General features: G+C 70.9%; 56 protein-coding genes and 2 tRNA genes (2 of these 58 cut by a window edge). 27 read left to right on the top strand and 31 right to left on the bottom strand.

The genetic code is table 11. The annotated features are described in order from the left end of the window. Positions 1–169: the final stretch of a gamma carbonic anhydrase family protein gene (locus ABID77_RS04570; RefSeq protein WP_429593281.1), read on the top strand. It extends 359 nt beyond the left edge of the window; 169 of the gene's 528 nt are visible here — the last part of the coding sequence; its start codon lies beyond the left edge, outside the window; its stop codon occupies positions 167–169. Between the two features lie 11 nt (positions 170–180). Then, the gene (locus ABID77_RS04565) at positions 181–1179 is read left to right on the top strand and encodes an Hsp33 family molecular chaperone HslO (protein ID WP_429591510.1); all 999 of its coding nucleotides are present in this window, start codon (positions 181–183) and stop codon (positions 1177–1179) included. A 24-nt stretch (positions 1180–1203) separates the two neighbouring features. Here ABID77_RS04565 and ABID77_RS04560 read toward each other — a convergent pair whose 3' ends face one another. From ABID77_RS04560 to ABID77_RS04530, 7 genes are all read right to left on the bottom strand, one after another. Continuing rightward, positions 1204–1875 (bottom strand): AAA family ATPase, encoded by a 672-nt coding sequence (locus ABID77_RS04560; RefSeq protein ID WP_429591507.1) that lies wholly within the window; start codon positions 1873–1875, stop codon positions 1204–1206. Positions 1876–1882: 7 nt separating this feature from the next. Further along, positions 1883–2515 carry a nicotinamide riboside transporter PnuC gene (gene pnuC / locus ABID77_RS04555; protein ID WP_429591504.1) on the bottom strand — a complete coding sequence of 211 codons (633 nt, stop codon included), beginning with the start codon at positions 2513–2515 and terminating at the stop codon, positions 1883–1885. A 10-nt stretch (positions 2516–2525) separates the two neighbouring features. Then, a complete protein-coding gene (gene ftsB, locus ABID77_RS04550; RefSeq protein ID WP_429591501.1) occupies positions 2526–2801 on the bottom strand; it encodes a cell division protein FtsB in 276 nt (91 codons plus the stop codon). Between the two features lie 28 nt (positions 2802–2829). Further along, positions 2830–4113, bottom strand: a complete 1284-nt coding sequence (gene eno / locus ABID77_RS04545; protein ID WP_429591498.1) for a phosphopyruvate hydratase — start codon at positions 4111–4113, stop codon at positions 2830–2832. 74 nt (positions 4114–4187) lie between these two features. Next, on the bottom strand, positions 4188–4478 hold the full coding sequence (locus ABID77_RS04540) for a DUF1330 domain-containing protein (RefSeq protein ID WP_429591495.1): 291 nt from the start codon (positions 4476–4478) through the stop codon (positions 4188–4190). Next, positions 4475–5332 (bottom strand): 3-deoxy-8-phosphooctulonate synthase, encoded by an 858-nt coding sequence (kdsA, locus tag ABID77_RS04535; protein WP_429591492.1) that lies wholly within the window; start codon positions 5330–5332, stop codon positions 4475–4477. Before kdsA ends, ABID77_RS04540 begins: the two co-directional genes overlap by 4 nt. 10 nt (positions 5333–5342) lie before the next feature. After that, the gene (locus ABID77_RS04530) at positions 5343–7013 is read right to left on the bottom strand and encodes a CTP synthase (protein WP_429591489.1); all 1671 of its coding nucleotides are present in this window, start codon (positions 7011–7013) and stop codon (positions 5343–5345) included. A gap of 71 nt (positions 7014–7084) precedes the next feature. Here ABID77_RS04530 and coaBC point away from each other — a divergent pair, with 71 nt between their 5' ends. The 4 genes from coaBC to ABID77_RS04510 all read left to right on the top strand — a co-directional run bounded on the left by coaBC (position 7085) and on the right by ABID77_RS04510 (position 9801). Further along, positions 7085–8314, top strand: coding sequence for a bifunctional phosphopantothenoylcysteine decarboxylase/phosphopantothenate--cysteine ligase CoaBC (gene coaBC / locus ABID77_RS04525; RefSeq protein ID WP_429591487.1), 1230 nt, complete (start codon positions 7085–7087; stop codon positions 8312–8314). Further along, positions 8311–8724, top strand: a complete 414-nt coding sequence (locus tag ABID77_RS04520; protein WP_429591485.1) for a hypothetical protein — start codon at positions 8311–8313, stop codon at positions 8722–8724. Before coaBC ends, ABID77_RS04520 begins: the two co-directional genes overlap by 4 nt. Continuing rightward, on the top strand, positions 8721–9167 hold the full coding sequence (gene dut, locus ABID77_RS04515) for a dUTP diphosphatase (RefSeq protein ID WP_429591482.1): 447 nt from the start codon (positions 8721–8723) through the stop codon (positions 9165–9167). Before ABID77_RS04520 ends, dut begins: the two co-directional genes overlap by 4 nt. A 124-nt stretch (positions 9168–9291) precedes the next feature. Next, complete coding sequence (locus ABID77_RS04510) at positions 9292–9801, top strand: glycine zipper 2TM domain-containing protein (RefSeq protein ID WP_429591480.1); 510 nt, start codon at positions 9292–9294, stop codon at positions 9799–9801. A gap of 66 nt (positions 9802–9867) precedes the next feature. On the opposite strand, the gene ABID77_RS04505 is transcribed toward ABID77_RS04510, so the two are convergent. Further along, positions 9868–10392, bottom strand: a complete 525-nt coding sequence (locus ABID77_RS04505; RefSeq protein ID WP_429591477.1) for an FKBP-type peptidyl-prolyl cis-trans isomerase — start codon at positions 10390–10392, stop codon at positions 9868–9870. 14 nt (positions 10393–10406) lie between these two features. On the opposite strand from ABID77_RS04505, the gene ABID77_RS04500 reads away from it, so the two are divergent. The 3 genes from ABID77_RS04500 to ABID77_RS04490 all read left to right on the top strand — a co-directional run bounded on the left by ABID77_RS04500 (position 10407) and on the right by ABID77_RS04490 (position 12478). Next, on the top strand, positions 10407–11549 hold the full coding sequence (locus ABID77_RS04500; protein WP_429591474.1) for a JmjC domain-containing protein: 1143 nt from the start codon (positions 10407–10409) through the stop codon (positions 11547–11549). A 4-nt stretch (positions 11550–11553) separates the two neighbouring features. Then, positions 11554–12063, top strand: a complete 510-nt coding sequence (locus tag ABID77_RS04495; protein WP_429591471.1) for a hypothetical protein — start codon at positions 11554–11556, stop codon at positions 12061–12063. A gap of 133 nt (positions 12064–12196) precedes the next feature. Further along, positions 12197–12478, top strand: coding sequence for a hypothetical protein (locus ABID77_RS04490; RefSeq protein WP_429591468.1), 282 nt, complete (start codon positions 12197–12199; stop codon positions 12476–12478). Between the two features lie 95 nt (positions 12479–12573). Here ABID77_RS04490 and ABID77_RS04485 read toward each other — a convergent pair whose 3' ends face one another. The 3 genes from ABID77_RS04485 to ABID77_RS04475 all read right to left on the bottom strand — a co-directional run bounded on the left by ABID77_RS04485 (position 12574) and on the right by ABID77_RS04475 (position 14866). After that, positions 12574–13548, bottom strand: coding sequence for an aldo/keto reductase (locus tag ABID77_RS04485; protein ID WP_429591465.1), 975 nt, complete (start codon positions 13546–13548; stop codon positions 12574–12576). A 77-nt stretch (positions 13549–13625) separates the two neighbouring features. Beyond that, positions 13626–14225: a chromate transporter gene (locus ABID77_RS04480; protein ID WP_429591462.1), complete on the bottom strand. Its 600-nt coding sequence runs from the start codon at positions 14223–14225 to the stop codon at positions 13626–13628. Continuing rightward, positions 14222–14866 (bottom strand): chromate transporter, encoded by a 645-nt coding sequence (locus ABID77_RS04475; RefSeq protein ID WP_429591460.1) that lies wholly within the window; start codon positions 14864–14866, stop codon positions 14222–14224. The genes ABID77_RS04480 and ABID77_RS04475 overlap by 4 nt, the downstream gene beginning before the upstream one ends. Positions 14867–15019: 153 nt before the next feature. Between ABID77_RS04475 and ABID77_RS04470 the strand changes: the two genes are divergently transcribed. The 4 genes from ABID77_RS04470 (at position 15020) to ABID77_RS04455 (ending at position 20799) form a co-directional block, all read left to right on the top strand. Further along, positions 15020–15955 (top strand): YihY/virulence factor BrkB family protein, encoded by a 936-nt coding sequence (locus tag ABID77_RS04470; RefSeq protein WP_429591457.1) that lies wholly within the window; start codon positions 15020–15022, stop codon positions 15953–15955. Continuing rightward, positions 15952–17163: a patatin-like phospholipase family protein gene (locus ABID77_RS04465; RefSeq protein WP_429591455.1), complete on the top strand. Its 1212-nt coding sequence runs from the start codon at positions 15952–15954 to the stop codon at positions 17161–17163. The genes ABID77_RS04470 and ABID77_RS04465 overlap by 4 nt, the downstream gene beginning before the upstream one ends. Before the next feature lie 112 nt (positions 17164–17275). Next, positions 17276–18058, top strand: a complete 783-nt coding sequence (locus tag ABID77_RS04460) for a 3-hydroxybutyrate dehydrogenase (RefSeq protein ID WP_429591452.1) — start codon at positions 17276–17278, stop codon at positions 18056–18058. Between the two features lie 137 nt (positions 18059–18195). Beyond that, entirely contained in the window at positions 18196–20799 is a 2604-nt protein-coding gene (locus ABID77_RS04455; RefSeq protein ID WP_429591450.1) for a YgiQ family radical SAM protein, read from the top strand. Between the two features lie 21 nt (positions 20800–20820). On the opposite strand, the gene ABID77_RS04450 is transcribed toward ABID77_RS04455, so the two are convergent. Further along, a complete protein-coding gene (locus tag ABID77_RS04450; RefSeq protein ID WP_429591447.1) occupies positions 20821–22737 on the bottom strand; it encodes a PhoX family protein in 1917 nt (638 codons plus the stop codon). A 99-nt stretch (positions 22738–22836) separates the two neighbouring features. On the opposite strand from ABID77_RS04450, the gene ABID77_RS04445 reads away from it, so the two are divergent. From ABID77_RS04445 to ABID77_RS04430, 4 genes are all read left to right on the top strand, one after another. Further along, a tRNA-Pro gene (locus ABID77_RS04445) sits at positions 22837–22913 on the top strand. A 91-nt stretch (positions 22914–23004) separates the two neighbouring features. Continuing rightward, positions 23005–23081 (top strand) — tRNA-Arg (locus ABID77_RS04440). Between the two features lie 185 nt (positions 23082–23266). Further along, positions 23267–23650: a hypothetical protein gene (locus tag ABID77_RS04435; protein WP_429591444.1), complete on the top strand. Its 384-nt coding sequence runs from the start codon at positions 23267–23269 to the stop codon at positions 23648–23650. 331 nt (positions 23651–23981) lie between these two features. After that, complete coding sequence (locus tag ABID77_RS04430) at positions 23982–24188, top strand: hypothetical protein (protein WP_429591441.1); 207 nt, start codon at positions 23982–23984, stop codon at positions 24186–24188. A 165-nt stretch (positions 24189–24353) separates the two neighbouring features. On the opposite strand, the gene ABID77_RS04425 is transcribed toward ABID77_RS04430, so the two are convergent. Genes ABID77_RS04425 through ABID77_RS04415 form a run of 3 tightly spaced genes read right to left on the bottom strand, consistent with a single transcriptional unit; the run spans position 24354 to position 27206 of the window. Further along, complete coding sequence (locus tag ABID77_RS04425) at positions 24354–24767, bottom strand: hypothetical protein (RefSeq protein ID WP_429591438.1); 414 nt, start codon at positions 24765–24767, stop codon at positions 24354–24356. Then, complete coding sequence (locus ABID77_RS04420; RefSeq protein WP_429591436.1) at positions 24764–26107, bottom strand: chloride channel protein; 1344 nt, start codon at positions 26105–26107, stop codon at positions 24764–24766. The genes ABID77_RS04425 and ABID77_RS04420 overlap by 4 nt, the downstream gene beginning before the upstream one ends. Positions 26108–26123: 16 nt before the next feature. Beyond that, positions 26124–27206, bottom strand: coding sequence for a BMP family protein (locus tag ABID77_RS04415; RefSeq protein ID WP_429591433.1), 1083 nt, complete (start codon positions 27204–27206; stop codon positions 26124–26126). Positions 27207–27292: 86 nt separating this feature from the next. Here ABID77_RS04415 and ABID77_RS04410 point away from each other — a divergent pair, with 86 nt between their 5' ends. Further along, positions 27293–27976 carry an SOS response-associated peptidase gene (locus ABID77_RS04410; RefSeq protein ID WP_429591430.1) on the top strand — a complete coding sequence of 228 codons (684 nt, stop codon included), beginning with the start codon at positions 27293–27295 and terminating at the stop codon, positions 27974–27976. Here ABID77_RS04410 and ABID77_RS04405 read toward each other — a convergent pair. The 5 genes from ABID77_RS04405 to ABID77_RS04385 form a co-directional block, all read right to left on the bottom strand. Continuing rightward, positions 27948–28946, bottom strand: a complete 999-nt coding sequence (locus ABID77_RS04405) for a Bug family tripartite tricarboxylate transporter substrate binding protein (RefSeq protein WP_429591427.1) — start codon at positions 28944–28946, stop codon at positions 27948–27950. The genes ABID77_RS04410 and ABID77_RS04405 overlap by 29 nt on opposite strands. A 44-nt stretch (positions 28947–28990) precedes the next feature. Next, positions 28991–29980: a Bug family tripartite tricarboxylate transporter substrate binding protein gene (locus tag ABID77_RS04400; protein WP_429591424.1), complete on the bottom strand. Its 990-nt coding sequence runs from the start codon at positions 29978–29980 to the stop codon at positions 28991–28993. A 64-nt stretch (positions 29981–30044) separates the two neighbouring features. Further along, positions 30045–30722: an RraA family protein gene (locus tag ABID77_RS04395; RefSeq protein WP_429591421.1), complete on the bottom strand. Its 678-nt coding sequence runs from the start codon at positions 30720–30722 to the stop codon at positions 30045–30047. 4 nt (positions 30723–30726) lie between these two features. Then, complete coding sequence (locus ABID77_RS04390) at positions 30727–31623, bottom strand: amino acid ABC transporter substrate-binding protein (protein ID WP_429591418.1); 897 nt, start codon at positions 31621–31623, stop codon at positions 30727–30729. Positions 31624–31696: 73 nt separating this feature from the next. After that, positions 31697–32902: a pyridoxal phosphate-dependent aminotransferase gene (locus ABID77_RS04385; protein ID WP_429591416.1), complete on the bottom strand. Its 1206-nt coding sequence runs from the start codon at positions 32900–32902 to the stop codon at positions 31697–31699. A 120-nt stretch (positions 32903–33022) separates the two neighbouring features. On the opposite strand from ABID77_RS04385, the gene ABID77_RS04380 reads away from it, so the two are divergent. Then, positions 33023–33946: a LysR family transcriptional regulator gene (locus ABID77_RS04380; RefSeq protein WP_429591413.1), complete on the top strand. Its 924-nt coding sequence runs from the start codon at positions 33023–33025 to the stop codon at positions 33944–33946. 26 nt (positions 33947–33972) lie between these two features. Here ABID77_RS04380 and ABID77_RS04375 read toward each other — a convergent pair whose 3' ends face one another. The 8 genes from ABID77_RS04375 to ABID77_RS04340 form a co-directional block, all read right to left on the bottom strand. After that, positions 33973–34650 carry an RraA family protein gene (locus tag ABID77_RS04375; protein ID WP_429591410.1) on the bottom strand — a complete coding sequence of 226 codons (678 nt, stop codon included), beginning with the start codon at positions 34648–34650 and terminating at the stop codon, positions 33973–33975. Between the two features lie 58 nt (positions 34651–34708). Next, complete coding sequence (locus ABID77_RS04370; RefSeq protein ID WP_429591407.1) at positions 34709–35695, bottom strand: Bug family tripartite tricarboxylate transporter substrate binding protein; 987 nt, start codon at positions 35693–35695, stop codon at positions 34709–34711. 43 nt (positions 35696–35738) lie between these two features. After that, positions 35739–38897 carry a D-2-hydroxyglutarate dehydrogenase YdiJ gene (gene ydiJ, locus ABID77_RS04365; RefSeq protein WP_429591404.1) on the bottom strand — a complete coding sequence of 1053 codons (3159 nt, stop codon included), beginning with the start codon at positions 38895–38897 and terminating at the stop codon, positions 35739–35741. A gap of 37 nt (positions 38898–38934) precedes the next feature. Further along, complete coding sequence (locus tag ABID77_RS04360; RefSeq protein WP_429591401.1) at positions 38935–39984, bottom strand: hydroxyacid dehydrogenase; 1050 nt, start codon at positions 39982–39984, stop codon at positions 38935–38937. 32 nt (positions 39985–40016) lie between these two features. Beyond that, the gene (locus ABID77_RS04355; protein WP_429591398.1) at positions 40017–40988 is read right to left on the bottom strand and encodes a Bug family tripartite tricarboxylate transporter substrate binding protein; all 972 of its coding nucleotides are present in this window, start codon (positions 40986–40988) and stop codon (positions 40017–40019) included. Between the two features lie 72 nt (positions 40989–41060). Beyond that, positions 41061–42017, bottom strand: a complete 957-nt coding sequence (locus ABID77_RS04350) for a LysR family transcriptional regulator (protein WP_429591395.1) — start codon at positions 42015–42017, stop codon at positions 41061–41063. Between the two features lie 31 nt (positions 42018–42048). Beyond that, positions 42049–43014: a threo-3-hydroxy-L-aspartate ammonia-lyase gene (locus ABID77_RS04345; RefSeq protein WP_429591393.1), complete on the bottom strand. Its 966-nt coding sequence runs from the start codon at positions 43012–43014 to the stop codon at positions 42049–42051. A 384-nt stretch (positions 43015–43398) separates the two neighbouring features. Beyond that, positions 43399–43683 carry a hypothetical protein gene (locus ABID77_RS04340; protein WP_429591390.1) on the bottom strand — a complete coding sequence of 95 codons (285 nt, stop codon included), beginning with the start codon at positions 43681–43683 and terminating at the stop codon, positions 43399–43401. Positions 43684–43760: 77 nt separating this feature from the next. Between ABID77_RS04340 and ABID77_RS04335 the strand changes: the two genes are divergently transcribed. From ABID77_RS04335 to ABID77_RS04315, 5 genes are all read left to right on the top strand, one after another. Next, on the top strand, positions 43761–44570 hold the full coding sequence (locus tag ABID77_RS04335) for a DUF5672 family protein (protein ID WP_429591387.1): 810 nt from the start codon (positions 43761–43763) through the stop codon (positions 44568–44570). Between the two features lie 123 nt (positions 44571–44693). Beyond that, positions 44694–46235, top strand: coding sequence for a phospholipase D family protein (locus tag ABID77_RS04330; RefSeq protein ID WP_429593278.1), 1542 nt, complete (start codon positions 44694–44696; stop codon positions 46233–46235). Between the two features lie 39 nt (positions 46236–46274). Next, positions 46275–46493 (top strand): hypothetical protein, encoded by a 219-nt coding sequence (locus tag ABID77_RS04325; protein WP_429591384.1) that lies wholly within the window; start codon positions 46275–46277, stop codon positions 46491–46493. Positions 46494–46568: 75 nt separating this feature from the next. Beyond that, on the top strand, positions 46569–47672 hold the full coding sequence (locus ABID77_RS04320; protein WP_429591382.1) for an acyltransferase family protein: 1104 nt from the start codon (positions 46569–46571) through the stop codon (positions 47670–47672). A 75-nt stretch (positions 47673–47747) separates the two neighbouring features. Continuing rightward, positions 47748–48131: a hypothetical protein gene (locus ABID77_RS04315; protein ID WP_429591379.1), complete on the top strand. Its 384-nt coding sequence runs from the start codon at positions 47748–47750 to the stop codon at positions 48129–48131. An 18-nt stretch (positions 48132–48149) separates the two neighbouring features. Here ABID77_RS04315 and ABID77_RS04310 read toward each other — a convergent pair whose 3' ends face one another. Both ABID77_RS04310 and ABID77_RS04305 read right to left on the bottom strand, forming a co-directional pair. Then, positions 48150–48419, bottom strand: coding sequence for a hypothetical protein (locus ABID77_RS04310; protein WP_429591376.1), 270 nt, complete (start codon positions 48417–48419; stop codon positions 48150–48152). Between the two features lie 37 nt (positions 48420–48456). Then, on the bottom strand, positions 48457–49161 hold the full coding sequence (locus ABID77_RS04305; protein WP_429591373.1) for a glutathione binding-like protein: 705 nt from the start codon (positions 49159–49161) through the stop codon (positions 48457–48459). Between the two features lie 143 nt (positions 49162–49304). On the opposite strand from ABID77_RS04305, the gene ABID77_RS04300 reads away from it, so the two are divergent. The 3 genes from ABID77_RS04300 to ABID77_RS04290 all read left to right on the top strand — a co-directional run bounded on the left by ABID77_RS04300 (position 49305) and on the right by ABID77_RS04290 (position 53002). After that, positions 49305–50204 (top strand): GNAT family N-acetyltransferase, encoded by a 900-nt coding sequence (locus ABID77_RS04300; protein WP_429591370.1) that lies wholly within the window; start codon positions 49305–49307, stop codon positions 50202–50204. A gap of 123 nt (positions 50205–50327) precedes the next feature. Next, the gene (ppk1, locus tag ABID77_RS04295; protein ID WP_429591367.1) at positions 50328–52514 is read left to right on the top strand and encodes a polyphosphate kinase 1; all 2187 of its coding nucleotides are present in this window, start codon (positions 50328–50330) and stop codon (positions 52512–52514) included. 26 nt (positions 52515–52540) lie between these two features. Beyond that, on the top strand, positions 52541–53002 hold the full coding sequence (locus ABID77_RS04290) for a SixA phosphatase family protein (protein ID WP_429591364.1): 462 nt from the start codon (positions 52541–52543) through the stop codon (positions 53000–53002). Between the two features lie 42 nt (positions 53003–53044). Here ABID77_RS04290 and ABID77_RS04285 read toward each other — a convergent pair whose 3' ends face one another. After that, on the bottom strand, positions 53045–53930 hold the 3' portion of the coding sequence (locus tag ABID77_RS04285; protein ID WP_429591361.1) for an exopolyphosphatase. Its footprint extends 629 nt past the window's final position; the window shows 886 of its 1515 coding nt (coding positions 630–1515); the start codon falls outside the window, past its right edge — the gene reads right to left on this strand; it ends in the stop codon at positions 53045–53047.

Here is a 53930-nt window from a genome sequence, read left to right as displayed (position 1 = left end):
GGTGACCGAGGGCAAGGAGTTCCCCGACAACTCCCTCATCATCGGCGCCCCCGCCAAGGTGGTGCGCACGCTCGACGAGGCCGCCGCCGCCAAGCTGCGCCAGAGCGCGCGACACTACGTGGAGAACGCCCACCGCTACGCCAAGGGGCTGCGCAAGATCTCCGATTGAGAAAGAACGACTTGAGCGAACTGCACAAATTCCTGTTCGACGGCCTGCCGGTGCGCGGCATGATCGTCCGCCTGACCGATGCCTGGCGGGAGATCCTGGCGCGTCGCGCCTCGAACACCACCACCGGCGCCTACCCGACGCCCGTGGCCGAACTGCTCGGCGAGATGACCGCCGCGGCCACGCTGATGCAGGCCAACATCAAGTTCAACGGTTCGCTGATCCTGCAGGTCTTCGGCGACGGGCCGGTGAAGGTCGTGGTGGCCGAGGTCAAGCCCGACCTGAGCCTGCGCGCCACGGCCACCGTGGTCGGCGAACTGCCGGCCGATGCCCGCCTGCCGGACATGGTCAACGTCCACAACAAGGGGCGCTGCGCCATCACGCTGGAGCCGAAGAGCCGCCTGCCGGGCCAGCAGCCCTACCAGGGCGTGGTGCCGCTGTTCGGCGACCACGGCGAGAAGCTCGACCGCCTGAGCGACGTGCTGCAGCACTACATGCTCCAGAGCGAGCAGCTCGACACCACGCTGGTCCTGGCCGCCGACGACAAGGTCGCCGCCGGCCTGCTGATCCAGCGCCTGCCGGTCAAGGGCGAAGGCAACCTCGAAGGCACCTCGGAGCGCGACGCGAATCCGGCCAACGAGGACGAGATCGGCCGCAACGAGGACTACAACCGCATCTCGATCCTGGCGTCGAGCCTGACGCGCGACGAACTGCTCACGCTCGACGTCGACACCATCCTGCGGCGCCTGTTCTGGGAAGAGAAGCTGCTGCGCTTCGAGCCGCAGACCGGTGCCGAGGGGCCGCGCTTCGTCTGCAGCTGCGGTCGCGAGCGGGTCGCCAGCATGATCCGGGGCCTGGGCGTCGAGGAAGCGGAAGACATCCTGGCCGAGCGCGGCGACATCGAGGTCGGCTGCGACTTCTGCGGCCGCCAGTACCGCTTCGACGCGGTGGACGCGGCGCAGATCTTCACCGCGCCGGGCGACCAGATCCCGCCCCCGACGACGGTCCAGTAGCCGACGGACGAGGACCCGGACCGCTCAGGTCCGGCGGGCCAGCAGGTCGGTGAACAGGCGGTGTTCGCAAACCGGATCGGAGCACTTGTCGCACGACCAGCGCGCCGATCCCGAGGTGGATGCGGACGTCGACGTCCCCGTCGGTGGGTCGGATTGCGCCGCGAGGTTCAGGGCGTTCCAGGCGTTGGTCAGGCGCTGGCCGCCGCTGCCATGCACCACCGAGTAGGCCACGCCGGCGCGACCGAGCGCGGCGCGCACCATCGCGTCGACCGGTTCGCGCACGTGCGGGCCGTCGCGCTGCAGGCCGTCGGCGACCCAGGGCAGGTCGAGCGCCGTGAGCAGGGTCAGCGCATAGCCGTGGTGCGCGGCGAAGGCGTCGGCGTAGAGCGAGGCGTCGCCGAACAGCATGTCGCTGTAGACGGCGGTCATGAGCGCGGTGGTGTCGGCCACCACGACGCCGTGCGTGGCGGCCTCGGCGATGCGGCGCGTCTGCTCGGCGGCGATGGCGGCCTGCTCGTCCGGGCGCGGCACGCGGCCTTCTCGGTCGCACCATTCGCGCAGGTACTCGCCGACGAAGGTGGTGGCGATGCCGCGCCGCGAGAGTCGCCCGGCGATCGCCTCGGCGAGCGCGGTCTTGCCGGTGCTTTCCGCGCCCAGGACAGCGACGACGCAGCCGCGCGCGAGATTCGGGGTCATGCGGCGATCATGCGGGCGTGACGGCCGCGTCGTGCTTCGGCAGCCGCTGGCGCCAGGCCAGGAAGCCGGCGACGCTCAGCGCCACGAACACCGCGTAGAGGCCGACCGTCAGCCACAGCCCCTTGTGGACGAACAGGCCGACGCTCACCACGTTGACGGCGATCCACACCAGCCAGTTCTCGATGAACTTGCGCCCGAGCAGGAACTGCCCGACCAGGCTCAGCCCGGTGGCGAAGCCGTCCCACCAGGGCACGTCGGTGTCGGTGAAACGGTGCAGGAAGAGGGAGACGGCCGGCCACGCCAGCGCGCAGGCCGCGAGCGTCCAGGCGATGCCGCGCGGCGACAGGCGCATCACGCGCAGCGCGCCGCCGTCGCCGCGCCGGCCGCGCAGCCACTGCAGCCAGCCCCAGAAGGCGACGATGGCGAAGAAGATCTGCAGCGACGCATCGCCGTAGATGCGCGCCTGCGAGAAGACCCCGACATAGAGCAGCGAGCTGGCGATGGCGAGCGGCCAGCCCCAGTGGATCTCGCGCATGTTGCAGCCCACCATCACCAGCGCGAGGAGGGCGGCCGTCAGTTCGAGCCAGGTGGCCGGCGCGCCCCACAGCACGAAGGCCGGGGCCGAGAGGAAGTCCGGCATCGGTGTGATTTCAGCGGGTGATCTGGACGAAGACTTCGTCGGGCTTGACCATGCCGAGCTCCTGGCGCGCGCGCTCCTCGACCATTTCCATGCCGACCTTCAGGTCGTTGACCTCGGAGGACAGCCGGTCGTTGGCCAGGGCGGCGCGGGCGTTGGACTCCTTCTGGGCGCGCAGCTTCGTCTCGAGCTGCGCGACGTCGCGCATGCTGCCGCGGCCCATCCAGAGCTGCGACTGGAGCACCAGCAGCAGCGCGACGAGAACGATCGGAACGACGCGCGAACGCACGGTATCGGGCGATCCGTGGGTCCGCGTGTCAGCGCAGGTTGTAGAACGCGGCGCGGCCCGGGTAGCTGGCGACGTCGCCGAGGTCCTCCTCGATGCGCAGCAGCTGGTTGTACTTGGCGATGCGGTCCGAGCGCGACAGCGAGCCGGTCTTGATCTGGCCGGCGTTGGTGCCCACGGCGATGTCGGCGATGGTCGAGTCCTCGGTCTCGCCCGAGCGGTGCGAGATGACGGCGGTGTAGCCGGCCCGCTTGGCCATCTCGATGGCGGCGAAGGTCTCGGTCAGGGTGCCGATCTGGTTGATCTTGATCAGGATCGAGTTGGCGATGCGCTTCTCGATGCCTTCCTGCAGGATCTTGGTGTTGGTGACGAACAGGTCGTCGCCCACCAGCTGCACGCGCTGGCCCAGGCGCTCGGTCAGGTGCTTCCAGCCGTCCCAGTCGCCCTCGTGCATGCCGTCCTCGATGCTGATGATCGGGTACTTGTCGACCCAGGTCGCCAGCATGTCGGTCCAGCTCTCGGCCGACAGCGTCAGGTTCTCGCCCGACAGCACGTACTTGCCGTCCTTGTAGAACTCGCTCGCCGCGCAGTCCAGGCCCAGGGCGATCTGCTCGCCGGCGACGAAGCCGGCCTTGTCGATGGCCTCGAGGATCAGCTGGATCGCTTCCTCGTGGCTGGCGACGCTGGGAGCGAAGCCGCCTTCGTCGCCCACGGCCGTGCTGATGCCGCGGTCGCCCAGGATCTTCTTGAGGGCGTGGAAGGTCTCGGCGCCGTAGCGGACCGCCTCGCGGAAGCTCTTGGCGCCCACGGGGATGATCATGAACTCCTGCAGGTCCAGGCTGTTGTTGGCGTGCGCGCCGCCGTTGATGACGTTCATCATCGGCACCGGCAGCTGCATGCCGCCCATGCCGCCGAAGTAGCGGTAGAGCGGCAGGCCCGATTCCTCGGCCGCGGCGCGCGCGACGGCCATCGACACGGCGAGCGTGGCGTTGGCGCCCAGGCGGGCCTTGTTCTCGGTGCCGTCGAGGTCGATCATGGTGCGATCGAGGAAGGCCTGCTCGCTGGCGTCGAGTCCCAGCACGGCTTCGGAGATCTCGGTGTTGATGTTCTCGACGGCCTTGAGCACGCCCTTGCCGAGGTAGCGGCTCTTGTCGCCGTCGCGCAGCTCGATGGCCTCGCGCGAGCCGGTGGACGCGCCCGAGGGCACGGCCGCGCGGCCCATGGTGCCGCTCTCCAGCAGCACGTCGCACTCGACGGTGGGGTTGCCGCGGCTGTCGAGGATCTCTCGCCCGACGATGTCAACGATGGCACTCATTTTGGAAGTTCTCCGGTTTTGAAAATTCTGGGGGGGGGGGTTGACGGGGAAGCGGATGGCGGAGGCAAGCGACCCTACACGCCTTCGACCACGATCATGCGCATTACGGCGGCGCCCTGGCGCGCCGCGCGCGCCTTGCCGTACTCGGGCGAGTCGTTGAAGCGCCTGGCCGCCTCGACCGAGGGGAACTTGAGGACGACGATGCGCTGCGGCGCCCAGTCGCCCTCCAGCACCTCGACTGCGCCGCCGCGCACGCACACCTCGGCGCCATGCGCCTGCATGGCCGCGCTCGACCACTTCTTGTAGTCCTCGTACTGGACCGGGTCGGTGACTTCGACGTTGGCGATGATGTAGGCGCTGGTCATGACTGGAAGCTGTCCTCGAGGAAGGCGTTCTGCTTGGCGACCCGGTCGAGCGCGACGAGCGTCTCGAGCAGGGCCTTCATGTGCCTGAGCGGCACGGCGTTGGGGCCGTCGCTCATGGCCTTGGCCGGATCGGGGTGCGTCTCCATGAACAGGCCGGCGACGCCCACGGCCACCGCCGCGCGCGAGAGCACCGGCACCATCTCGCGCTGGCCGCCCGAGCTGGTGCCCTGGCCACCGGGCAGTTGCACCGAGTGCGTGGCGTCGAACACGACCGGCGCGTTCGTCTCGCGCATGATCGCCAGCGAGCGCATGTCGGAGACGAGGTTGTTGTAGCCGAAGCTCGCGCCGCGCTCGCAGGCCATGAAGTTGTCCTCCGGCAGACCCTTCTCGCGCGCGGCGGCACGGGCCTTGTCGATCACGTTCTTCATGTCGTGCGGCGCCAGGAACTGCCCCTTCTTGATGTTCACCGGCTTGCCCGACTGCGCCACGGCGCGGATGAAATCGGTCTGGCGGCACAGGAAGGCGGGCGTCTGCAGCACGTCGACCACCTTCGCGGCCTCGACGATGTCGTCCTCGGTGTGGACGTCGGTGAGCACCGGCACGCCCAGCTCGCGCCGCACGGTGGCCAGGATCTCCAGGCCCTTCTCGCGGCCCGGGCCGCGGAAGGTGGTGCCCGAGGAGCGGTTGGCCTTGTCGAAGCTGCTCTTGAAGATGAACGGGATGCCCAGCGCGGCCGTGATCTCCTTGAGCTGGCCGGCGACGTCCATCTGCAGCTGCTCGGACTCGATCACGCAGGGACCGGCGATCAGGAAGAAGGGCTGGTCGAGCCCGATGTCGAATCCGCAGAGTTTCATTGGGATGCCTTCATGCGACCGCCTTCAAGGCGTTCTTGTGGGTGCCCTGGTGTTCGAGCGCGGCCTTGATGAACGCGTTGAACAGCGGGTGGCCGCCCCAGGGGGTGGACTTGAATTCGGGATGGAACTGCACGCCGACGTACCAGGGATGCACGTCGGTGGGCAGCTCGACGATCTCGGTGAGATGCTCGCGCTGGGTGCGCGCGGAGATCACCAGGCCGGCGTCGCGCAGGGCGTCGAGGTAGTTGACGTTGGCCTCGTAGCGGTGGCGGTGGCGCTCGGTGACGACGTCGCCGTAGATGCCGTGGGCCAGCGTGCCCTCGGTGACGTCGGAGCTCTGCGCGCCCAGGCGCATGGTGCCGCCCAGGTCGGACTTGGCGTCACGCGTCTTGACGGTGCCGTCGGCGTCCTTCCACTCGGTGATGAGGGCGATGACCGGGGCCGGGGTGTCGGGGTCGAACTCGGTGCTGTTGGCGTTCTTCAGGCCGGCCACGTTGCGCGCGTACTCGATGGTCGCGACCTGCATGCCCAGGCAGATGCCCAGGTAGGGCACCTTGTTCTCGCGAGCGAAGCGCGCCGTCGAGATCTTGCCCTCGACGCCGCGCAGGCCGAAGCCGCCGGGCACCAGGATGCCGTCGTACTTGGTCAGGCGCGAGATCTCCTGCGGCGTGATGGTCTCGGAGTCGATGTATTCGATCTTGACCCGCGCGTGGTTCTTCATGCCGGCGTGGCGCAGGGCCTCGTTGACCGACTTGTAGCTGTCCGACAGGTCGACGTACTTGCCGACCATGGCGATGAGCACCTCGCGCTGCGGATGCTCGACCTCGTAGACCAGGTCGTCCCAGCGCTGGAGCTTGGCCGGTGGCGTGTTGATGCGCAGCTTGTCGCAGATCAGGCCGTCGAGGCCCTGCTCGTGCAGCATGCGCGGCACCTTGTAGATGGTGTCGACGTCCCACATCGAGATCACGCCCCATTCGGGCACGTTGGAGAACAGCGAGATCTTGGCGCGCTCGTCGTCAGGGATCGGGCGGTCGGCGCGGCACAGCAGCACGTCGGCCTGGATGCCGATGGCGCGCAGCTCCTTGGCGGTGTGCTGCGTCGGCTTGGTCTTGAGCTCGCCGGCCGCGGCGATCCACGGCACGTACGACAGGTGGACGAAGGCCGAGTTGTTGGGGCCGTTGCGCAGGCTCATCTGGCGCACGGCCTCCAGGAAGGGCAGCGACTCGATGTCGCCCACGGTGCCGCCGATCTCGACGATGGCCACGTCCACTTCGTGCGGGGTGCCGATGCCGGCGCCGCGCTTGACGTACTCCTGGATCTCGTTGGTGATGTGGGGGATCACCTGCACCGTCTTGCCGAGGTAGTCGCCGCGGCGCTCCTTCTCCAGCACCGACTTGTAGATCTGTCCGGTGGTGAAGTTGTTGGCCCGGCGCATCCGGGTGTTGATGAAGCGCTCGTAGTGGCCGAGGTCGAGGTCGGTCTCGGCGCCGTCGTCGGTGACGAAGACCTCGCCGTGCTGGAACGGCGACATCGTGCCGGGGTCGACGTTGATGTAGGGATCGAGCTTGATGAGGGTGACCCGGAGACCCCGGGATTCAAGCAGTGCGGCGAGCGAGGCGGAGGCGATTCCCTTGCCCAGGGAAGACACCACACCGCCGGTGACGAAGACGAATTTGGTCATGCCAGTACCGGGCCAGAACACCCGGACAGTGGGAAATCGGAATTATAGGTGGGCGACTTAAACTCGCCCGCATGCAAGACCTCACCGGCAAACACATCGTCCTCGGGCTCACCGGCGGCGTGGCCTGCTACAAGTCCGCCGAGCTGTGCCGGCTGTTCGTCAAGGCCGGCGCCGCGGTCCAGGTGGTGATGACGGAGGCGGCGACGCAGTTCATCACACCGGTCACGATGCAGGCGCTGTCGGGCCGCCCGGTCTACGTGTCGCAGTGGGACGCGCGCGAGGCCAACAACATGCCGCACATCAACCTCGGGCGCGACGCCGACGCCATCGTGCTGGCGCCGTGCAGCGCCGACTTCGTCGCCCGGCTGGTCGCCGGCCGCAGCGACGAACTCCTCAGCCTGCTGTGCCTGGCGCGCCCGGCCGAGCGCGTGCCGCTGCTGATCGCGCCGGCCATGAACCGCGAGATGTGGAGCCATCCGGCCACGCAGCGCAACCTGGCGCAGGTCGCGGCCGACGGCGCCACGGTGCTGGGCGTGGGCAGCGGCGCGCAGGCCTGCGGCGAGACCGGCGACGGCCGCATGCTGGAGCCCGAGCAGCTGCTCGAGGACGTCGTCGCGTCCTTCCAGCCGAAGGTGCTGGCCGGCCAGCACGTGCTGGTGACGGCGGGGCCGACCTTCGAGGCGCTCGACCCGATCCGCGGCATCACCAATCACTCGTCGGGCAAGATGGGTTTCGCCGTCGCCCGCGCCGCGCGCGAGGCCGGCGCCGAGGTCACGCTGGTCGCCGGCCCGGTGCACCTGCCCACGCCGCGCGGCGTGCGTCGCATCGACGTCCTGTCGGCGCGGCAGATGCTCGACGCGACGCTGGCGCAGTCGAGCGGCGCGACGGTGTTCGTCGCCACGGCCGCGGTGGCCGACTGGCGTCCGGCGACGTCGAGCGATCACAAGATCAAGAAGGACGGCAGCGGCCGTCCACCGGTGCTGGAGTTCGCCGAGAACACCGACATCCTGGCGACCGTGGCGCGGGGCGAACGTGCGCGCGCACGGCGCCTCTACTGCGTCGGCTTCGCGGCCGAGAGCGAGAACCTCGCGGCCCACGCGCGGGCCAAGCGCGAACGCAAGGGCATCCCGCTGCTGGTGGGCAACATCGGCCCGCTGACCTTCGGCCAGGACGACAACAGCCTGCTGCTGGTGGACGAGCGGGGCGAGCGCGAATTGCCGCGCGCGCCCAAGCTGGCGCTGGCGCGCGCCCTGGTGCAGGAGATCGCCGGCCGCCTGCCGGCTTGGAAGGACCGCGCGTGATCCGCGCCGACTGGGCCACGCCGCCCGACGGCGACTTCGCCCGCTATGTCGACCAGCTGATGGCGCGGGCCGCCCAGGCGCGCCTGCAGGCGTCGGCCACGCCGGTGGAAGGCTTCGACGGCGCGGCGCGCGGGACGGGCACGCAGTCGGTCGATCCGGCCGGGCCGCGCGCCGGCATCCGCGACGGTTCGTCCGGCCAGGCGCGCGCCGAGCCGCGAGCGGCAGTGACCGACGCCCTCGCGCGCGGCCTCCGGCGCTGGGCGTCCCTGGCGGATGCCAAGGGCTGGAGCGGATGGCTGCAGGAGCGCGTGCGCGCCGCCGTCGTCGACCCCAAGCCCGCTCCGCCGGCCGCGAGCGCACCGTCCCGCCTCTACGATCCCCGGGTAGACCGGTCACCACGAAAGCAATGAAAGTCGACGTCCGAATCCTCGATCCGCGCATGGCGGATCAACTCCCCGCCTATGCGACCCCCGGCAGCGCCGGCCTCGACCTGCGCGCCTGCCTCGATGCGCCGGTGACGCTGGCGCCCAACGCCTGGCAGCTCGTCGGCACCGGCCTGGCGATCCATCTGGCGGATCCGGGCTACGCCGCGCTCATCCTGCCGCGCTCGGGGCTCGGCCACAAGCACGGCATCGTCCTGGGCAACTTGGTCGGGCTGATCGACAGCGACTACCAGGGCGAACTCAGGATCAGCGCCTGGAACCGCAGCGACACCACCTTCACCATCCAGCCGATGGAGCGGCTCGCGCAGCTGGTCATCGTGCCGGTGGTGCAGGCGTCCTTCAACGTCGTCGCGGATTTCGCGCCCAGCCAGCGCGGCGAGGGCGGCTACGGCTCCACCGGGCGCGCCTGAGCGGCGGCGTGCGAAGTCCGGAACTCCCGGGACGGCGCGCGGTCAGAACGATTCCTTCTCCACTACAACAGCCAGTGCCGTCCGACCGTTTCGATCGTGTCGCACGGCAGCAGGAGCAACAGCCATGAAGACGACATCCATGCATAAGCCGGTCCGACTCCTTTCCCTGACGTCCGCCGCGGTGGCGCTTGCCATGCTCACGGCCTGCGCCGCGCCCGGCCCGGCCTACGAGACGGCCCGCTATCCCTACCACCCCCATGCCCGCCCGGTGGCGCAGAACCCCTACGTCGACTACGGCCGCATCGCCAACATCGAGGTCGTGCGCAGCGAGACGCAGGGTGCCGGACCGTCGGGCGGCGGCGCGATCGCCGGCGGCCTGGTCGGCGGCGTGGTGGGCAACCAGTTCGGCGGCGGTGGCGGCCGCGCCGCCATGACGGCCCTGGGCCTGGTGGGCGGTGCGCTGCTGGGCAACCGCATCGAATCGAACAACAACGCGCCCCGCGTCTACGAGACCTACCGCATCTCGGTGCAGACCGACTACGGCGGCTACCGCGCCTTCGACGTGCCGACGCCCGGCGACCTGCGCACCGGCGACCGCGTGCGCATCGAGAACAACCAGCTCTCCAGGTACTGAGCGTCGCGTTTCCAAAGCAAAAAGCCGGGTTCGAGGACCCGGCTTTTTCGCGTCCGCCCGACCCGGTCAGTGCAGCAGGTCGTTGCCCGGCGCCTTAGGCGCGATGCTGAAGAAGCCCGTGCCGGCGGTGCCGCTGCCGATCTCGTCCTCGGTCGCCTCGCGCACCGAGCGCACCGTCAGGTCCAGGCGCAGCGCGATGCCCGCGAGCGGGTGGTTGCCGTCGAGCACGAGGTGGTCCGGATAGACCTCGCTGACGGTGTAGATCGCGTCGCGCGGGATGCCGGGGCTGGTGCCGGCGGGCAGGGCGGCGCCGTCGAATGTCATGCCTTCCTCGGTGCCTTCGGGGAAGAGGGCGCGGGGTTCCAGGAAGAGCAATTGGTCGTCGAAGTCGCCGAAGGCCTGTTCGGGCTCCAGCTGCAGTTGCACGCGGGCGCCGGGTTCATGGCCCTGCAGCACGGCCTCGATCGCGTCGAAGAGGTCGTCGCCGCCGACCAGGAATTCCACCGGCTCGTCGAGCACGTCCAGCACATCGCCCAGGGTGTCCTTGAGCGTCCAGGTCAGTCCGACCACGCATTGTTCAGAAATTTCCATTGCAGAATTCTCCCATGGACCCCACCCGACCCTCACCCCTGCTCGGCGGCCTCACGCCGGTGCAGTTCATGCGCCGTCACTGGCAGAAGAAGCCGCTGCTGGTGCGCCAGGCCGTGCCGCTGGACGGCCCGCCGGTGTCGCGCGCCGCGCTGTTCGACCTGGCCGCGCGCGAGGACGTCGAGTCGCGCCTGATCCGCCACGGCGCGACCGGCTGGACGTTGCGCCACGGCCCGTTCGCGCGCCGCGCCTTGCCTTCGCCGAAGCAGCCCGGCTGGACGCTGCTGGTGCAGGGCGTCGACCTGCACGACGACGCCGCGCACGCGCTGATGCGGCGCTTCCGCTTCCTGCCGGACGCCCGGCTCGACGACCTGATGATCAGCTATGCCGGCGACGGCGGCGGTGTGGGGGCGCATTTCGACAGCTACGACGTCTTCCTGCTGCAGGTGCAGGGCACCCGCCGCTGGTCCATCGGCCGCCAGCGCGACCTGAGCCTGCAACCGGACGTGCCGCTGAAGATCCTGCGCGACTTCGAGCCCGAGCAGACCTTCGACCTCGCACCCGGCGACATGCTCTACCTGCCGCCGCGCTATGCCCACGACGGCGTCGCGATCGGCGGCGACTGCATGACCTGCTCGATCGGCCTGCGCTCGCCGGCCGCCTCGGCACTGGGCGCCGACCTGCTCGCGCGCATCGCCGAGGCCGGCGCCGACGCCCTGCAGGACGAGCCGTCGCCCCGGCCCGTTCATTACCGCGATCCGGCGCAGGCCGCGGTCGATGCGCCGGCCGCCATGCCCGCCGCGCTGCAGGCCTTCGCGCGCGAGGCGGTGGAGGCGGCATTGCGCGACGCCGACGCCATCGACCGCGCGCTGGGCGAATCGATGACCGAGCCCAAGGGCAACGTGTGGTTCGAGCAGGGCGAAGCGCCCGACGCGCGACCCGGGCACGTCGCGCTCGACCGCCGCACGCGCATGCTCTACGACGCGCGCCACGTCTACATCAACGGCGAGAGCTTCCGCGCCGCCGGCCGCGACGCGACCCTGATGCGGCGCCTGGCCGACCGGCGCGAACTCGACGCGCGCGACCTGCGCGGCGCCAGCGAGGACGCCGTCGAGCTGCTGGGCGACTGGTGCGCCGCGGGATGGGCCCATGCCGGATGAGTCGGTGCCGTCTCTCGACGGACCGGCGGACGGGGCCCCGCCCGAAGGCCCGTTCGACGGCCGGCAGGCCTTCCACGCGCTGCTGCACGCGGCGCTCGAAGCGGCCGCGCGCGAGGGCTGGCGGCAGATCGTCTTCAGCGATCCGACGTTCGCCGACTGGCCGCTGGGCGAGCGCGCCACGGCAACAGCGTTGCAGGCCTGGTCGTCGAGCGGTCGTGCGCTGGTGATGCTGGCCGGCGATTTCGGGGTCTTCGAGCGCGAGCACGCGCGCTTCGTGCAGTGGCGCCGCACCTGGAGCCACATCGTCGAGTGCCACGCCTGCGGCGGCGCCGGCGCGCCGGCCGTCCCCAGCGCGATCTGGACGCCGGCGTGGTTCCTGCATCGCATCGACACCGAACGCGGCCGGGGCGTGAGCGGACGCGATCCGCAGCACCGGCGCATGCTGCGCGAGCGCATCGACGAGTGCCTGCGGCGTTCGCGGCCCGCGTTCCCGGCTTCGATCTTGGGTCTCTGATCGCCGGTCGAGGACGGCCGGACGGGCATTTGGATGACGGCGCGGAGGCGTCCAGGCCAACGCCGGCGTGATGTTTTGCCTTGACGATCACCCTAGAATTTATTTTCACGCTTCACTTCTAGGAGAAATGCACATGAACAAGACCGTCCTGATCGCCGCCCTGATGGCCGCCGCCGCCCTGACCGCCTGCGGCAAGAAAGAGGAAGCCGCTGCACCGACCGTCGTGACTCCGGCGCCCGCCGTGGTCGCGCCCAGCACCACCACGACGACCCCGGCCGATCCGATGGCACCCGCGGCCTCCGGCGCCAGCGGCAGCATGGGCATGAGCTCGCCGTCGCCGGCCGCCTCGTCGGCCCTGGACGCCGCCAACGCCGCCACCGACGCGGCACGCAACGCCGCATCGGCACCCAGGTAAGCATTTCTTCCGGGCGGCCCGTCACGGGGTCGCCGACGGGAAAAAGGCCGGATCGATTCGTCGATCCGGCCTTTCGTTTTCGAGGATGCGCGAACTCAGGTGCCTTCGTAGCGCGCGCCGGGCTCGCTGGCCTCGTCGAGTTCGCGGATCGATGCCGCATCCAGCGTCAGCTCGGCCGCGGCGACCAGGCCGCGCAGCTGGTCCAGAGAGGTCGCGCTGGCGATGGGGGCGGTGATCGCCGGGCGCGCCAACTGCCAGGCGAGCGCCACCTGGCCGATGGGCACGCCGTGCCGCCGCCCGACGATGTCGAGCGCGGCCAGGATGCGCAGGCCGCGCGGGTTGAGGTACTTCTTGGTCGTGCTCTCGCCGCGCGCGCTCTTGCCCGCGTCGGCGGCGGTGCGGTACTTGCCGGTCAGGAAGCCCGCCGCCAGGGCGTAGAAGTTGATGACGCCGACGCCGCGCGCGAGGCACAGCGGTTCGAGCGCGTCCTCGAACTCGCCGCGGTCGTAGAGGTTGTAGAGCGGCTGCAGACTCTCGTAGCGCGGCAGGCCCATGCGCTCGGCCACGTCCAGGGCCTCGGCCAGGCGCGGCGCCGTGTGGTTGGAGGCGCCGATGACGCGCACCTTGCCGGCCTTGATCAGGTCGGCGAAGGCGCCCAGCGTCTCCTCGAAGGGCGTGCCGGCATCGTCGTCGTGCGACTGGTAGAGGTCGATGTGGTCGGTCTGCAGGCGCCGGAGCGAGGCGTCGACGGCCTCGCGGACGTAGGCCGCGGACAGGCCCGACTTGCCCTCGCCCATCGGCTTGCCGACCTTGGTGGCGAGGACGACGCGGTTGCGCTTGCCGCTCTGGCGCAGCCATTTGCCGATGATCGTCTCGGACTCGCCGCCGGCGTGGCCCGGCACCCAGCGCGAGTAGACGTCGGCGGTGTCGACGAAGTTGAAGCCGGCGTCGAGCCAGGCGTCGAGCAGGCTGAACGACAGCGACTCGTCGACGGTCCAGCCGAAGACGTTGCCGCCGAAGGCCAACGGGGAGACCTGCAGGCCGGAGCGGCCGAGGGGACGGAGTTGCATGGGGAGTGTCCTTGGGTGGGTGGGTGGGTGGATGGATGGATCGATCGGATCGACGGAGCGAAAGGGCAGGAGGTCGGTCAGACGAAGCCGGCCGCGCCCAGCGCCGCGCCCACGCCCAGCAGCCACAGCAGGTGGATGCGCGTGCGCCAGACCACGAGCGCGGCGATGCCGGCCACCAGCCACAGGTGCCACGGCGGCGTGTCCGGTGCCCGGTTGCCCGCGGCCAGCACCCAGCCGGTGGCGATCAGCAGGCCGACGACGACCGGCGCCATGCCCTGCTTGAAGGCGCGCACGTCGCGCCGCGCGCGGTTGCGGTGGCCCCAGCGCGTGGCGAAGTAGGTGAGGGTGGTGCTCGGCAGCAGGATGCCCACCATCGTGAGCGACAGGCCCAGGAGGCCCAGCATCCACGCGTGCATCCCGGCGTCGATGCCGCCGCCCGCGTTGAGGCCGACGTTCCAGCCCATCAGCCCCACGAACAGCACGTTGGGCCCCGGCGCGGCCTGCGCGATGGCGACCGACGAGGTGAACTGCGCGTCGCTAAGCCAGCCGTGCTGCACGACCAGGTAGCGCTGCATGTCCGGCACGGTGGTGATGGCGCCGCTGATGGAGAGCATCGACAGCAGCAGGTACTGGCCGAAAAGCGCGAGCCAGTCGTGCCAGTGCATGACGATGGTCATGGTTCGATCTTCCGCCAGGTGGCCACGCAGGCGCCGATGCCGACGGTCAGCAGCACCCAGCCGAGCGGGACGCGCGCCAGGGCGATGGCGGCGAACACCGATGCGACGATGGCGAGGCAGACCGGGAAGCCCAGCGGGTTCCTGCGCAGCTGGGGAACCAGCTTGAAGCCCGTCGCGGCGATGACGCCGCCGGCGATGGCGCCCATGCCGCGCAGGGCACCGGCCACCCGCGGGTCGCCGGCGTGGTGGGCGTAGAGCACCGCCAGCACCATCACGACCAGCAGCGGCGCCGACAGCAGGCCCGCCACGGCCGCCGCCGCGCCGCGGATGCCGAAGTGGCGGTCGCCGATCATCACGGCGAGGTTGACGACGTTGGGCCCGGGCAGCACCTGCGCGACGGCCCAGTCCTCCAGGAACTCGTCGGGCGTGAGCCAGCGCTTCTTCTCCACGAGTTCGCGCTGCACCACGGCCAGCACGCCGCCGAAGCCCTGCAGCGCCAGCAGCGTGAACGAGACGAAGAGGTCGCCCGGGGAACTCGGGCGGGGCCGGTCGGACGCCGGGTCCGGCGGCAGGTCGTGTCCTGGAGCGGGCCGGGCCGCATCGGACGAAGGCGGAGGCGGGAGCGGGGAAACCGGTGGCATGGCCGACGATTATGGTTGCCGGGGCGCGATGCGGGGGTGCCTCGCGCGACGATCCCGCCGGGCGTGGCCGCCCCGGAGGGGCTCGGCGCGCGGCCCCAAGTCCCGACCTGGGCCGACATCGGGGGGCCCCGCGCAGCGGCGACACTCTCGTCCATGTCTTCGCGCGACCTCTTCGACCTCTTCAAGCAGGCCTTCCTCTCGTGGAAGAACGACTACGCCCCCAGCATGGGGGCCGCCCTGGCCTACTACACGATCTTCTCGGTGGCGCCGCTGCTGTTGATCGTGATCTCGGTGGCCGGGCTGGTGTTCGGCCGCGACGCGGCGCGCGGCGAGATCTTCGCCCAGCTCTCCGGCCTGATGGGGGCGCAGGGCGCGCTGGCCGTGCAGGGCATGCTGGAGGCCGTCAACAAGCCGATGGAGGGCATCGTCGCGACGGTGGTCGGGGTGTCGATCCTGGTGATCGGCGCGACGACGGTCTTCGGCGAGCTGCAGGACGCCATGGACCGCATCTGGCGCGCGCCGGCGCGCGACGACAGCAGCGGCGTCTGGAGCATCGTGCGCGTGCGGCTGCTGTCCTTCAGCATGGTGATGGGCATCGGCTTCCTGCTGATGGTGTCGCTCATCGCGAGCGCGGCGCTGGCGGCCCTGGGCAAGTGGTGGGCGCCGATGTTCGGCGGCTGGGCCACGCTGGCGCAGGCGGTGAACTTCGCCTTCAGCTTCGCGATGGTGACGGTCGTCTTCGCCATGATCTACAAGCTCATGCCGCGGGTGAAGGTCGAATGGCGCGACGTCTGGACCGGCGCGGCCGTCACGGCGCTGCTGTTCACGGTCGGCAAGCACCTCATCGGGCTCTACATCGGCAAGAGCAGCGTGGCCTCGGGCTACGGCGCGGCCGGCTCGCTGGTGGTGGTGCTGGTGTGGGTCTACTACTCGGCGCAGATCTTCCTGCTGGGGGCGGAGTTCACCTGGGTCTACGCGCAGAAATTCGGCTCCCTCAAGAACAAGCCGCAGGACGTGCCCGCGCCGGTGGGCGACGCCAGCCGCGGCACCCCGCCCGAACGCGGCGAACTTCCTTCCCCGACCTCATGAGCACCTCCGACGACACCCCGCCTTCGAACCCGCGCAACCAGGACATCACCTTCGCCCGCCGGGCGCTGGTGCTGCAGGGCGGCGGCGCCCTGGGGGCCTACCAGGCCGGCGTCTACGCCGGCGCGCACGAGCGCCACAAGGAGGTCGACTGGGTGGCCGGCGTGTCGATCGGCGCCATCAACGCCGCGCTGATCGCCGGCAACCCGCCGGAGCGCCGCATCGACCGGCTCAAGGAGTTCTGGTACCTCGTCTCCTCGGGCGCGCCGCAGCGGCTGCCGCCCTGGGCCGGGCCGCGCGAGTGGCAGAACCAGTTCAGCGCGACCTCGGCCGCGCTGCTGGGCATTCCCGGCTTCTTCGAGCCGCGCGTCACGCCGGCGCTGCTGCTCGGCGCCAAGGCGCCGGTGCTGAGCTACTGCGACACGACGCCGCTGCGCGGCACGCTGGAGCGGCTGGTCGACTTCGACCGCATCAACGACGGCGAGACGCGTTTCAGCGTCGGCGCGGTCAACGTGCGTACGGGCAACTCGGTCTATTTCGACAACACGACCCACCGCATCGGCCCCGAGCACATCATGGCCAGCGGGGCGCTGCCGCCGGGCTTCGCGCCGGTGCATATCGACGGCGAGGACTACTGGGACGGCGGCATCGTCTCCAACACGCCCTTGCAGTACGTGCTCGACACCCACCCGCGCGACGAGTCGCTGCTGGTGCTGCAGGTCGACCTCTTCAGCGCCCGCGGCCCCATGCCCCGCACGCTGGGCGAGACGCTGGAGCGGCAGAAGGACATCACCTATTCGAGCCGCACCCGCATGAACACCGACGTGCTCGCGGCCAACATGAACCTGCAGCAGGCCATCGCCGACCTGATGGCCAGGCTGCCCGAGCAGTTCCGCGACGATCCCAGCGTCGCCGCCGTGCGCGCCGAGTTGACGCACGAGCCGATCGAGATCGTCCACCTCATCTACCGCAACAAGCCCGAAGAGCTCGAATCCAAGGACTACGAGTTCTCGCGCGCCTCGGTCGAGGACCACTGGGACGCGGGGCTGCGCGACATCCGACACACGCTCGACCATCCGGAGCTGCTGCGCCAGGCCTCCGACGTCAATGGCGTGACCACCTTCGACCTGGGCGACCCGCAGTCGCGCCGCCTGCGCCATCCGATGCACGCGCCGGCCGTGGCGCACCGGGCGGCGCGCACGAAACGCTGACGGTCGCGGCGGGCATCATCCGGCGGTGCCGGCCGCGCTACGCTCGCCGGTCCGGCGTCCGGTCGCCACCGATTTCCCTCCTCACCACTTCCACCTCACTCAAGGAACATCCATGCAACTCAAGGACAAGGTCGCCTTCGTCACCGGCTCGGCCAGCGGCATCGGCAAGGAAATCGCGCTGCTCTACGCGAAGGAAGGCGCCAAGGTCGTCATCGCCGACCTCAACAAGGCCGCCGCCGACGCCACCGCCGCCGAGATCGCCGCCACCGGCGCGCAGGCCGTCGGCGTCGCGGTCGACGTGACCAGCGAGGAGCAGGTCGACGCCGCCGTCGAGGAGGCCGCCAGGGCCTTCGGCGGCATCGACATCCTGGTGAGCAACGCCGGCATCCAGATCGTGCATCCGGTGGAGGAATTCACCTTCGCCGAGTGGAAGAAGATGCTCGCCATCCACCTCGACGGCGCCTTCCTCACCACCAGGGCGTGCCTCAAGCACATGTACGCGCAGGGCCGCGGCGGCAGCGTGATCTACATGGGCTCGGTGCATTCGAAGGAGGCCTCGGTCATGAAGGCGCCCTACGTCACGGCCAAGCACGGCCTCATCGGCCTGTGCAAGACGGTCGCCAAGGAAGGCGCCAAGCACGGCGTGCGCGCCAACGTGATCTGCCCCGGCTTCGTGCGCACGCCGCTGGTGGAGAAGCAGATCCCCGAGCAGGCCCGCAACCTCGGCATCAGCGAGGAGGACGTCATCAAGAAGGTGATGCTCAAGGACAGCGTGGACGGCGAATTCACCACCACCGACGACGTCGCCCGCGTGGCGCTGCTGTTCGCGGCCTTCCCGACCAACGCGCTGACCGGCCAGTCGATGGTGGTGAGCCACGGCTGGTTCATGCAGTAGGACGGCCCGGGCGTTGTCCCCACGGGGCGACGGAAAGGGCGGAAAACCCTAAAATCCCGGGTTGCCCGTCACGGGCGCCACCCACAGGCGGATGCAGGTTTCCGCCCTCCATCACTTCCGCCGACCCCCCACCCACGATGAACGCCCCCGTCGACGTCTCCTTCTTCGCGCGCGCGGCCAAGCCGCTGACCAGCTATCGCAAGTACTGGGCGGCCCGCTTCGGCACCGCGAAATTCCTGCCGACCTCGCGCGAGGAGATGGCCGCGCTCGGCTGGGACAGCTGCGACATCATCGTGGTCACCGGCGACGCCTACGTCGACCACCCGAGCTTCGGCATGTCGGTCATCGGCCGCATGCTGGAGTCGCAGGGCTTCCGCGTCGGCATCATCGCGCAGCCCGACTGGCAGAGCGCCGATCCGTTCAAGGCGCTGGGCCGGCCGAACCTGTTCTTCGGCGTGACCTCGGGCAACATGGACTCGATGATCAACCGGTACACCGCCGACCGGAAGATCCGCAGCGACGACGCCTACACCCCCGGCGACGTCGGCGGCAAGCGCCCCGACCGCGCCGCCATCGTCTATTCGCAGCGTTGCCGCGAGGCCTGGAGCGACGTGCCGATCATCCTCGGCGGCATCGAGGGCAGCCTGCGCCGCATCGCCCACTACGACTACTGGTCGGACAAGGTGCGCCGCTCGATCGTGGTGGACGCCAAGTGCGACCTGCTGCTCTACGGCAACGCCGAGCGCGCCATCGTCGAGATCGCCCACCGCCTGGCCGCGCGCGAGCCGGTGCAGGAGATCACCGACGTGCGCGGCACCGCCTTCGTGCGCCGCGCCACGCCCGAGGGCTGGTTCGAGATCGATTCCACCAGCGTCGACGAGCTCGGCCGCGTCGAGGCGCACGTCAACCCCTACCTGATGGTGTCCGACCAGGCCAAGGCCAACGGCGCCACCTGCGCCAAGGAGGACGAGGCCCAGGCCGTCGCCAAGGCCGCCGAGGCGCGGGGATCGGCATCGGTCCAGGGGCAGGGCGCGGCGGCATTGCTCCCTCTCCCTCCGGGAGAGGGCAGGGGTGAGGGCGCGGCGCAGCCGCTGCGCTTCATGCCCAACCCCAACCTGCGCAGGAAGCCGGAGAGCCCTCACCCCGATCCTCTCCCTGCGGGACAGGCAGCCGCCCCGGGGCAGGGAGCCAGCGCCGATGCGATCGAAGTCGCCAAGCCCGTCTCCACCCGCATCAAGGTCCCGCCGCGCGATCGCTCCGTGATCCGCCTGCCGTCCTACGAGCAGGTGCGCGCCGACCCCATCCTCTACGCCCACGCCAACCGCGTGCTGCACCTCGAGACCAATCCCGGCAACGCCCGCTCCCTCGTGCAGGCGCACGGCGAGGGCGCCACCGCGCGCGACGTCTGGGTCAACCCGCCGCCCATCCCGCTGACCACGGCCGAGATGGACCACGTGTTCGACCTGCCCTACGCCCGCAGCCCGCACCCGCGCTATGCCGACGAGCACGGCGGCCACGACGGCGCGACCAAGATCCCGGCCTGGGAGATGATCCGCTTCTCCGTGAACATCATGCGCGGCTGCTTCGGCGGCTGCACCTTCTGCTCGATCACCGAGCACGAGGGCCGCATCATCCAGAGCCGCTCGGAGGACTCGATCATTAAGGAGGTCGAGGCCATCCGCGACAGCGTCACGGGCTTCACCGGCACCATCTCCGACCTCGGCGGACCGACCGCCAACATGTACCGCTTGGGCTGCAAGAGCCCGGAGATCGAGGCCGCTTGCCGCAAGCCCAGCTGCGTCTACCCCGGCATCTGCCCGAACCTGGGCACCAACCACGACCCGCTCATCAAGATCTACCGCCGCGCCCGCGCGCTGCGCGGCATCAAGAAGATCCTGATCGGCTCCGGCCTGCGTTACGACCTGGCCGTGCAGAGCCCGGAATACGTCAAGGAACTGGTGCAGCACCACGTCGGCGGCTACCTGAAGATCGCGCCCGAGCACACCGAGCAGGGCCCGCTCACCAAGATGATGAAGCCCGGCATCGGCAGCTACGACAAGTTCAAGCAGATGTTCGAGAAGTTCTCGGCCGAGGCGGGCAAGAAGCAGTACCTGATCCCGTACTTCATCGCCGCCCACCCCGGCACCAGCGACGAGGACATGATGAACCTCGCCATCTGGCTGAAGAAGAACGGCTTCCGCGCCGACCAGGTGCAGACCTTCTACCCGAGCCCGATGGCCACGGCGACGGCCATGTACCACAGCAACCGCAACCCGCTGCGCAAGATCACGCGCACCAGCGAGACGGTGGACATCGTGCGCGGCGACAAGCGCCGCCGCCTGCACAAGGCCTTCCTGCGCTACCACGACGCCAACAACTGGCCGCTGCTGCGCGAGGCGCTCAAGGCCATGGGCCGCGCCGACCTGATCGGCAACGGCAAGCACCACCTGATTCCGACCTGGCAGCCATTGACCGACGGCAGCTATACCAGCGCGCGCCGGAAGAACTCGTCGGGCGGCGCGGGCGAGAAAGCCGGCGCCACGCCCGTCAATTCGCCCACCAAGGGCCGCCTGCTGACGCAGCACACCGGCCTGCCGCCGCGCGACAACGGATCGGGCCGGCAGGGCGCCGGATCGACCGGTGGCGGCCTGGCGCGCTCGAACGTCGCGCCGGGCTCGTCGGCCGCCTCCGGCCAGCGCCCCAAGCCGATGCCGGCCCGGCCGATCCGCAAGGGTCGCTGATCCGGTCCGGTGCGCCCGGCCTCAGGTCCCCACGATGCCGCCGTCCCGGCGGCGCACCACCACGGTCGCCGAACGCGGCGGCGCGTTGCCCGGGGCGGCGTCCTCCGGCCAGGCGCTGCTGACCGTGCCGGCCCGGTCGCGGCGCTCGCCCGGATGCTGGATGTTCACGAACAGCGTGCGCCGGTCGGGCGTCAGCACGCAGCCCGTCACCTCGCAGCCGGTCGGCCCGACCATGAAGCGCCGGATGCGCCCGCTCGCCGGATCGGCGCACAGCAGCTGGTTGTTGCCGATGGCCGCCAGCGCGTCCTTGCCGATCGCCGAGCCGCCCATGTCGGTCTGGATCCAGAGCAGGCCGGCGCTGTCGAAGTGCAGGCCGTCGGGCGCGCCGAACACGTCGGCGTCCGGCGTCGGGTATCGCGCCCCGGTGCCGGCGAAGGCCGGATCGCCCGCGCGCACGAAATGGTCCCAGGCGAAGGTCGTGGCGCCGGCGTCGCCGCCGTCCTCGCGCCAGCGCAGGATGCCGCCGAAGAGGTTGGGCGCGCGCGGGTTGGCGGCGTCGGCGCCGGGCCGGCCGGGGTCGCCGCGCAGGATGTTGTTGGTCAGCGTGACGTAGACCTCGCCGGTGCGCGGATGCACGGCGATCCATTCCGGCCGGTCCATCTTCGTGGCGCCCACCGCGTCGGCGGCGAGACGCGCCTGCACCAGCACCTGGGCCTGGTCGGCGAAGCCGGCGGCGGCGTCGAGCCCGGGACGGCCGTGCGTCAGTTCCAGCCATTCGCCGCGACCGTTCGCGTCGTAGCGCGCGGCGTAGAGCGTGCCCTCGTCGAGCAGCCGGCGGTTGGCCGCGCGCGCGGCGGCGTCCCGGCCGGGGCGCACCTTCTCGCGGCTGACGAACTTGTAGACGTACTCGAAAGCCGAGTCGTCGCCCATGTAGACGGCCACGCGCCCGTCCGCCGTCGGCGCGCAGGTGGCGCTCTCCTGGCGCTTGCGGCCGAGCGCGGTGCGCTTGACGGGGGTGGAAGCCGGGTCGAAGGGATCGATCTCGACCACCCAGCCGAAGCGGTTCGCTTCGTTCGGGTCCTTCGACAGGTCGAAGCGCTCATCGAAGCGCCAATACTCGACCCACTGCGCCCCCGGCACCGTGCCGTAGCGCCGCTGGGCCGGCGTGGCGGCGGCGGCGGCGTCCTTCGGCCCGCCGAAGTAGCCGTGGAAGTTCTCCTCGCAGGTCAGGTAGGTGCCCCATGGCGTGACGCCCATCGCGCAGTTGGCGAAGGTGCCCAGCGCGCGCGTGCCGGCGGGGTCGGCCACCGTGCGCAGCAGCGGCGTGCCGGCGGCCGGGCCGGCCATGCGCATCGGCGTGCGGCCGTGGATGCGGCGCGCGTAGGCCGAGGGCAGCACCTGCCGCCAGCCTTCGGCGGTGCGCTCGATCTCGATGACCGACACGCCCATCGCGTGCAGCGACTTGGCGACCTTCTCGGCGCTGGCCGGCCTGGCGCCGTCAGCGTGGAGCAGGTCCTCGTCGGTGTACTCGTGGTTCATCACCAGCAGGCCGCGCCGGATCTCGCCGGTGGTGCCGGTGGCGTCGGCGTCGAGCGGGAAGAAGTGCATGCCGTCGTGGTGCATGCCCGCCTGCACGGCCTGGTCGGCCGCCGTGTTGCCGCGGTCCGGCGCGAAGGCGGGCATCGCGCCGGCGATGCCGGTGGGCGTCCCCCAGGGATACAGGATCTCGAAGCCGTATTCCGGCGGCAGCGTGATGCCGTCGTGCAATGTGGCCGCGACGTGGCCGAAGCCCATCGACGGGACGCCCGGGCCGCCGGTCGCGGCACCGGCACCTCCCGCGACGTCGGCCGACGACGCGCAGCCCGTGCCCATCAGCGAGACGAGGGCAGCGGCGCCGGACTGGAGGAGGAAGAAGCGTCGATCGATGGTGGAAGGCATGGGGAATGACCGTCGAGACCGGCGCGGCACGATTTTTCGTGCCGCGCCGGGCGCGCAAAAGGAAACGAGTCTAGCGACGGGTTAGAATCGAGGGCTTGTCGGGGTGTAGCGCAGCCTGGTAGCGCATCTGGTTTGGGACCAGAGGGTCGAAGGTTCGAATCCTTTCGCCCCGACCAAGTTTCTTTTTTCCTTCTTCGTCACGGACCACCGCACCCGGTCCTGCCGACCGGAAGCCCCGGCTTCCGTCTCTTCTCGGTTTCTTTGATTCTGTCCGTAGCTCAGTTGGATAGAGCATCGGCCTTCTAAGCCGAATGTCGGGGGTTCGATCCCCTCCGGACAGGCCACATCGATTTCCGACGACGTTGAGTCGCCACACCTCCGACGGCTGCCCACGGCTCGGGTTCCGATCCTTAAAAGAGATGAAGCCGACCTGGGAAGGGACGCTCGAATCGAATTCGGCCGTGATAAAAAAATCCTGCGATTCCGAACGCTCGCGTCGTCGTGGCGTCGATCGATCAGGAGCCCCATCATGTCATTCCGCGGAAATGCGCTCTGTCTGGCTGCACTTGCATGGATTCCATGTACCGCCGTGGCTCAATCGATCGCCGAATTCGAGAAACTTCCGAGCCCCTCGGCCAGCGATTTGACCGCCCGATTGACGGGGAAGACGTTCACGACGACCGGAACGAACGGAACGCTCTGGAGGATCGAATACAAGTCGAACGGCTACGTCATCATCAACGTGCAACAACGCGGATTCAGCAACAACATCAGCAAGCCGTGGCGTGTGGAGGACGGCAAGATCTGTTCGACCGATCGCGGTGTCGAGGAATGCAAGCCGACCCGCCTCGACGGCTCGACGATCGTGGTGCAGGTCACACCTACCGAGACCGTCCGGTACAGCGAGCAGTGACCCGCCACGGCCAGCGCTGCCGGTTCGGAAGCGCTCGTCGGGGCTTACGTTCGATCCGTGGATGCGCATGCCGCCTCGCGCAGCCACGGGCGGCACGATGACTCACTGCGGACTCGCTTGTGCCCATCCGGCCGCGCCGGTATCGGTGCCGGTTGCGAGCGGAGTCGCAGGACCGAATTCTCAGGCGATGCGCACGGCGCTCGAGCCGTCTGGGTCGCCTCACACGTGCCGGATCAGCCAACCATTTCGCCACGTCCCCGCAGCGTCATGTCCCACGCCCACCTAGGGTTTACCTGCCTAGCGTCGGTCATCGACCACACAGGGAATGACCATGAATGAGAACGCACCGGCGCAGCGAGGGGCATTGCGCGTCAACAAGAACGTCCTTCTCGGGAGCCTGATCCTGGTGGTCCTGATGTTCCTGGCGGCGCTGACCTACGCCGTTTTCTTCAGTCCCGAGGACTCGAAGCCCCAGGAGCTGGGCCGTTCGTCGCTTTCTCCCCAGGCACCGCCCTCCACGACGCCGACGTCCAAGTAGGGTCGGTTTCGAGCCTGCGGACGTATCGTTTCCAGGATTTCCGACCCAGGGTTCGGGCTCCAGGCATCCGATGTCTCCTCGGCCGCTTCCTTGCGGCTGATTGCGCCCCGGCCGGCAACGGTCGGGGCTTTTTTCGTCAACGGGGGCGGCGATCGATGCCGGATCTCACTTCGGTGGCAACTTCCTGAACCGGGGCTCGTCCCATCGCCGCGACTGCATCACCCCGCGTCGCAGCCGATAGAAGCGGGGCTCGCGGCGCCTCACGCCTTCGACATGCCAGACCACCGACGTGACGCATTCACCCTGCGGCAGTTCGACGATGCGGTGGATGCTGCCGGCGCCGACGCGGTGCGAGGAGCCGACTTCGCGGTGCACGAGCCGCGACGACCAGCCGTCCTTGCCGCGCCGCCACACCTCCTCGACATAGCCGCCGGCCAGGATCGTGGTGGTGAACGGGTAGGGGTGGTCGTGCGGGTCGCCGACGTCGGGGCCGGTGAAATGGTGCAGCGTGACCGAGAACTTTCCGATGCCGAGGTGCAGTTTGACGAACCGGTCGTTCATGCGCTCGATGGCGGTCATGGTTTCTCCGTGCGGACGGTGGTGGCGGCACTGGCGGTCGCGCCCGCCACCATGTGCTCGGCCAGCGTCTCGTAGAGCGGCCGGCTGATCATCCGCGACACCAGGCTCGCCAGCATCGCACTGGCCATCAGGCTCAGCACCATCGAATGCCCGTCGACCATCTCCATCACGATGATGAAGGCCGTCAGCGGCGCCTGCGTCACCGCGGCCAGGAAGGCCGCCATGCCCATGGCGATCAGGGCCGGTCCGAGCGCGGGACCGGCCAGCTGGGCGATGCCCTCGCCGATGCCGGCGCCGATCGACAGCGACGGCGCGAAGATGCCGCCAGGCACGCCGCACCAGGCGGTGAGCCAGGTGGCGACGAACTTCAGCAGCGTGAAGAGCGGCGTGAGTTCGTCGTGGCCGGCGAGCATGCGCTTGACGGCCTCCGAGCCGGCGCCGAAGGTGACGCCGCCCGTCGCCAGCCCGATCACCGCGATCAGCAGGCCGCCGACGGCGGCGAACCGCACCGGCCAGCGCGCGCGCCACCGGTTCAGGCGCTGCGGCGAACCCGTCAGCGACGCGATCATCAGCCGCGCGAACAGCCCGCCCGCGATGCCGCTGGCGAGCGCCACCAGCAATCCCGGACCCAGCAGGTCCCAGCCGAGCGCGGGCACCCTGATGATGCCGAAGTAGCTCAGGTTGCCGAAGGCCGAGACGGCCACGAGGCCCGCCAGCACGATGGCCGTGATGATCACGCCGCTCGCGCGCGCCTCCATCCGGCCCGACAGCTCCTCGATGGCGAACACCACGCCCGCCAGCGGCGCGTTGAAGGCGGCGGCGATGCCGGCCGCGCCGCCGGCGATCAGGAGGGCGCGCGTGCTGAGCGTGCTGCCCGGGGACAGCCAGCGCCGCGCGTGCTGCATGACGCCGGCGGCCACCTGCACCGACGGGCCCTCGCGGCCGATCGACAGTCCCGCCGCGAAGCCGGCCACGCCGAGGCCGATCTTGGCCACGGTCAGCCTGAGCGATGCGAAGTGGTCCTGCCGTTCCGGCGGCACGGCCGGGTCGAGCGCGGCCTTGATCTGCGGGATGCCGGAGCCGGCCGCGCCGGGAAACCAGCGGCGGGTCACCCAGACGATGCCAGCCGTCAGGGCGGGCGTCCACAGCAGCACGGCCCAGGGCGCCGCGTGGTGCAGGCGCTCGAACAGGCCGAAGGCCCGTTCCGCCGCGATCGTGAAGCCGACCACGAAGAGACCGGCGGCCACCGCGTAGCCCAGCACCACGGCCCGGTCGATCCAGAGGCGCCAGCTCGACAGCTCGGCGCGCAGGTTCTCGAGGAAGTCGGGTTCGTGGTTCATCGATGCCTCCGAAGTTTCATCGCGGCGTCGCGAACTCCGCCCCGTCGTAGGCCTCCGGCACCACGATGCGGCCCGCCGCGATGTCGGCCGTGACGGCGGCGATCCGCTCGCGCGTGCGCGGCGGCACGTCCGGCGCCAGGGCGAGGCCGACCGCGCCGGGCACCGACAGGCCGATCCGATGGATCTGTCCGGACGGGAAGGTGCCCGCGCGCAGGTCCTTGACCGCTTCGTAGACGCCCATGCCCACGTCCGCCGTCGCCGAGCCGATGAAGACGGCCGGGTCGGTCTTCGTCCAGTCGACGACGTTGCCGATCTGGCGCGCGCCGCGCTCCCGGCAGGCCTCGATGGCGCCGCCGCGTCCGGCGTTGAGCATGGTGAAGATGACGTCGGCGCCGGCGTCGATCTGCGCCAGGGCGATCCGGCGCGACAGCGCGTCGTCGTCCTGATTGCCCGAGAAGTTGGTCAGCAGCCGCACCGATGGGTTCGCGGCCCGGGCGCCGGCCGCGTAGGCGGCGCGGCCCTTGAGGCCCGGCCTGACGCGGATGCCCGACATGTGGCCGATGACGCCGGTGCGGGTGCTCAGGGCCGCCAGCACGCCGGCCAGGTAGGCCGACTCCTCCTGCAGCACGTCGTAGCTGGCCAGGTTGGCGGCGGCCACGGCGCCCTGCGTGACGACGAAGCGCACGCGCGGAAAGCTCGCGGCGACGTCGGCGCAGGCTTCGTTGTTCTGGCCGCCGTGGGCGACGACGAGGTCGGGGCCGCCGGAGGCCAGTTCCGCCAGCGCGGCCGCCAGCAGGTCCCGCCGGGGCTCGACGTCGGCCACGTGCGTCGCGGAGACGCCGAACTCGGCGCGCGCCCGTTCGAGCCCGCGCCAGCCGGCTTCCATGAAGCCGCGGTCGTCGATGCGGCCGGCGAACAGGGCCGCCACGCGCGATGCCGGGACAGGCGGCGGCGCACCGGCCCGTTTGCCGGACGCCGCGCAGGCGCCCAGGAAGGGTGCCGCGCACAGGCCCGCGGCGGCGAGGGCGAAGCGGCGACGCCGGGGGGATTCGAGCGATGGGTCGATCGAAGCGATGGTGGGGTGGAGGAGGTGGGTCATGCGTTCGGACGGTGACGGGTCGATGACGACAGGGGCGATGATGAACGACTGTGTCCTGGTCCGGCCCGTCGGTCCAGAATGGTCGCATGTGCAATCGCTACGAAGCCCCCGACGAACTCGCCGTGCAGGACTACTGGCACGTCGTCCGCCACGGTGATCCGGTGCCATGGCCGCGCGGCGTCTTCCCGCGCTCGCCCGGGCCGTTCATCCGCCGCGCGCGCGACGCCGCCGGCTACGAGCGCGAACTGGTGGTGGGGCAGTGGGGCCTGATCCCCTGGTTCGCGAAGGAACCCAAGCTCCGATTCCCGACCAACAACGCCCGCTCCGAGGAACTGGCGCAGAAGGCCAGCTACAAGGAGCCGTGGAAGCGCGGCCAGCGCTGCATCATTCCGGCGTCGACCTTCGACGAGCCCAACTGGGAAACCGGCAAGAACGTCTGGTGGCGCTTCCGCCGCGCCGACGGCGCCCCCTGGGGCCTGGCGGGCCTCTGGAACACCTGGACCGACAAGGCCACCGGCGAGGTGCACGAGAGCTACACCATGCTCACCGTCAACGCCGACGACCACCCGCTGATGCGGCGCATGCATAAGCCCGACCCGAAGGCGCCGGCCGACCATCCGGACAAGCGCTCCGTCATCCCGCTGGACCCGGCGGACTTCGACGAGTGGCTGGCGGGCACCCCGGCGCAGGCGCAGGCCCTGCTGAAGCCGGCGCCCGTCGAGGTGTTCGACGCCGGCCCGGTCAGTCCAGCGTCGCACCCGTCAGCTTGACCAGACCGGCATAGCGGTCGAGTTCCGATTTCCAGAAGGCGGCGAAGCTCGCCGCGTCGCCCGGCCGCACCTCGGCGCCGATGTCGGCGAGGCGCTGGCTCAGGTCGCCGGACGAGAAGGCCGCCTGCACGGCCGCGTTGAGCCGCTGGACGACGGCCGGCGGCGTGTTCGCCGGCGCCGCCAGGCCGTACCAGGCGTTCATCGTCATGCCCTTGAAGCCCAGCTCCTCGAAGGTCGGCACGGCCGGCAGCAGCGGATGACGCCGGGGCGAGGCGACGGCGATGGCGCGCACCTTGCCGCCCTTGAGCTGGCCGTAGGCGCCGGTGTCGAGCATGTAGTCGAGCTGGCCGGCCATGACGTCGGTGAGCGCCGGCGCGCTGCCCTTGTAGGGCACGTGGATGACGTCGATGCCGGCGACGGACTTGAAGAGCTCGCCCGCCAGGTGCGCCGAGTTGCCGACGCCGCCGGAGCCGTAGGACAGCTTGCCCGGCGCCGCCCTGGCGGCCTTGACGACGTCCATCGGCGCCTTGTACGGCGACCCGGCCGCCACGATCATCACGCTGGGGATGACGGCCAGTGAGGCCACGGGCGTGAAGTCCTTGATCGGATCGAAGCCGGTTTTCCTGTAGAGGTACGGGTTGGCCGAGTTGGTCGAGCTGGTGGCCAGCAGCAGGGTGTGGCCGTCCGCCGGCTGGCGCACGAACTGCTGCGTGCCGATGTTGCCGCCGGCGCCGGCGATGTTGTCCACCACCACGCTCTGGCCGAGCTGCACGCGCAGGGCCTCGGCCAGCGCGCGGCCGACGGCGTCGGTGGCGCCGCCGGCGGGCCACGGCACGATCAGGCGCACGGTCTTCTGCGGATAGGCCTGGGCCTGGGCCAGGGCGGCCGGCGCGACGATGGCCGATGCAGCGAGGGCGAGGGCGGCGAGCGCGATGCGGTTCGCCAGGGTTCTTCTGGTGATCATGGGCATGGGATGTCTCCGGGATCGGGGGACGTGTCGGTGCGCGGGCCGCGTCACTCGACCTTGGCGCCGGAGGCGCGGACCATCTCGGCGGCCTCGGGCATCTGCTGCTTCACGAAGGTCCAGAACTGACCCGTCGACATCGGCCTGGCGCCCAGGGCGCCCAGTTCCGCCAGCTGCGTCCTCACCTCGGGCTGCTGCAGCGCCTGCGCCAGCGCCGCGTTGAGCTTCTCCAGCACCGGCGGCGGCGTTCCGGCCGGGGCGACCAGGCCGTACCACGCGTCGGTGTGGAAGCCCTTCAGGCCGGCCTCGTCGAAGGTCGGCACGTCGGGCAGGGCGGGCAGGCGCTCCTTCGACGCCACCGCCAGCGCGCGCACCTTGCCCGAGCGCACGAAGGACACGGCGCCCGTCGTCAGGACCATGTCGACCCGGCCGGCCATCACGTCGGTCATGGCCGGGGCGGTGCCCTTGTAGGGAATGTGCGGGATGTCGACGTTCGCCAGCTTGACGAAGCGCGCGCCGGCCAGGTGCTGGCTGGAGCCGACGCCGGCCGAGGCGTAGTTGAGCTTGCCGGGATTCGCCCTGGCCTGCGCCAGGACGTCGGCGACGGTCTTGAAGGGCGAGCCGGCGGGCACCAGCAGCACGCTCGGCGAACTCGCGATCATGCCGACCGGCGCGAAGTCCTTGACGGGGTCGTGATTGAGCTTGGCGTAGAGCGCCGAGTTCAGGCCGTGCGAGGTGGCGGTCGCCAGCATGATCGTGTAGCCGTCGGGCCTGGCCTTGGCGGCGATGTCGGTGCCGATGTTGCCGCCGGCGCCGGCGCGGTTGTCGATCACGACGCTTTGCCCGAGCGCGCGGCCCAGCGGGTTGGCGATCAGCCGGGCGACGTTGTCGGAAGGTCCGCCGGCCGGCCAGCCGACGATCATCGTGACGGGCGTCGCCGTGGGGTAGGCGGGTTGCGCGAACGCGGTGCCGGTGGCCAGCGCCGCGATCGCGAAGAGCGTCTTGGCGGCCGTGAAGGAGCGGTGTGTGCGAGGGGTCATGGGATGTCGTCTCCGTTGTGGTTGTTGAAGGGTCGTGCGGTCCGGTGCGCCGCGATCGGCCGGGTCATTCCTCGACGTGGCAACCCAGCCGCTTCAGGGTGGCGTCGACCCAGGAGCGGTCGTAGCTGCCGTCCTTGATGCCCGCGACCATCACGGTCTCGGCCTCCTGCTTCCGGTGGGCGGCCGCGAGCAGGCGCTCGACGTCGTCGAAGGGCACGCACAGGAAGCCGTCCTCGTCGCCGATGACCAGGTCGCCGGGCTCGATCACCATGCCGTCGATGGCGATGGGCACGTTGATCTCGCCGGGGCCGTCCTTGTAGGGGCCGCGGTGGGTGACGCCGGCGGCGTAGACGGGGAAGGCGTTGGCGCGGATGAAGCCCGCGTCGCGGATGGCGCCGTCGATGACGAAGCCGCCGAGGCCTTGATGGATGGCGTCGCCCACCATGATCTCGCCGGTGATGGCGTTGGTGAGGTCGCCCCCGGCGTCCACGACGATGACGTCGCCGGGCTTCGCCAGCTGCAGGGCCTTGTGCAGCATGAGGTTGTCGCCGGGGCGGCTCTTGACGGTCAGCGCCGGGCCGGCCATGCGGCCGCCCGAATGCATGGGACGCAGGCGGGCGCCGCCGGCGGTCATGCGGGCCATGCAGTCGCTGACGTTGGCCACGGGCACGTCGAGGAACTGGCGAGCGAGGTCGAGGGAGACGGCGCGGCGGCGCTTGAGGATGCGGAGTCCGTTGTGCATGGTGTTAAACGCCTTTGTTGTTGGGGTTGCGGTAGGCCTCCTTGACGGCCTCCGTCATCGGGAAGTTGAGGTTGGCGTTGGTCGGCGGGATCGGCGACATGAACCACTTGCGGTAGAGCGGCTCGATGGCGCCGGACGTCATCAGCTGCGTGACGGTGCCGTCGACGATCGCCTTGAACTGCGGGTCCTCCTTGCGGTACATGATCCCGTAGGGCTCCTGGCGCAGCGACTCGCCGGTCAGGATCTTGTAGTCGCCCGGCTTGGGCGAGGTGGCGATCAGGCCGGCGAGCTGCACGTCGTCGAGGATGTAGGCGGCGGCGCGGCCGGTGCTCAGCAGCAGGAAGCCGTCGGACGTGTCCTTGGCCGCGAGGCTCTCGACCTCCATGTTCTCGGTCTTGCGGTAGGTGCGCAACAGCTGCAGGCCGGTGCTGCCGGCCACGGTCGAGACCGTCCTGCCCTTGAGGTCGGCGAAGGTGTTGATGCCCGAATCCTTCCTCACCGCCGCGGTGATGCTGGTCACGAAGTGGCTGGGCGCGAAGGCCACCTGCTCCTGGCGCTGCACGGTGTTGGTGGTGGTGGCGCAGTCCAGGTCCACGGTGCCGTTGGTCAGGAGCGGGATGCGGTTGGTCGAGGTCAGGATGGTGTAGCGCACCTCCAGGGCCGGCAGCGCGAGCTTCGCCTTCACGGCCTCGATGATCCGCAGGCAGATGTCGTTGGTGAAGCCGACCGGGTCGCCGCCGCCCACGGGCTTGTACGAGAACGGCACCTGGCTGTCGCGCGCGCCGATCGTGACGACGCCGCTGGCCTTGATCTTGGCCAGGGTGTCGGTGTTCTGGGCGGCGGCGGCGCCGCAGGCGAGCGCGACGGCGAGGCCGATGGCGAGGGAACGGCGGGAGGTCATGGGGTGGGCTTTCGCAGAGATGGATGAAAGGAAGGGAAGGGGAACGGACGGCGCGCCGGATGCGGGACCCGGCTCAGCCCAGCCGCGCCACGGCTTCGCGGATGGCCGCGCAGCCCGCCTCGATCTGCTCGATCGAGGTCGCGAAGGACAGGCGCAGGTGCGCCGGCAGGCCGTAGGAGCCACCGTCGATGACGGCGACGCCGGCCGCGTCGAGCAGGTGGCGCATCACGTCCAGATCGCTGGCAAGGACCGTGCCCGCGGGCGTCGTCCGGCCCAGCAGCCCGGCCACGCTGGGGAAGACGTAGAAGGCGCCGTCCGGCGCCGCGCAGTCGATGCCGGGAATGGCGTCGAGCAGCGTCACCATGCGGTCGCGGCGGCCCTCGAACAAGGTGCGCGCCTCGGCCACGCAGGCCTGCGGACCGTCGAGCGCGACCACCGCCGCGGCCTGGCTCATGGCACTGGCGCAGGTGGTGGTCTGCGAGGCCAGCAATGTCAGCGCCTTCGTCAGCGCCGCCGGCCCGGCCGCGTAGCCGATGCGCCAGCCGGTCATCGCGTAGGCCTTGGAGACGCCGTTGACCACCAGCGTGCGCGGCGCCAGGTCGGCCGCCACGTTCAGCGGCGACAGGTGACGCGCCCCGCCATAGGCGAAATGTTCGTAGATCTCGTCGGTCATCACCCAGACCCGGGGATGCCGGCGCAGCACGGCGGCGAGGCCTTCGAGTTCCGGGCGCGAATACACCGCGCCGCTCGGGTTGTTGGGCGTGTTGAGCACCAGCCAGCGCGTGCGCGGCGTGATGGCGGCTTCCAGCGCCCGGGGCGTGAGCTTGAAGCCGCCGGCCGCGTCCGACGGCGCGATCACCGGCACGCCGCCGTTGAGTCGCACCATGTCGGGATACGAGACCCAGTAGGGCGCCGGGATCACCACCTCGTCGCCCTCGTCCAGCGTGGCGGCGAAGGCGTTGAAGATCAGCGTCTTGGCGCCGGGGCCGACGACGATCTCGTCGTCCTTGAACGGCAGGCCGTTCTCGCGCTCGAACTTGCGCGCGATGGCCTGGCGCAGGGCCGGCGTGCCGGCCGAGCCGGTGTACTTGGTCTGCCCCGCCAGCACGGCGTCGATGCCGCCCTGGACGATGTGCGCGGGCGTCGGGAAATCGGGCTCGCCCAGCGTGAAGTCGATGATCTCGCGGCCGGTGGCGCGCAGGGCGTCGACGCGCGCCTTGGCGGCGATGCTGGGGGAGGGCCTGACCTGGCCGATGCGGGAGGAAAGCAGGGTGCTCACGAGAGGATGTCCATGGCGTTCCCCGTCGACGCGACGGGGCATGGAGGCGGATTCTGGGAGCCGCCTAGAATTTCAAAAAGCGATTTTTTCTCCGCGAATCGCATTCCTGAAATCGATACGATGACCTTCAAGCAACTCGAGGCCCTCTACTGGATCGTGCAGCTCGGCGGCTTCTCGCCGGCCGCCCACAAGCTGCACACCACGCAGTCGGCGGTCTCCAAGCGGGTGCACGAGCTGGAGGAACTGTTCGACACGCCGCTGTTCGACCGCACCCAGCGCGCCGCCCGGCTGACGGAGAAGGGCGAGGAGATGTTCGTGCTCGCCGGCAGGCTGCTCGCGCAACGCGACGCCGCCGTGGAGCAGTTCAGCCGTCCGGACGTGATCGAGCGGCGCCTGCGCATCGGCATCACCGAACTCACCGCCATGACCTGGCTGCCGCGGCTCATCGAGACCGTCCAGCGGCTCTACCCGAAGGTCGTGATCGAGCCGATGGTCGACAGCAGCCCGCTGCTGCGCGACAAGGTATTGGCCGACGAGCTCGACCTCGTCGTCGTGCCCGACGCCTTCGCCGACACGCGCATCGCCAGCACGCGCGTGGGCGAGGTCGAGCACGCGTGGCTGTGCAAGCCCGGCCTGGTGGAGACTGGCCGCACCCTGCGCCTGCACGAGGTCGCGCGGCACCGGATGCTGGTGCAGGGTCCGCAGTCGGGCACGGGCCGCGTCTACGACGCCTGGATGAAGGAGCGCGGCGCCGAGCCGGCCGACGCCATCGTGGTGAGCAACCTGGTGGCGATGCTGGGGCTGGTGGTCTCGGGCATCGGCGTGAGCTACCTGCCGCACCGCTGCCTGTCGCCCCTCGTCGCCGCCGGCCTGCTGACGGTGATCGACGTCGCCCCGGCGCTGCCGCCCATCGCCTACGTCGCCCTGCACAAGGGCGACCACCGCAGCGCGCTGGTCGCCTCGATCGTCATGCTGGCGCAGGAGTGCTGCGACTTCTCGGCCATGTTCCAGGGGCTGAGCCACACGCTGGCGGGCGGGCGGTAGGTTTCATCTGGAATCCGCGCGGCGGGTCATTCCTCGACGTGGCAGCCCAGCCGCTTCAGGGTGGCGTCGACCCAGGAGCGGTCGTAGGTTCCGTCCGCGATGCCCGCGACCATCACGGTCTCGGCCTCCTGCTTCCGGTGGGCGGCGGCGAGCAGGCGCTCGACGTCGTCGAAGGGCACGCACAGGAAGCCGTCCTCGTCGCCGATGACTAGGTCGCCGGGCTCGATCACCATGCCGTCGATGGCGATGGGCACGTTGATCTCGCCGGGGCCGTCCTTGTAGGGGCCGCGGTGGGTGACGCCGGCGGCGTAGACGGGGAAGGCGTTGGCGCGGATGAAGCCGGCGTCGCGGATGGCGCCGTCGATGACGAAGCCGCCGAGGCCTTGATGGATGGCGTCGCCCACCATGATCTCGCCGGTGATGGCGTTGGTGAGGTCGCCCCCGGCGTCCACGACGATGACGTCGCCGGGCTTCGCCAGCTGCAGGGCCTTGTGCAGCATGAGGTTGTCGCCGGGGCGGCTCTTGACGGTCAGCGCCGGGCCGGCCATGCGGCCGCCCGAATGCATGGGGCGCAGGCGCGCGCCGCCGGCGGTCATGCGGGCCATGCAGTCGCTGACGTTGGCCACGGGCACCTCCAGGAACTGGCGGGCGAGGTCGAGGGGGACGGCGCGGCGGCGCCGGAGGATGCGGAGTCCGTTGTGCATGGTTCGGGTTCGGATTGGGGATGCGGAATGGATGGGACGTCGAGTGCGGGCGACCCGCTCAGTCGAGCTGGATGCCCGCTTCGCGCACCACCGGCGCCAGGCGCGCGCGGTCGGCGGCATTGAGCTCGCCCAAGGCCTTGGGCGTGCCGCCCAGCAGCTCGGCGCCGGTCGCGACGATCTTGTCGCGCACGTCGGGCTGTTTGAGCAGCGCGTTCACCTCGGTGTTCCAGCGATCGACGATGGCCTTGGGCGTACCCGCCGGCGCCATCAGTCCCCAGACGCTGGCGAGCTCGACGCCCTTGATGCCCGCCTCGGCGAAGGTCGGGACGTTGGGCAGCACCGGCGAGCGTTTGGCCATGGTGACGCCGATCGGGCGCACCTTGCCGCCCTCGATCTGGCTGAGCAGGGTGGGGATCGAACCCATGTACATGTCGACCTGGCCGCCGATCAGGTCGGGCACGGCCTGCGCCATGCCGCGGTAGGGCACGTGCGTGAACTTCACGCCCGAGGCGTTCTGCCACAGCTGGTTGACCAGGTGCGCGATGGTGCCGGTGCCGGGCGTGGCGACGGTCAGCACGCCAGGCTTTGCCTTGGCCGCGGCGACGACGTCACCCAGGGTCTTGTAGGGCGAATCCGAGCGCACCACCAGCACGACGGCGCCGCTGGCGATCGAGGTGACGGGTTCCAGGTCCTTGACGGGGTCGTAGCTCAGCTTCGCGTAGAGCAGCGGGTTGAGGACGATGTTGTCGGTCTGTGCCATGACCAGGGTATAGCCGTCGGGCCTGGCCTTGGCGACGTTGTCGAGCGCCAGGTTGCCGCCGGCGCCGGGCTTGTTGTCGACCGTGACGACCCATTTCAGCTTGGCCGTCAGCGCGGTCGCGATCTGACGGGTCAGGGCGTCGGTGCCGCCGCCGGCGGGGAAGGGCACGACGATCCGGACGGGGCGCTCGGGGTACGCCTGGGCCTGCGCGGGCGCGGTGCCCAGCGCGGCCAGGGCCAGGGCGGCGGCCGTGGCGACGGCGGGAATTCGGGTGAGGGTTCGCATGGTGGTTGTCTCCGGAGGATGGAACGGATGGCCGACCCGGCCGTCAGGCCTGGTCGTGATGCTCGGGTGCCAGCGTCGGCGCCGACGGCGCCGACGGCTGCAGAGGCGGTGCGTCGGCCGGAACGGCCCGCGCCGCCCTGATGCGCGCCAGCAGCACCTGGATCGGGTGCGGCAGGTCGACGCCGTCCACGAGGGCGGTCTGGCAGCGGCACGAATAGCCCGTGGCGACCAGCCGGCCCGCGTGGCGGGGTTCGGCGACGATCGAGCGCCAGCTCAGTCCGTAGATCGCCTCCGAGGTCGCGCGGTGGTCGCGCTCGTGGCCGTAGAGGCCGGCCATGCCGCAGCAGCCGCTGGGCACGATCCGCAGGGCGATGCCCAGGCGCTCGGCGACCCGCCGCCAGTCGGCGGTCGCGGCGGGGGCGTTGGTCCGCTCGGTGCAGTGCGGCAGCAGGTGCCAGGGGTTCGACGCATTCGCTTCCAGCCTCGGCAGCTCGTCGAGCCGCTCGATCAGCCATTCCTGCGGCAGCAGCACGGCCGGCACCCGCTCCGCGCCCAGCGCCTTGACGTACTCGGCGCGGTAGGCGAGCGTCATCGACGGGTCCACGCCCACCAGGTCGACGCCCGTCGCGGCCAGCGCGCCGAGCATGCGGGCGTTGGCCGTCGCGGTGCGCTGGAACCGGCCGAGCAGGCCCAGCACATGCTGCGGCTTGCCATTGGGCCTGAACGGCGCCAGCCACGGGGTGAAGCCGAGCGCGATGAGCAGGTCGCACCAGTCCACGACCACGGCGGTGTCGCAGTGGGACGTGAAGGCGTCCTGCACGACGACGACGCTGCGGGCGCGGTCCTGCACCGAGAGCGAGCGCAGTGCCTCGGGCGATGCCGTCCGCACACCCCGGCTCGACAGTGCTTCGCACAGGTCGATGCCGCTCAGCGCGGGCAGCGAGACCAGCCCCAGCGCCCGCGATGCCTCCCGGCCGACGGCGCTGTGCGTGAGGCCGTTCACGAGGCGCGGCAGCTTCGCGGCGGCGGGCAGCCAGCGCTCCAGCGAGGCCACCAGGGTGTCCTTCACCGGCCGCAGGTAGCGGCCGTGGTGGACCTCCAGGAAGCGCGCGCGGAAGGCCGGCACGTCGACCTTGATCGGGCACTGGCCCACGCACGACTTGCAGGCCAGGCAGCCGTCCATCGCTTCCTTGACCTCCAGCGAGAAGTCGACCGTGGCGCCCGGCCGGCCCGCGCCGCGCCACGCGCTCCAGGTATGGAAGGCGCGGCCGGGCAGGGCCGTCCAGCGCCCGAGCGCGCCCTGCCGGCGCAGGCGCGCGGCCTCGCTTGACGGATCGACCTCCTGCTCGGCCAGCAGCCGCAGCCACTCGCGCATCAGCGAGGCCCGGCCCTTGGGCGAATGCCGGCGCTCGCGCGTGGCCTTCCACGACGGGCACATCGCGTCGTCGGGGTCGTGGTTGAAGCAGGCCGCGTTGCCGTTGCAGTGCAGCGAGTCCTCGTTGGCGCGGCGCACCTCGATCGGGATGCGGCGGTCCGCCTGGCCCCGGGTCGGCGCGCCGTCGATGCGGGTGAGCGCGTGGCCCGGCGGCGCGGCGATCTTGCCGGGGTTGAGCTGGTTGTGCGGATCGAAGGCGGCCTTGATCTCCTGCATGCGCGCATAGAGCGGGCCGAAGAATTCCGGCGCGTACTCGGAGCGGAAGCCCTTGCCGTGCTCGCCCCAGAGCACGCCCTGGTACTTGCGCGTGAGCGCGAAGACCTCGTCGGAGATCTCGCGCACCAGCGCTTCCTGGGCGGGGTCCTTCATGTCCAGCGCCGGGCGCACGTGCAGGCAGCCGGCGTCGACGTGGCCGAACATGCCGTAGACCAGGCCCCTGCGGTCGAGCAGGGCGCGGAACTCGGCGATGTAGTCGGCCAGCCGCTCGGGCGGCACGACCGTGTCCTCGACGAAGGGCATCGGGCGGCGCTCGCCCTGCATGTTGCCCAGCAGGCCGACGGACTTCTTGCGCATCGACCAGATCGCCGTGGTGGCGGCCTCGCCCCGGGCGACGGTGTGGCCGCGCCGGCCCGAGCCACCGGCCGCGCCGTCGTTCAGCGCCGCCTCGACGCGTGCGAGCTTGACGGCCAGCGCGGCCTCGTCGTCGGCCAGGAACTCGACGATGTTGACGCCCTGGGCCGGGCCCTGCGGGTCGTCCGGGAAGTAGTCCTTCACGGCCAGCCAGATCGGGTCCTGGCGCGCCAGGCCCAGCACCCTGGCGTCGATGGTCTCGCTCGACGCCGCCTCCAGCCGCATCAGCGCGCCGGCGTCGCGCAATGCGGCGTCGAAGCTGTCGTAGCGGATGTTGAGCACCGCCGTGCAGTGCGGGATCGGCGTCAGCCGGATCTTGGCCTCGGTGACGAAGGCCAGGCTGCCCTCGGCGCCGCACAGCACGGAACTGAGATCGAAGTCGCCGCGGTGGTCGCACAGGTGCACCAGGTCGTAGCCGGTGACGCAGCGGTTGAGCTGGGGGAAGCGCTCGGCGATCAGCCCGGCGTCGTCGACGCGGATGCGCTCGAGCAGCCGGTGGATGAAGCCGACGCGATCCTGCCGGCCCTTGACGGCGTCGAACGCCGCCGGGGCCAGCGGCTTCGCGTGCCAGGGCGTGCCGTCGAGCAGCACGGTCCCGAGTTCGAGCACGTGGTCGCGCGTCTTGCCGTAGAGGATCGAGCCCTGCCCGCTGGCGTCGGTGGCGATCATCCCGCCGATGGTGGCCCGGTTGGAGGGCGAGAGCTCCGGCGCGAAAAACAACCCGTGCTTGAGCACCGCCGCGTTGAGCTGGTCCTTGACCACGCCGGCCTGCACGCGCGCCCAGCCTTCCTCGGCGTCGACCTCCAGGATCGCGTTCATGTGGCGCGACAGGTCCACCGCGATGCCGTCGGTCAGCGACTGGCCGTTGGTGCCGGTGCCGCCGCCGCGCGGGGTGAAGGTGATCGAGCGGAAGCGCTCCTCGCTGCTCAGTTTGGCCACGCGCACGACGTCGGCCTCGTGGCGCGGGAACACCACCGCCTGGGGCGGCACCTGGTAGATCGAGTTGTCGGTGGCGAAGACGACGCGGTCGGCCTGCCGCTGGCTGATGTCGCCCTCGAAGCCGCGCAGGCGCAGCTCCGAGAGGAATTCCACGTAGAGGGAGGCCGGGCCGTCCCGGGACTGCAGGCGGGGGATCATGGACGTGGAGGGTTCGCGGGCGGGGCGGGTGCGCCCGTCAGGCCGCGACCGTCGCTGCCAAGGCGTCGCGGCGCTGCACGAAGCGCTCCCACACCTCGGGGTTCACGAGCCGGGGCGGCTTCTCGCCGCGCAGCATTTCGACGACCTGCTCGGCCGCCATCGACGCGACGTTGTGGCGGCCCTCGTGCGAGACGCCCGCCGTGTGGAAGGTCGCCACGACGTTGTCCAGCGCCAGCAGCGGGTGGTCCAGCGGCGGCGGTTCCTGCTGCCACACGTCCAGGCCGGCGCCGGCCAGGTGGCCGGTGCGCAGGGCATCGGCGAGCGCCGTCTCGTCATGCACGCCGCCGCGCGCCGTGGTGACGAAGATCGCGCCGGGCTTCATGGCCGCGAAGCGCGCCGCGTCGAACAGGTTCAGCGTGTCCCGGTCGCGCGGGCAGTTCAGCGACACCACGTCGGCGATGCGGACCAGCGTGTCGAGGTCGACCGGCTCGGCGCCGCGCGCGCGGATCTCCTCGGGCGTCAGGAACGGGTCGACCGCCAGCACGCGCATGTCGAAGCCCGCGGCCAACTTCGCGAGCCGGGTGCCGGAATGGCCGATGCCGACGATGCCCAGCGTCTTGCCGCTGATGTCGTGGCCCATGACCGACTCGCGCGAGAAGCCGGTCCGCGTGCGCAGCTTGCGATCCGACTCGACGATGCGGCGCGAGACCGCCAGCATCAGGCCGACGGCCATCTCCGCCACGGCGGGGGCGTTGGCGCCGATCTGGCTGACGACCGCGATGCCGGCGCGCGTGCAGGCATCGACATCGACGGTGTCGAAGCCGGCGCCGGTGGACGACACGCAGATCAGTTCCGGGCAGCGCGCGAGCAGATCGGGGCCGGCGTACCAGTGGCGTGGGAGCTCGTCCTTGGCGGCGCTGATCTGGTAGATGTGCGCGCGCTCCAGGATGCGCCAGGCGCGGTCGTCGTCGGCGCGCAGCGGCGCGATGTCCAGCCGGACGTCCGATTCCCGCGCCAGGCGCTGGTCGAAGACCGGGTCGATCCATTGGTCGAAGCGCGCGACGCGCCAGGGTGCGGAGGCATTCATGGGGGTGTTCTCGGTTGCGGGGTTCGAAAGGGTCATTGCCTGGGCAGCGTCCTGGCCAGCTCCATCAGCGCTTTGCGGTTCTGCGCCAGGGACTGCTGCCACTGCGGTCCGCTCAGGTAGGCGAGCACCGGCGCGTCGGCCGAGGCGTTGGCGACGAATTCGGGGTCGCGCACGCTCTCGGCGATGGCGGCGTCGAGCCGCCCGACGATCGGCGCCGGCACGCCCCGGTGGACGGCGAAGCCCCGCTCCGAGGTCATGACGACGGGCGTGCCGGCCTCGGTCGCGGTGGGCACGTCGGGCAGGGCCGGCGAGCGCCGGGCGCCGAACTGCGCCACGACCTTCATCGCCCCGGTGCCCTTGCCGTGGAGTTCCGGCACCTCGCCGGCGCTCACGATGCCGAAGTCGAGGTGGCCGCCCATGACGTCCGTCTTCTGCGCGGCGGTGCCCTTGTAGGGAATGGCGTTGAGCTCGACCCCGGCTTCCTTCGCCAGCAGCTGCAGGGCGAGGTCGCCGTTGGTGCCGACGCCGTTGTGGCCGAAGGACAGCGAGCCGGCCTTCCGGCGCAATGCCGCGACGACGGCGGGCAGGGTCGGCACGGCATGGTCGGTGCGCGTCACCATCACCGTCGGGTCGTCCACCACCCGGGAGACCAGGGTGAAGTCCTGCGGCTCGTACTGCGCCTTCTTGATCATCGGCACGTACAGGAAGCCGGGCACGTTGACGACCAGCAGGGTGTAGCCGTCGGGCCTGGCGTTCTTCACGTAGGCATTGGCGATCTCGCCGGCGGCGCCGGGCTTGTTGACCACCACGAACTGCGCGCCCGGCCCGAGCCGCTTCTGCACGAAGGGCAGCAGCTTGCGCGCCATCAGGTCGGTGCCGCCGCCCGGCGCGAAGCCGACCACCACCTCGATGGGCTTGTCGTCGGGCCACGCGGCCCGGGCCGCGTGCGCCATGCCGAGCGCCAGCGCGGCTGTCGCGACCACCTTGATCGTCATCGATGTCATGCGTGTCTCCTGTCTTTGGAGACGCGATGATCCGGGCACACAACGATGCGTACAAGCGATTAATTCGACAGCTTAGTCAGTCGTTTTGCGACTTTCCCTGGGACTCGTCCCGTGGCGTCCGGCGAACGGCGCGAGGTACTTCGAGGCGGAATCGAAGTCGGCCACGCGCACCACGTACGAGCGCATCGCGTCCAGGAGCGCGCGGTTGTCGTCGGCGCGGTTGAAGAAGTAGTAGTTCAGGCTCGGCAGCGGCGGATCGCTCCGGAGGGCAACCAGCGCGCCGTGCGCCACCCACGGCGTCATGAACTGCGTCGGCAGGAAGCTGATCCCGACATCGGCCAGCACGAGCGCGACGATCGCCATCAGGCTGTTGCAGCCCAGGATGCGCTGCATGGTGATCTCCTGCTCGGCGGCCCAGGCCTGGATGGCCCGCGTGAGGCCGGAGCCCTCGGTCATTGTGATGACCGGGTGCCGCTCCAGGTCGGCGCGTCGCAGCAGCTTCGGCGTGCCGATGCGCGCGGGCGACGCCACCCACGAGAAATGCACGCGCCCGATGACGCTGCCGTGGACCTGGGGATTCTGGCTCGGCCCGGTCGTGATCGAGAAGTCCAGCTCGCCCCGCTGGACCTTGCGTTCGAGGTTGCGCGCCAGGTCCACGTAGGGTTCGAGCACCAGCGCCGGGTGGTCCTGGTTGACCAGCCGCGTGAAGTCCGGCAGCCACGTCAGGGAGACCAGTTCGCTGACGCCGAAGCGGCAGATGCCCGCCAGGCCGGCCGAGGACAGCGCCTCCTTGCGCAGCTGCTCCTGGAGGTCGAGCATCCGGCCGGCCAGCGGCAGCAGGCGCTGGCCGGCCTCGGTGAGCTGGGCGCGCTTGCCCGAGCGGTCGAAGAGCCGGGCGCCGACCGATTCCTCCAGCTCGACGATGCGCTTGGACAACGACGACTGGGTCACGTGCAGGCGCGTGGCCGCGATGTTGAAGCTGCCCAGGTTGGCGGCCCAGTAGAAGGCCTCGATCTGCTTGAGCGTCATGGGCGCGATCCCGTGGCGGCCCCCGGCGCGTTCAGCCCGCCAGCAGCGCCGCGTAGCGCGCCAGGTCGACGTTGCCGCCGCTCACGATCACGCCCACCCGCGCGCCCCGCGGCGTGGTCGGCGCGTCGGCCACCGCGCCGGCGAAGGCCAGACAGCCCGTGGGCTCCACCACCATCTTCATGCGCTCGGCGAAGAAGCGCATGCCCTCGACCAGCTGCGCGTCGCTGGCGGTGCGGATGTCCGCCACGTCGCGCCGGATGATGCCGAAGGTGAGTTCGCCCAGGTGCGTCGTCTGCGCGCCGTCGGCGATGGTGCGCGGTGTCTCGATGCGCACGATGCGTCCGGCGCGCAGCGACTGCCGGCCGTCGTCGCCGGCCTCCGGCTCGACGCCGTAGACCCGGCAATCCGGCGACAGCGCCTTCGCCGCCAGCGCCGAGCCGCTCGTCAGACCGCCGCCGCCCAGGCAGACGTAGAGCGCGTCGAGCGCGCCGACCTCCTCGAACAGCTCCTTCGCGGCCGTGCCCTGACCGGCGATCACGTCGGCGTGGTCGTAGGGCGGGATCGGCGTCATGCCGCGCTCGGCGGCGAGCGCCAGGGTGAGCGCCTCGCGGTCCTGGGCGAAGCGGTCGTAGAGCACCACCTCGGCGCCGTAGCCGCGCGTCGCCGCCAGCTTGGCCGCCGGCGCGTCCTGCGGCATGACGATCAGCGCCGGCATGCCCAGCAGGCGCGCCGACAGCGCCACCGCCTGCGCGTGGTTGCCCGACGAGAAGGCGATGGCGCCGGCCCGGCGCTGCGCCGCGTCGAAGCGCGACAGCGCGTTGAAGGCACCGCGGAACTTGAAGGCGCCCATGCGCTGGAAGTTCTCGCACTTGAAGAAGAAGCGCGCGCCCCAGCGCTCGTCGGCGGTGGCCGAACGCAAGACCGGAGTGCGATGGGCCCGGCCCTGGAGCCGCGCGGCGGCGGCGGCGACGTCGTCGTAGGTGGGGAGTGCTTGCATCGGCAGAGCTTAAGCGCCCCGGACGATCGCGGCGTCCCGGGTGCCCGTTCCCCGCGGCCTTCCAGGCGGGGGGCGCGCGCCGATTACCGAAAGACGACGCGAGACTGCGTGGTGCAACGCGTCCTCGATCGTGCGCATCGCCGGTTTCCATGGCCTCCTTCCCGCCGCCGTCCTCGCATCCGGCGGCTCGACGCCCCAGCAGGTGCGACTCGCCAGGCTGTCGCGCCATCCGCCCATCGCGACGGTGGCCCGGTCGCCGCAGGACGGCGATTCGGCCCGGATGGACGAGCACCTGGCGACGCGCTGCGCGACGAGGGTCCGGCGGTCGAGGCGCGCCTGCCCGCCGGCACGCGGATCCTCGTCCGAGGTCGATGCGATCATGAGTCAGGTCGACGTCTGGCGCTGGGACGTGGCGATGCACACGGAGTCGCTCTCCGTCCAGCTGCACGACGCCCGGACCGGCGACCTGCCGGTCACCGGCGACGGGTCGGATTCGGCGATGCACGGCTCGCGCGACGCGAAGGAAACGGTCAGGGGCGTGGTCGCGGAGATGATGGCGACGCCGCGCCGCGCCGCGCCGCGCCGCGCCGCGCCGCGCCGCGGCCCGACGTCCCTGACCCGGCGCGGACCCGTCGATCGGACCTCGGACGACCCGCCCGCGGCGACCATGTCCCGGCCTTGTCCGACGCGCTCCGGTCGGGGATGGCGCCGCGCCGGGCGACCGACCCGCCGGGCATCATTCCCCGATGAAACCCCGCCTGGTCACCGTCGTCATCCACGCCCACCTGCCCGAACCCGAGCCGCTGGAGAAGATCTCCCTGGCCCAGACCCTGGACGTCCTGGGCCGCCATCCCATCACCTTCGTCGTCCCGATGGACCTCGACACCCGCTGGTACGAGGATTTCTGCCGGGGCCGCGCCACGGCGAGCTTCATGCGCTTCGCATGGCGCGGGCTCGACGAGTACGCCCGGATGCTGTTGAGCCCGGCGTTCTACGCCCGCTTCCACGACCACCGCTACCTCCTGATCTGCCACCTCGACGCCTTCGTCTTCCGCGACGAACTGGCGGCGTGGTGCCACCGGGGCTACGACTACGTCGGCGCCGTGATCCACCACCGGACCTGGGAGCGCGGCCATCAGCGCGCGCTCGGCCGGGCGGCAACCGTCGACACCCTGCACAAGCTGCTGCGCGCGACCGCCACCGGTTACCTCGCCAACGGCGGTTTCTCCCTGCGCAAGGTCGACACCTTCCTGCGGCTGACGCGCCGCTTCGAACGCTACATCGACCTCTACGCGGCGATGGCCATCGCGCGCGGGCGGGGCGTGTGGGAGGACCTGTTCGTGCTGCGCCATTTCCCGCAGCTGTCGGCCGACTTCAGGGTGCCGCCGCGCCGGATCGCGGCGCGTTTCGGCGCCGAGCACGTGGACGCGGTCGATGCCGACCTGCGCCGGGGCGAGCGCGACGTCGCCGACCTGCCGTTCGGCATCCACGGCTGGATCCAGTACCAGCCCGAAGTCTGGAAGCCGTACGCGCGGCGATGTGGGCACGCCGTCTGACCGACCGGAACCGCCGGCTGGGAAACAATCCTGCCCACCATGCCCGTCGCCCTGCCGCTCCGCCCCGCATCCCTCGAACCACTGACCTCCGGCCGCGCCGCGACGATATGGCGCCGGCTCGCCATGCTGCTGGCCGCGCTGTCCCTGGTGGCGTGCGCATTGCCGCCGCGCCAGGGCCTGACGCCGTCGCAGGCGCTGACGCCGGCCGAGGCCTCGGCCACCGCCATCGGCCGGGCCGTGGCCGAGCGGGCGGCCGACCAGCCGGCGGGCACCTCCGGCATCCATCCGCTGCCCGACGGCATCGACGCCTTCGCCGCCCGCATGCTGCTGGCCGCCGCCGCCGAGCGCACGCTGGACGTGCAGTCCTACATCTGGCGCGACGACACCACCGGCCGACTGCTGCTGCAGGCCCTGCGCGAGGCGGCCGACCGCGGCGTGCGGGTGCGGCTGCTGCTCGACGACAACGGCATCCCGGGGCTCGACCCGCTGCTGGCCGCGCTCGACGCGCACCCGGGCATCGAGGTGCGATTGTTCAACCCGTTCGCGACGCGCTGGTTCAAGCCGCTGGGCTTCGTCACCGACTTCTCGCGCGCCAACCGGCGCATGCACAACAAGTCTTTCAGCGCCGACGCGCAGGCGACCATCATCGGCGGGCGCAACATCGGCGACGAGTACTTCGACGCGCTGGTCGAGGGCCTGGTCTTCGCCGACCTCGACGTGCTGGCCTTCGGGCCGGCGGCGCGCGACATCGCGACCGATTTCGACCGCTACTGGGCGAGCGAGTCGGCCTGGCCGGTGGGTCTGCTGGTGGCGCCGGGCGGACCGTCGGACCTGGCGCCGCTCGACCGCATCCGCGCCGAGGTCGCGGCCGATCCCGGCCGCCGCCGCTACCTGCGCGCGGTGAAGGGCTCGGACTTCGCCGTCGACCTGCGCGCCGGCCGCCTGAACCTGGAATGGGCGGCGGTGCAGACCCTGAGCGACGACCCGGCGAAGGGGCAGGGCGCGGTCGCGCGCAGCGACCTGATGGCCTCCGAGCTGGAGCGCCTGCTGCGCAAGCCGCGCCGCGACGTCGAGCTGGTGTCGGCCTATTTCGTGCCCGGCGCCGAGGGGGTGGCCGCCTTCTCCGCGCTGGCGCGGCAGGGCGTGCGGGTGCGCATCCTGACCAACGCGCTGGAGGCCACCGACGTGGCGGCGGTGCATTCGGGCTATGCGCGCCGCCGCGTGCCGCTGCTGGCGGCAGGCGTGGAGCTGTTCGAGATGCGGCGCCACGGCGGCACGCCCGAGGGCGGCAACGGCGGCAGTGGCGGCAGCGGACCGGGCGCCTTCGGCAGTTCGGACTCGAGCCTGCACGCCAAGACCTTCTCGGTCGACCGCGAGCGGGTCTTCATCGGCTCCTTCAATTTCGACCCGCGCTCGGCGCACCTGAACACCGAGCTCGGCTTCGTCATCGACAGCCCGGTGCTGGCCGCGGGGGTCGAGGACGCCTTCACCCGGCACATCCCGCAGCAGTCCTACGAGGTCAAGCTCGACGCGCAGGGCCGCCTGTACTGGCTGGAGCCCACGCCCGAGGGCACGGTGCGCCACGACACCGAGCCCGGCACGACGTGGTGGCAGCGCGCCGGGGTCGGCCTGCTGTCGCTGCTGCCGATCGAGTGGCTGCTGTGACGACGAACCGCCGCGCGCGAACGATACGAGGAGCCGCCCATGGATGACGATGCCGATCCGTCTTTGATGTCCGACCGCGAACTCGCCGTGGCGATCCAGCGACATCGGCATGCCGCCCTGCGCGGCAGCGGTTACCTCGCCGAGCGCGGCGACCAGCTGGAGCAGGAATTGCGCCGACGCGCGGGCATCGTCAGCGAATTCGGCGCGCCGCTGCGCTTCGCCGCGCCCCCCAAGCGACGGTGGTGGCAATTCTGGTGAGTGGAGCCTGACTCCTCGCTGCATTCACTGTTAGTATCAAAGTGCTACTAGAGTGACCATGTGCGAGGAGACACGATGCAGGTTCCAACCCGATCGATCGGTGGCAGTGCGAGCCTGGTGCTGGACGTGCTGCGCTTGGGCGCCGCGCTGACGGTGCTCTTCGCCCATGCGCAGGACATGTGGTTGCCCTCGACCATCCACGACGCCACGCGACCCGGCGAGGCCGCGCATTCGGCGATCGTGGTGTTCTTCGTGCTGTCGGGTTTCGTGATCGCCTACACGACGAGCGCTCGAAACCGCGGTCTGGGCGAGTTCCTGCAGGCGCGCTGGAGCCGCCTGTGCTCGATGGTGATTCCCGCGCTCGTCCTCACCGCCGTGGTCGAACTCGCCGTGCGCGCGCAGGGCGATCCGGGGCTGATGGCGGAGTACGTGCGAGGCGCCTTCGGTCCGCGCTACGCGGTGACGGCGCTGTTCCTCAACGAGACCTGGTTCTTCTCGGCCGCGCCACCGGCCAACGGCGCGCTCTGGTCGCTGAGCTTCGAGTTCTGGTACTACCTGATCTTCGGGCTGTGGTTCTGCACCGGGCGCGGCTGGCGTTCGTGGCTGCTGGCCCTGGCCGCGTGCCTGGTGGCCGGACCGAAGATCCTGCTCATGATGCCGATCTGGCTGATGGGCTGCGCGGCCTTCCTGCTGCCGCGTCCGGCACTGAAGGCGCCGCTGTCGTGGGCCGGCGTCGCGCTGGCGCTGGGCGCGGCGGCGGCGGTCGTGGCGAAGGTGCCGCCATGGCCCTGGCCGATCGGCACGCCGCCGTTCTTCTTCGCCAACGAGTTCGCCACCGACACGGCCGCCGGCCTGTGCGTGGCGGTGGCGCTGTGGTTGCTGCCGTCCGGACGACCGACCGTGCCCGGCGGCCTGATCGACCGCTTCCGCGCGCTGGCCGACCTGACCTTCCCGATCTACGTGCTGCACTTCCCGCTGCTGATCCTCTGGCACGTGTGCTTCGGCCTGCGCCCCGAGGACCATGCCCAGTACACGGTGGCCTTGACCACCGTGCTGGTCGTCGCGGCGCTCCTGGGCCGGGTGCTGGAGCGGCAGCGCCCGCGCTGGCGCCGGGCCTTCGCGTGGGTGTTCGCGGCGGCGGGTCGCTTCCTGCCCGGCCCCCGGCCGCGCGCGACATAGGTCGGTCGCCGAAGCTCGCGTCCGGGCGGGCCCTTGGTCAGAATGCGGCGATCGACAGCATTCCAGGAGATCGACATGCAGGACCTTCGACGGCGGCGGTGGGGTGGGGCGGCGACGGCGACGATGGCGGCGTTCGCCTTGAGCGGCTGCATGGGCATGTCGCCCTTCGGCGGCGGTGCGCCGGACGCCGGCGGCGCGGAGCCGCTCTACAAGGTCGACAACCGGCCCGGCGGTTTCACGATCTCGACCGTCCACAGCCGCCGGCAGGTGTCCCGCGACGCCGTGGAGCAGGCCTGCCGGGACGGTCTGGTGCGCAACGCCAACGACCTCGCGCGCAGCCTGGGGCGGTCGATCGAGCCGATCGACGCGCGCAGCGTCCGTGTGCGCATGAGCACCGACGCGCGGACCGAGGCGACGCGGTGCGAGGGGTCGGTGCAGGCGACCTGGGCACCTTCGTAGCGGCGGCGCCGACCGACCCTACAGCTCGGCCAGCCCCGTGTCGCCCGTATGGGCGCGGGTGCTCCATTCCTCGATGAAGGCGCGCGCGCGCGCCTCCAGCGCGGCGGCGGCCGCGGCCTGATCGTGCCGGTGGCCGACCAGCGTCAGGCGGCACTTGTGGGCACCGTCGCGATAGACGTCGGCATGGCTGGCGGCCGGGCCGTCGAGCCGGGCCGGCACGACGTGGATGCGCACGCGCCACGGGCCGTCGTCGAAACGGCCGACTTCGGTGGCGTCGTCGAGGTCCATGGGGTCGCTCCTCGTGCGGGTCGGTGACCGCGGCCGCTCAGCGTTTCGCGTACTGCGTGCGGCCGAACAGGATCTCGCGCTCCTTGTCGCCCGTCAGCGGCTTGCGGCGGTCGGCCAGCACGGCGACGCCGCGCTGCACCGCCGGCCGCGCGGCGATGGCGTCGAACCAGACCTTCAGATGCGGGTATTCGTCGATCACCACGCCCTGGTTCTCCCAACTGCGCAGCCACGGGAAGATGGCGATGTCGGCGATCGAGTAGTCGGCGCCGGCGATGAACGCGTGCTTCGAGAGCTGCCGGTCGATCACGCCGTAGAGGCGCCGGGCCTCGTTGGTGTAGCGCTCGACGGCGTAGGGCAGCTTCTCGGGCGCGTACAGGCGGAAGTGGTGGGCCTGGCCGAGCATCGGGCCGACGCCGCCCATCTGGAACATCAGCCATTGCAGCACCTCGTAGCGCTCGCGGTCGCCGGTGGGCAGGAAACGGCCGGTCTTGCCCGCGAGGTAGACCAGGATCGCGCCGGACTCGAAGAGCGAGATCGGCCGGCCGTCCGGGCCCTCGGGGTCGATGATGGCGGGAATCTTGTTGTTGGGGCTGATGGCCAGGAAGTCGGGTGCGAACTGCTCGCCCTTGCCGATGTCCACCGCGTGCGCCTCGTAGGGCAGGCCGCACTCCTCGAGCATGACGTGGACCTTGTGGCCGTTGGGCGTGGGCCACGTGTGGACCTGGATCGGCGCTGGGGACATGGTGGTCTTCCGTAAGCAGAAAAGCTTAAGCAAAGGCATCAGCATAAACGTCCGGCGGTGCCCTGCGTCATCCAATTGCCACGCCGGCGACACGGCGCTTTCATCGGCGATCGACAGACTGCCGGTCATCGACGGAGACCGCCATGCCCGAACTGCCCAACCCCCTGTTCCCGATCTCGCAACTCGGCGTGCGCCCGTCGCTCTGGCGCGCGCCGCCGGCCGCGCGCCTGGCGCCGGCCGTCGCGGTGCCCGGCCCCGGCATCGCCCCGATCGCGACCACGCCGACGGGCACGGCATCGAAGGCCGCCGCCGGCACCACCGGCTTGAGCGTGAGCTGGGCGCGGCACCTCGACGACGTGCGCGCGGCCCAGCGCCTGCGTCACGACGTCTTCGCCGGCGAGATGGGCGCGCGCCTGAACGCGATGCTGCCGGGCCACGACATCGATCTGTTCGACGACTTCTGCGAGCACCTGCTGGTGCGCCACGAGGCCACCGGCGAGGTGATCGGCACCTACCGCGTGCTGACGCCGGCCCAGGCCCGGCGCATCGGCAGCACCTACAGCGACACCGAGTTCGACCTGACGCGGCTGCGCGAGGTGCGCGAGCGCATGGTCGAGCTCGGCCGCAGCTGCGTGCACCGCGACCATCGCCAGGGCGGCGTGATCATGGCGCTGTGGGGCGCGCTGGCGGGCTTCATGCACCGCAACCGGCTCGACATCATGATCGGCTGCGCCAGCATCCCGATGTCGCACAACGGCGTCCATGGCGGCGACGCGGCGGCCAGCATCTGGCGCCAGCTCTCGGCCACGCACATGGCGCCGGTGCGCTTCCACGTCCAGCCGCGCCTGCCGCTGCCGGTCGAACGGCTCGACGGCACGCTCGACGTCGAGCCGCCGGCGCTCATCAAGGGCTACCTGCGCCTGGGCGCCCGGGTGCTGGGCGCGCCGGCCTGGGACCCGGACTTCAACACCGCCGACCTGCCCATGCTCATGCGCATCGGCGACCTGCCGCCGCGCTACCGCAGGCACTTCCTCGGCCACTGAGCGGGCGGTTCGATGGCGCACGCGGAGCGTCACGAAACCGACATGGAAATTGGTCACAATCTTCGGCTTTGCCACGCCGAAGCCGCAGACGCAGCAATGCCCGCGACATCGGCCTCCGTGAACATGCAGCAGTCTTCCGCGGTACCGATTCCAGCCGAAATTTCCGTTCCTCCCGTCGCCACGGACCCGGCGCCGACCGTCCTTCCCGCATCCAAGCTGGTGCTGCTGGACCGCGACCACAGCATCCTGGCCTTCAACCGCCGCGTGCTCGACTGGGCGCGCCGCCCCGAGGTCCCGCTGATCGAGCGCCTGCGCTACCTGTGCATCGTGTCGTCGAACCTCGACGAGTTCTTCGAGGTGCGGGCGGCGGCGCACCTGATCGCCGCGACCAGCGGCGCGGCCGGCGCCGGCGGCGCGTCGGTCGACGCCTTCGAGCGCCTGGCGGCGACCGCGCACGCCACCGTGGCCGAGCAGTACGCGCTCTACAACGACGCGCTGATGCCGGCCTTCGCCGAGCACGGCGTCCACATCATCTCCCACGGCGAACGCAACCCGACGCAGCGCAAGTGGGTGCAGGAGTACTTCGAGCGCGAGGTGCGCCCGTTGCTGATCCCGGTCGGGCTCGACCCGTCGCACCCGTTCCCGCAGGTGGCCAACAAGTCGCTCAACTTCATCGTGCGCCTGAGCGGCAAGGACGCCTTCGGGCGCGAGAACCCGATCGCCATCCTGAAGGTGCCGCGCGTGCTGCCGCGCGTGATCCGCATGCCGGCGAAGGTCTCGGGCGGACGCACGCTGTTCGTGGCGCTCTCGAGCATCGTGCGCGCGCACCTCTCGAGCATGTTCCCGGGCCGCGAGGTGGGCGACTTCTCGCAGTTCCGCGTCACGCGCAACTCCGACCTGTCGGTCGACGAGGAGGACGTGAAGAACCTGCGCACGGCCCTGCGCCAGGGCCTTGAGCACCGGCATTTCGGGCAGGCGGTGCGCCTGGAGGTGTCGGCGAGCTGCGCCGAATCGCTCGCGAGCTTCCTGCTCGCGCAGTTCAACCTGCCCGAGCGCGCGCTCTACCGCGTGCACGGGCCGGTGAACCTGGCGCGCCTGACGCAGCTGATCGACCTGCTGGGCGAGCCGGCCTTCAGGGAACTGCGCTTCGTGCCCTACAAGGCGTCCTACCCGGTCACGCTGTCGCCCGGGCAGTCGTTCTTCGACCGCCTGCAGCGCGGCGACGTGCTGATCCACCAGCCCTTCGAGAGCTTCGACGGCGTGCTGGCCTTCCTGCGCGAGGCGGTGCAGGACCCGCAGGTGCTGGCGATCAAGCAGACCATCTACCGCACCGGCGCCGACTCCGAGATGATGGAGCTGCTGCGCGAGGCGGTGCGCCGCGGCAAGGAGGTGATGGCGGTGGTCGAGCTCAAGGCGCGCTTCGACGAGGAGGCCAACATCAACTGGGCCGAGATGCTGGAGTCGATCGGCGCCCAGGTGGTCTACGGCGTCGTCGGCCTGAAGACGCACGCCAAGATGCTGCTGGTGACGCGCCGCGAGGGCAAGCAGCTGCGCCGCTACGGCCACCTCTCCACCGGCAACTACAACCCGCGCACCGCCGCGCTCTACACCGACATCAGCCACCTCACGGCCGATCCGCTGCTGACCGCCGACATGGACGCCGTGTTCGTGCACCTGGCCGGCCAGAGCCGCCTGCCCAAGCTCAACCGCATGTGGGTCGCGCCCTTCGACCTGCACCGCAACCTGGTGACGCAGATCGACGCCATCGGCGCGGCCGCCGAGCGCGGCGAGCCCACCCGCATCGTCGCCAAGATGAACGCGCTGACCGACGACCTGCTGGTCGCGGCCCTGGTGCGCGCCGGCCAGAAGGGCGTGAAGACCGACCTGATCGTGCGCGGCGCCTGCACGCTGCCCGCGCAGGTGCCGGGGCTGACCGACAACATCCGCGTGCGTTCGGTGATCGGGCGCTTCCTGGAGCATTCGCGGGTCTTCTACTTCCGCAACGGTCCGGACGAGTCGCTCTACCTCTCGAGTGCCGACTGGATGAACCGCAACATGATGCGGCGCGTCGAGCTGGCTTGGCCGGTGACCGACCCGGGGCTGCGCCAGCGCATCATCGACGAGTGCCTGGTGGCCTACCTGCACGACGGCCGCGACGCCTGGGACCTGGGCGCCGACGGCGTCTACCGCCGCGTCGACGGCGACACGCATCCGCTCGAGGAGGGCGCGTCGCGCCACATCGAGGCGCACGGCGCCCAGCGCGCGCTCATGGACCGCTACGGTTCCCGCAGCGGCGGCTCCGCCGCCTGAACCCACCATTCGAGAGGAACGAGGTCATGGATCTGATTTTCTGGCGCCACGCCGAGGCCGAGGACTGGACCGACGGCTGCGACGACATGCAGCGCGCGCTGACGTCGCGCGGCGAGAAGCAGGCCAAGCGCATGGCGAGCTGGCTCGACCGGCAGCTGCCCGAGGGCACGCGCGTCATCAGCAGCCCGGCGCGCCGCTGCGAGCAGACCGTGATGGCCTTGGAGCGGCGCTACAAGCTGCGCGAGGAACTCGCCCCCGACACCACGCCGCAGGCCCTGCTCGCGGCCGCCGGCTGGCCCAACGGCAAGTCGGTGGTGCTGGTGGTGGGCCACCAGCCCTCGCTCGGCCAGGCGATCTCGCAGCTGCTGGGCTGGCAGCACGAGAGCTGTCCGGTGCGCAAGGGCTCGGTGTGGTGGATCCGCACCCGGGAGCGCGACGGCGACGTGCAGACCGTGGTCGTCACGGTCCAGACGCCGGAACTGCTCTGACGCCGCGGTCGCCCGAGATGCAGCCCGGCGGCCGCGGCCGGTTCAGTCGACGTTGAACTCGACGCGCCAGCCGGTCTTCTGCCAGGCCAGCGTTTCCTCGCGCAGCAGGTGCGCCGACTGCGGATAGGCGTCGATCCAGTGCTGGCGGCAGCGCAGCGTGAAGCCGCGGCCGTTGCGCGCGACGTGCAGCGCCAGCGGATCGGGGTCGCGCCGGGCGTGGCACAGGATGACGGCCAGGCGCAACGCCAGCACCTGCGTGACGAAGGTCTCGTCGTCCAGCGCGCTCTCCAGCTTGCGCAGCTTGCCGCGGTGCCCGAGCACCAGCTGGCTCAGGAGGTGCAGGTCGTTGGTCGCGAAGCCCGGAGCGTCGGCGTGGTCGAGCACGTAGGCGCCGTGCTTGTGGTATTCGCTGTGCGAGATCTGCGCGCCGATCTCGTGGAGCTGCGCGGCCCAGCCCAGCGCGCGCAGCGAGCGCCCGGCCCGGCTCGTGGCGCTGCCGCCGCGGGCGCCGGGTTCGAGCTGCAGGTAGAGCGCGGTGGCGGTCTCCGAGACCCGCCGGGCCTGGGCCGAATCGATCGAGAAGCTGGCCGCGAGCCGCGAGACCGTCGCGCTGCACAGGTCGGTGGCGCCGTCGTTGCGGTCCTGCAGCTCGTAGAGCACGCCGTGGCGCAGGGCGCCCTGGGCGACCTTCATCTCCCGGATGTCGAGCAGGTCGAACACCGCGCGCAGCACGCTCAGGCCGCCGCCGATGACGGCCTTGCGGTCCTCGCGCATGCCCTCCATGCGCAGGCGCTCGGCGCTGCCGGCCTTGAGCAGGCGGTCGAGCAGCCAGTCCAGGCCCTCGCGCGTGACCACGCCCGCCGGGGCGCCGGAGGCCGCGAGCACGTCGCCCACCGCGCCGATGGTGCCGGAGGCGCCGTAGGCCACG

The sequence above is a fragment of the Variovorax sp. PvP013 genome, from assembly GCF_050435945.1.
Lineage (GTDB): Bacteria > Pseudomonadota > Gammaproteobacteria > Burkholderiales > Burkholderiaceae_C > Variovorax.
The sequence above is the reverse complement of the archived record's forward strand: the minus strand, read 5'-3'. Positions and strand labels throughout refer to the sequence as shown.

Excerpts from the sequence above, each read along its gene's own strand:
- ABID77_RS04560 (WP_429591507.1), bottom strand. The coding sequence starts at position 1,875 with ATGACCCCGAATCTCGCGCGCGGCTGCGTCGTCGCTGTCCTGGGCGCG.
- pnuC (WP_429591504.1), bottom strand. The coding sequence starts at position 2,515 with ATGCCGGACTTCCTCTCGGCCCCGGCCTTCGTGCTGTGGGGCGCGCCG.
- eno (WP_429591498.1), bottom strand. The coding sequence starts at position 4,113 with ATGAGTGCCATCGTTGACATCGTCGGGCGAGAGATCCTCGACAGCCGC.
- ABID77_RS04540 (WP_429591495.1), bottom strand. The coding sequence starts at position 4,478 with ATGACCAGCGCCTACATCATCGCCAACGTCGAAGTCACCGACCCGGTC.
- kdsA (WP_429591492.1), bottom strand. The coding sequence starts at position 5,332 with ATGAAACTCTGCGGATTCGACATCGGGCTCGACCAGCCCTTCTTCCTG.
- ABID77_RS04530 (WP_429591489.1), bottom strand. The coding sequence starts at position 7,013 with ATGACCAAATTCGTCTTCGTCACCGGCGGTGTGGTGTCTTCCCTGGGC.
- coaBC (WP_429591487.1), top strand. The coding sequence starts at position 7,085 with ATGCAAGACCTCACCGGCAAACACATCGTCCTCGGGCTCACCGGCGGC.
- dut (WP_429591482.1), top strand. The coding sequence starts at position 8,721 with ATGAAAGTCGACGTCCGAATCCTCGATCCGCGCATGGCGGATCAACTC.
- ABID77_RS04510 (WP_429591480.1), top strand. The coding sequence starts at position 9,292 with ATGAAGACGACATCCATGCATAAGCCGGTCCGACTCCTTTCCCTGACG.
- ABID77_RS04505 (WP_429591477.1), bottom strand. The coding sequence starts at position 10,392 with ATGGAAATTTCTGAACAATGCGTGGTCGGACTGACCTGGACGCTCAAG.
- ABID77_RS04500 (WP_429591474.1), top strand. The coding sequence starts at position 10,407 with ATGGACCCCACCCGACCCTCACCCCTGCTCGGCGGCCTCACGCCGGTG.
- ABID77_RS04490 (WP_429591468.1), top strand. The coding sequence starts at position 12,197 with ATGAACAAGACCGTCCTGATCGCCGCCCTGATGGCCGCCGCCGCCCTG.
- ABID77_RS04485 (WP_429591465.1), bottom strand. The coding sequence starts at position 13,548 with ATGCAACTCCGTCCCCTCGGCCGCTCCGGCCTGCAGGTCTCCCCGTTG.
- ABID77_RS04480 (WP_429591462.1), bottom strand. The coding sequence starts at position 14,225 with ATGACCATCGTCATGCACTGGCACGACTGGCTCGCGCTTTTCGGCCAG.
- ABID77_RS04475 (WP_429591460.1), bottom strand. The coding sequence starts at position 14,866 with ATGCCACCGGTTTCCCCGCTCCCGCCTCCGCCTTCGTCCGATGCGGCC.
- ABID77_RS04470 (WP_429591457.1), top strand. The coding sequence starts at position 15,020 with ATGTCTTCGCGCGACCTCTTCGACCTCTTCAAGCAGGCCTTCCTCTCG.
- ABID77_RS04465 (WP_429591455.1), top strand. The coding sequence starts at position 15,952 with ATGAGCACCTCCGACGACACCCCGCCTTCGAACCCGCGCAACCAGGAC.
- ABID77_RS04460 (WP_429591452.1), top strand. The coding sequence starts at position 17,276 with ATGCAACTCAAGGACAAGGTCGCCTTCGTCACCGGCTCGGCCAGCGGC.
- ABID77_RS04455 (WP_429591450.1), top strand. The coding sequence starts at position 18,196 with ATGAACGCCCCCGTCGACGTCTCCTTCTTCGCGCGCGCGGCCAAGCCG.
- ABID77_RS04450 (WP_429591447.1), bottom strand. The coding sequence starts at position 22,737 with ATGCCTTCCACCATCGATCGACGCTTCTTCCTCCTCCAGTCCGGCGCC.
- ABID77_RS04435 (WP_429591444.1), top strand. The coding sequence starts at position 23,267 with ATGTCATTCCGCGGAAATGCGCTCTGTCTGGCTGCACTTGCATGGATT.
- ABID77_RS04430 (WP_429591441.1), top strand. The coding sequence starts at position 23,982 with ATGAATGAGAACGCACCGGCGCAGCGAGGGGCATTGCGCGTCAACAAG.
- ABID77_RS04425 (WP_429591438.1), bottom strand. The coding sequence starts at position 24,767 with ATGACCGCCATCGAGCGCATGAACGACCGGTTCGTCAAACTGCACCTC.
- ABID77_RS04420 (WP_429591436.1), bottom strand. The coding sequence starts at position 26,107 with ATGAACCACGAACCCGACTTCCTCGAGAACCTGCGCGCCGAGCTGTCG.
- ABID77_RS04415 (WP_429591433.1), bottom strand. The coding sequence starts at position 27,206 with ATGACCCACCTCCTCCACCCCACCATCGCTTCGATCGACCCATCGCTC.
- ABID77_RS04410 (WP_429591430.1), top strand. The coding sequence starts at position 27,293 with ATGTGCAATCGCTACGAAGCCCCCGACGAACTCGCCGTGCAGGACTAC.
- ABID77_RS04405 (WP_429591427.1), bottom strand. The coding sequence starts at position 28,946 with ATGCCCATGATCACCAGAAGAACCCTGGCGAACCGCATCGCGCTCGCC.
- ABID77_RS04400 (WP_429591424.1), bottom strand. The coding sequence starts at position 29,980 with ATGACCCCTCGCACACACCGCTCCTTCACGGCCGCCAAGACGCTCTTC.
- ABID77_RS04395 (WP_429591421.1), bottom strand. The coding sequence starts at position 30,722 with ATGCACAACGGACTCCGCATCCTCAAGCGCCGCCGCGCCGTCTCCCTC.
- ABID77_RS04390 (WP_429591418.1), bottom strand. The coding sequence starts at position 31,623 with ATGACCTCCCGCCGTTCCCTCGCCATCGGCCTCGCCGTCGCGCTCGCC.
- ABID77_RS04380 (WP_429591413.1), top strand. The coding sequence starts at position 33,023 with ATGACCTTCAAGCAACTCGAGGCCCTCTACTGGATCGTGCAGCTCGGC.
- ABID77_RS04375 (WP_429591410.1), bottom strand. The coding sequence starts at position 34,650 with ATGCACAACGGACTCCGCATCCTCCGGCGCCGCCGCGCCGTCCCCCTC.
- ABID77_RS04370 (WP_429591407.1), bottom strand. The coding sequence starts at position 35,695 with ATGCGAACCCTCACCCGAATTCCCGCCGTCGCCACGGCCGCCGCCCTG.
- ydiJ (WP_429591404.1), bottom strand. The coding sequence starts at position 38,897 with ATGATCCCCCGCCTGCAGTCCCGGGACGGCCCGGCCTCCCTCTACGTG.
- ABID77_RS04360 (WP_429591401.1), bottom strand. The coding sequence starts at position 39,984 with ATGAATGCCTCCGCACCCTGGCGCGTCGCGCGCTTCGACCAATGGATC.
- ABID77_RS04355 (WP_429591398.1), bottom strand. The coding sequence starts at position 40,988 with ATGACATCGATGACGATCAAGGTGGTCGCGACAGCCGCGCTGGCGCTC.
- ABID77_RS04350 (WP_429591395.1), bottom strand. The coding sequence starts at position 42,017 with ATGACGCTCAAGCAGATCGAGGCCTTCTACTGGGCCGCCAACCTGGGC.
- ABID77_RS04345 (WP_429591393.1), bottom strand. The coding sequence starts at position 43,014 with ATGCAAGCACTCCCCACCTACGACGACGTCGCCGCCGCCGCCGCGCGG.
- ABID77_RS04340 (WP_429591390.1), bottom strand. The coding sequence starts at position 43,683 with ATGGTCGCCGCGGGCGGGTCGTCCGAGGTCCGATCGACGGGTCCGCGC.
- ABID77_RS04335 (WP_429591387.1), top strand. The coding sequence starts at position 43,761 with ATGAAACCCCGCCTGGTCACCGTCGTCATCCACGCCCACCTGCCCGAA.
- ABID77_RS04330 (WP_429593278.1), top strand. The coding sequence starts at position 44,694 with ATGCTGCTGGCCGCGCTGTCCCTGGTGGCGTGCGCATTGCCGCCGCGC.
- ABID77_RS04325 (WP_429591384.1), top strand. The coding sequence starts at position 46,275 with ATGGATGACGATGCCGATCCGTCTTTGATGTCCGACCGCGAACTCGCC.
- ABID77_RS04320 (WP_429591382.1), top strand. The coding sequence starts at position 46,569 with ATGCAGGTTCCAACCCGATCGATCGGTGGCAGTGCGAGCCTGGTGCTG.
- ABID77_RS04315 (WP_429591379.1), top strand. The coding sequence starts at position 47,748 with ATGCAGGACCTTCGACGGCGGCGGTGGGGTGGGGCGGCGACGGCGACG.
- ABID77_RS04310 (WP_429591376.1), bottom strand. The coding sequence starts at position 48,419 with ATGGACCTCGACGACGCCACCGAAGTCGGCCGTTTCGACGACGGCCCG.
- ABID77_RS04305 (WP_429591373.1), bottom strand. The coding sequence starts at position 49,161 with ATGTCCCCAGCGCCGATCCAGGTCCACACGTGGCCCACGCCCAACGGC.
- ABID77_RS04300 (WP_429591370.1), top strand. The coding sequence starts at position 49,305 with ATGCCCGAACTGCCCAACCCCCTGTTCCCGATCTCGCAACTCGGCGTG.
- ppk1 (WP_429591367.1), top strand. The coding sequence starts at position 50,328 with ATGCAGCAGTCTTCCGCGGTACCGATTCCAGCCGAAATTTCCGTTCCT.
- ABID77_RS04290 (WP_429591364.1), top strand. The coding sequence starts at position 52,541 with ATGGATCTGATTTTCTGGCGCCACGCCGAGGCCGAGGACTGGACCGAC.